Here is a 57,671-nt window from a genome sequence, read left to right as displayed (position 1 = left end):
AGCTAAGACATTTACATTTTGTCGTAAGTATTCTTCATCTGCTGCAATTCGCATCGTTAACTCACGTAAAATCCGCTCAATTTCTGTTTTCTCTTGAACTCTTGCTTCTTGTAATTGATTATTCAATTCGACGACTGCTTGTGGTTCCATAAACAAAGTTTGACCTGATGATGATTGATCATGAACGATTCCGCCTATTGCCCCGCGATACTCTTGTTTAACAGGTAAGACATAACGATCATTTCGAATTGTTACAATTGCATCAGAGAGCATCTTACTTTTTGATTTCGTATACCCTTCTAAACGATCACGGACACGACTTTCATTTGTTCTGATTTTCGTGCGAAGTGAACGTAATTTTTCTGATGCTCCGTCCATCACATGACCATGATCGTCAACGCAGTTTTTAATTTCACGCTCCAAGTTATTTAGTGGCTCAATTTGTTCCACAAATGAATCAATTATTAGTAATTTTGGCTCTTCAATTGACTCAATAAATCGTCGGAGTTGTTTCCCACCGTATATTGTACCAGCTATATCTAAACATTCTTGTGGATTTAATATACCACCAATTTCCGCCCGTTTGATGCTTGGCCTAATATCAACAATGCCACCCAGCGGAACATCACCGTGTAAACGAATAATACTGACCGCTTCATCTGTCTCCTCCTGTAGACGTGTTACTTCAGCTAAATCGGTTGATGGTTTTAACTGATTTGCACGCTCTTTTCCTAAAGAAGAAGCCGCATGGTCTTTTAGCATATGAATAATTTTGTCAAATTCTAAGACATGAAAAATTCGGTTATTCATGATTTGTGACTCCTTTTAACGTTTACTTTGAAATAATGCAATTAATTCATCCTTTGTCCATGTATTAATAACTGAATCAGGTCGTACCCAACCTCTTCTAGCTACACGCACGCCTTCTTCCATAAATGATAATGACTTATAGTTATGAGCATCCGTGTTAATTGCAATCTTTACACCAGCTGCTTGTACTTTTTCAATCCAATTTGCTGACAGGTCAAACCGATTTGGATTTGCATTTAATTCTAAAACAGTATTGGTTGCTTTTGCCTTTTCAATTAACTTTTCTACATTTGCTTTATAACCCTCCCTGCGTCCAATGATACGTCCAGTTGGATGGGCAATAATTGACACATATGGATTTTCAAGTGCAGTAGTTAATCGTTCCATGATTTTCTCTTCACTTTGGTTAAAGCTCGAATGGATTGCTCCAATTGCATAATCCATTTCTTTTAAAAAGTCATTATCAAAATCTAGTGATCCATCTGGTAAAATATCCATTTCGACCCCAGCGAAAATATGAATTTCTGGATATACAGTTCTTAACCGTTCAATCTCTTCTCTTTGCTTACGTAAGCGCGTTTCGTTTAATCCATTCGCTACTTTTAAAAACTTAGAATGATCTGTAATCGCAATATAATCGTAACCACGTTCGATCGCTTTCTTCACCATTTCTTCTACTGACTGTGCACCATCACTCCAAGTAGTATGCATGTGCAAATCACCACGAATATCCTCAGAAGAAATTAAATCTTTTTTTTGTTCAAACGCTTCTAATTCTCCATGATTTTCACGAAGTTCAGGTGTAATATAATTAAGCCCAAAATGTTTGAAGAAGGCTTCTTCCGTCGCAAATGTATGCATTTCACCAGTCTCGGTATTTTCTACACCATATTCACTTATCTTCTCGCCTTGTTGCTTTGCTCGTTGACGCATGGCAACATTATGGTCTTTTGATCCAGTGAAATGGTGAAGTGTTGTAGCAAATGCTTCAGGTGCAACAATTCGAAAATCAACAGAAACGTCATAGCCTCTTTCAAGCGTAACGGAGACCTTTGTCTCACCTGAGGCGATTACATCTTTAATTGTATCTATTTGTAATAGCGCATCACGCACTTTTAAAGGATCCTTGCTACCAATAATAAAGTCTAAATCTTTAACAGTTTCTCGCATACGACGAATACTTCCTGCTTGAGAAAAGCGGTCTACCGAATCAATTTTGGACAGATATGCTTCTATTTCATCGACAATCGGGAGCATAAATGCAATCGGAAGACGTTCTGGTCGGGTATTACTATCAGCAATCGCTTTTAAGATTTTTTCAGCTGTCTTTTGCCCAAAACCTTTTAAATTAGCAACAGCTCCAGATTCACATGCCTTCTTTAACGTATCCGCATCTGTTACACCTAGCTCTTGATAAAGCTTCGCTATTTTTTTACCGCCTAGTCCTGGTAGATCCAATAATGGTACAAGTCCTTCAGGTACTTCCTTTTGTAATGTCAAAAGTGTTTCTGATTGTTCTTTTTCTATATACTCATCGATTACTGCTGCTGTTCCTTTACCAATCCCATTTAAAGCCGTAAAGTCTTCGATCTCAGTTAATGAGCGGTCATCAACCTCTAGTGCTTGAGCAGCTTTTCGATATGCAGATATTTTAAATGAATTTTCACCTTTTAATTCAAGGTATACCGCAATTTCTTCTAATAATTTGATTACATCTTTTTTATCTATCGCCACTGGCATTGCCTCCATAAAAAAATAGTTTTAAAACTATAGAAAACCCTTGCTTATATAGTTCACAAGGGTTTTCAATTCATTCAAAATAGTTAGTTACTAATTAGAGTAATAACGTGTTCAAACCATAACGATTTAATTTGCTCAGATAAAACTGGTGTATTGTCAATGATTAGTGTAGCAATTGAAGAACCTTCTATTGCTTCTTGAATGAATCCAACTGGCAGTAGAGCTGCTATGTATAGAATAACAAACATAACGAAATATGTTTCTAAAAGACCTAGCACTGCACCTAATAAACGATTAACAGAGTGTAAAATAGGTAATTCAGCTACAAAGTCAAGCATTGAGCTAATAATACTTATGATAATTTTAGTAACAAAAAATAAAATGGCAAATGCAATAGCGTTATAAAAAGCACTCTCTAATGGCAAGGATTCAAGGAAAACTGCCCATGTTTCTCCTTCGGGTAAACCTGGATAAGGTATCCACATATTTAATTGATTGGAAAGGTTATCATAGTACAAAACAGCCACAATAAAAGCGACAATAAACCCAATCAAATGAAATGCTTGTAAAATAAACCCGCGCTTCAAACCTCTTAATATCCCTAGTATAAGTAACACAATTAGTATAATATCAGTCATTTTCTTGTTTATCCTCTTTCTGTTGGATTGAACTTTTAAGTTCTTGATACTGCTTTTGTAATTCTAAATAATCATTCATCGTGTTTACAGCTGTCAAAACTGCTAACTTAGTAGTGTCAAGACTCTTATTGGCCTCGTGAATTTCACGCATTTTCTCGTCAACTAAACTTGACACCATACGAACATGACGAGCACTCTCGTCACCCACTATTGTATAATCCTTGCCATATATGTCAACTGTAGTCCGTGTTTTTTTCGCTTGGGACACGATTATACCCCCTCACTTCAATCAATTCCTAAAGATAATATTAACATGAACACATTCATTAGGAAACTATTCTCTTTTGATTATTTTTGTTATAATTGAATTACTATGAATATGAGGAGAATATATGGGACAAATCGTATTAACACTTTCCGCAGAAAAAGTAGAGGAAATGAAACAAACCTATCAATCGATGTTAAAAACCGCTCCACAAGGTGCCATTTTCTCAGCAACCACATCAAACATTACAATCACTGCTTACAAATCTGGTAAAGTACTATTTCAAGGATCGAATCCAGAAATAGAAGCCAAAAAATGGGGAACGGTCGAAGAAGCCACTAAAGAACCAAAGAAAAAGCCAACACATGGTTTTGAACCATACCCAGGTCTCTTTAACCAATCACACATTGGTTCAGATGAAGCAGGAACAGGTGACTATTTTGGACCAGTTACCGTTGCAGCTGTTTATGTGAAAGCAGAACAAATGAATATGTTACAGGAATTAGGTGTAAAGGATTCCAAAAATTTAACCGATTCAACTATCCAAACAATCGCAAAAAAATTGCTTCAATTGAAAATTCCTTATTCCCTTGTGATCTTACATAACGAAAAGTATAACCAATTGCAAAAAAGAGGTTGGACACAAGGAAAAATCAAAACAATGCTCCATCATCAAGCAATCACGAAGGTACTCCAAAAAATTGCTCCTAAAGAACCAATGGGAATTTTAATTGATCAATTTTCACAACCAAGTGTCTATCAAAAACATTTGCGCTCAGAAGATGCAAAATTACAAAAAAATGTACACTTTATGACAAAAGCAGAAAGCCATTCCATTGCTGTAGCAGCTGGGTCAATCATAGCCCGAGCGAGTTTTGTTCAAGAAATGAACAAACTATCAACTAAAGCTGGCGTAACATTACCTAAAGGTGCTTCAGCAAAGGTTGACCGTGTGGCTGGAAAGATATTAGACCGTGGTGGCATTGAAGAACTTGAAAAATATTCAAAAATACATTTTGCCAACACTAAAAAAGCAGAGTCCTATCTTTAGGTCTCTGCTTTTTCACATTTTAATACCTGCTATCATAGAGCCTATTATTAATCCAACTCCAGCTCCTACGATTACTGCTAGCTCAATGTTTATTGAGGTAATTGCTCCAATTATAACCCCAAGTCCCGCCCCAAAAACCAAACCTAGACCTGCTCCATATTTACTCAAAGACCTCAACTCCCTCTCAATCTTCATCTTGCTTTTTAATTACTTTTAGTACATTTTTCATTACTATTTTAACATTAAATTTCTTTCGATTAACTTCTTTAATTACTATTTTCAACTAAGAAAACTGGAAAATGAATATTTCCGTTTACCAGCTTAATAATAAAAGGGAAAGGATGTGCATCATGAATAATGGACTAATTATTGAAGAATTAAACACAATATTACGTGCAAGTTACATGGGGATACATTCATTTGAACACTACATTCAAAGGCTGGATGATGATGAATTGAAAAAAAGCTTTCAAACCATGCAACAGGATACCAAACAAAGTGCACTAAAGATAGCGGAGCGCATTCAAAACCTTGGTGGCGAACCAGCCAACAGTGAAGGTTTTTCTGGTGCAATGCATAGTTACATGCATAAGTTAAAAATCTCAGGAGATCCCCAAAAGATTTTAGAAGATGCGATTAAGGGCATAAATAACTATGGAGTTGAATATTCTGAAGAGCTTGTTAAGGGCGATCTAGATCAAGAGAGTAAAGAAGTTGTTGAAGAGGTAATTGATACAAATCGAAAGCATGTAGAACAATTAAAGCAACTACTTCATTAAGAAGAAGGTGATGAAAATCAAACAAGACAATAATAAACGTTTTATACCAAAACAAAAAGATCGAGAACGTATAAGGGTCAAAAATGACTTAACAGATGATTTATTTGATGTAGATGAGGAACTACATGGCGATTCGGTGAATGAACACAAAAATATTGAATCAGGTAATGCTTTTATTGCAGAAAAAGAGATTCAGCAAACGTTTCATAACTCTTAGATCTAAACTGAGAAGCCCTACAGTTATATACTGCGGGTTTCTTAACTCTTTTTTATTTAAAACCTAATCCATAAAAATACCACCTATTTATTTCTAAATAGATGGTATTAACTCATTTATTATCCTCTTAGTTCCGCTTGGTGCGCTTCTTTTACAGCAGATAAAATCGCTTGATAAGAATTTTCTACTTCTTCATCTGTTAATGTACGTTCTGGATCAAGATAAAGTAAATTGAATGCAAGTGATTTTTTGCCAGCTTCTAAATGCTCACCTTGATAAAGGTCAAACACATTCACTTGTTTTAAAAGACTGCCAGCCGCTTCTTCAATTGTAGTTTGAATCTCTCCTGCTGCTACATTCTCATCGACAACTAAAGCAATATCCCTAGAAACAGTTGGAAAACGCGGGATCTTTGTAAAGCTTGGTTCATCTATATGTGCTTCGATTAGATAATCTAAATCAATGTCAAAAACATACGTATCTTTTAAATCAAAAGCTTTTTGAAGACGTGGGTGAACTTGACCGATAAACCCTACCGGAATATTGTTAACGATAACTTGAGCTGTTCTCCCAGGGTGCATGTCATCGATGACTAATTCTTTGTAGGTTGCCTCAAAATCTAAACGATCTAGTAGTCCTTCTAAAATTCCTTTTGCTAAGTAAAAGTCGACCTGTTTTTTCTCTTGTTGCCAAGGATGATTTAACCATTCACCAGTAATTGCTACTGATGCTCGTAGTTTTTCTTTCGGCTGTTCTGTAACTTGTGCTTGCTTTGAAAGGAAAACAGAACCAACTTCATAGTACCCAACATTTACTTGTTTTCTAGCAATATTATAGGAAAGCGACGCAAGCATTTCAGGTAATATACTTAAACGTAACGTGCTATGTTCTTCACTCATTGGCATTGCTAGATGAACTGGTGTAACAGTTTCAGCCTTAACTTCTGGACTGGTCAACATCATTGCACGCTCTCTTGTTGTAAGAGAATACGTAATAGCTTCCATCAATCCTGCACTTTCAAAATACTTTTTCACTTCTCGTTTTATTGTTTGAGGCTTCGTTAAACCTCCAGCTTGAGCGGCACCTTGAGGTAACGTGTATGGTAAAAGGTCATACCCATAAATACGGGCCACTTCTTCTAACATATCCTCGAAAATTGAGATATCTTGTCTACGTGTTGGGACATGAACAGTGAATGTTTCACCGTCTTGGTCAAAGCCGAAATCAAGTTTCCGTAAGATAGTTGCAATATCTGTATCAGAAATAGCAGTACCAAGGCGAGCATTTATTTGATTTGTTTCAATCGTTACTTCTTTTTCCGACTTATCTAACTGATCAAATTCAGCTGCTCCACTTAAAACTTTTCCACCTGCGTACAGACTTAGTAATTGACATGCGCGAAGTCCAGCACGTTTAACGCGATTAGGATCGACTCCTTTTTCAAAACGTGTGCTTGATTCACTACGTAATCCATGTGCTTTTGAAGCAATTCGTACTGTTTTTGGATCAAAATAAGCCGCTTCTAATAGTACAGTTGTTGTTTCAACTGAAACTTCTGCATTGGCTCCACCCATAACACCAGCAAGTGCAGTTGGTGCTTCACCATTTGTGATAACAAGATGCTCACTAGATAGTGTGCGTTCTTGATCATCTAAAGTGACCATCATTTCGTTTTCTTTTGCTCTTCTGACAACAATTTCATCTGATCCGAAATCGTCATAATCAAATGCATGTAACGGCTGTCCATATTCAAGTAGAACATAGTTCGTTATATCAACCACATTATTAATTGGTCGAATTCCTGCTGCAATTAAAAAGTTACGCATCCATAATGGAGATGGTCCAACTTTAATATCCTTCACTACAAACGCACCATAGTAAGGATTTAATTCAGGTGCATCAACAGTAACCTTTACCTTATCAGTTGCTTTCTCATCAATCATTTCGACTGTTTCATCTGGCAATTGAACAGGTACATCTAGTATCGCAGCTACTTCATAAGCAACACCAAGCATACTTAATGCATCAGATCGGTTCGGCGTTAAACCTAATTCCAGAATTGCGTCATCTAAATTTAATAGCGATAAAGCATCAGCACCAACCTCTGCATCAGTTGGGAAAACGAAGATACCATCCGCAATATCCTTTGGTACATATTTCTCTTCAATACCAAGCTCTTGTAGTGAGCAGATCATACCGTTTGATTCAACACCACGAAGTTTTGCCTTTTTTATCTTAAAATTACCAGGTAAAACCGCTCCTGGCTTTGCAACTGCAACTTTTTGTCCTTTTGCAATATTTGGTGCACCGCAAATAATTTGTAAGCTATCCTCACCAACATTAACTTGGCAAAGATTTAGTTTATCTGCATTCGGATGTTTTTCACATTCCTCTACATAACCAACAACCACATTCGTGCTTTTTTCAGCAATGTATTCAATACCTTCTACTTCTATTCCAGTTTTCGTGATTTTATCTGCTAATGCCTCAGGTGTAATGTCACCTAATTCGACATATTTTTTCAACCAATTAAATGATACGAACATATTATCCCTCCTAGTTATGCTTTATGATATTGTTTTAAAAATCGAACATCGTTGGTATAGAAATGACGAATATCATCAACACCATATTTCAACATCGCAATCCGTTCAGGTCCCATTCCAAATGCAAAACCACTATAGATTTTCGGGTCATAACCAGCCAGTTCCAAAACATCTGGGTGAACCATTCCACCACCGAGTATTTCAATCCAGCCAGTTCCTTTACAAACAGAACAACCTTCTCCATGACATACCTTACATGAAATATCCATTTCAACAGATGGTTCCGTGAAAGGGAAAAAACTTGGACGTAAACGAATTTCACGTTCTTCACCAAAGAATTGTTTCGCAAATTGATTTAAGACACCTTTTAGGTCGCTCATTCTCACATCTTTATCCACATAGAGTCCTTCAACTTGAGTGAATTGGTGAGAATGTGTTGCATCGTCCGTATCACGGCGATAAACTTTACCAGGACAGATCATCTTAACGGGTTTATTACCCTTATATTCCAACATAGTCCGCGCTTGAACAGGGGAAGTATGTGTACGTAATAATAGTTCTTCTGTGATATAGAACGAATCCTGCATATCTCTTGCTGGATGATCTTTTGGTAAGTTTAGTGCTTCAAAATTATAATAATCAGTCTCGACTTCTGGACCTTCTCTAACTTCAAAACCCATTCCTATAAATAAATCTTCAATTTCTTCTACGATACTAGTTAATAGATGTGGTCCACCTACTTGAACAGGACGACCTGGTAAAGTTACATCAATTTTTTCCGTTAGTAACTTTTCATCTAGAGCCTTAGCTTCTAAAGCTGCTTTCTTTTCATCTAGTTGTGATGCAATTGCTTCACGTACTTTGTTCGCTAAATCACCGATAACTGGCCGTTCTTCCGCTGAGAGCTTACCCATTCCTCTTAAAACTTCTGTAATCGGTCCTTTTTTCCCTAAATAGGAAACACGTACTTGCTGCAGTGCTTCTAGTGTTGATGCTTCTTCCACTTTTACTAATGCTTCTTCTTTTAAAGCCTGTAAACGTTCTTTCATGAAAAATCCCTCCTCATATTCTTGGTAATAACTAAATTTGCGCATATAAAAAGCCTCTATCCCATAAAAGGGACGAGGCTTCGAATCGCGGTACCACCCTTGTTGACAAATATACTATTTGCCCACTCTCACTTGATAACGGAATAAATTCCGGAGCGTTCTTACTTGCAGTATGCAAGGTCCCAAACGCCAGCTCCAGAGTGAAAATTCAACTTTACTTCAATGCAAGAAGCTTCCAGTCTATGGCTTCTTTTCCCTGACTCATTGAATATTTGTACAGTCTACTAACTCTTTCGTTGCTTGTAAGTATTAAAGATATCTTTTCTTATTATAGAAAACTCTAATCAAAGATGCAACCGATAAATTGCAAAATAACACGATTACTGCTTTGCTGTTACAATTTGGTATAGCATTATTCCAGTTGCCACACTAACATTTAACGATTCCGCTTGACCAAAGATTGGAATATGCACGCGTTGATCAGCCTCTTTTAATAATTCTTGACTCACACCCGCACCTTCATTCCCAACAATTAAGGCTACTTTTTTTGGAACCTTAAGCTCATGAATTGGGCTTGCCTGTTCTAAGGTTGATCCCCAAATTGTGATATCTCCTTGCTTTAGTTCTTGAGTATATTCCAATAAATTTGTTCGCAATATAGGAAGGTGAAAGATCGATCCTTGTGATGATCGAATAACTTTATCATTATAAAGGTCAACTGTTCCATCACCTAATACGATCCCATCAAATCCTGCTGCATCAGCAGTTCGAATCATCGTACCAACATTACCTGGATCTTGAATCGCATCCAAAAGTAATAACTTCTGTTTGTTTTTCAAGTCTGATTCTTTCATCCGCACAATTGCTACAATTCCTTGAGGTGTTTTCGTATCAGTAAGATGTTGCATTACGTTTTCTGTAACGTATGTGCTTTTTTCTGAAGGAACTTCGATTGGTATAGTAACACCGTCTTGTAAAATAATAGTTTCTACTTCCCAATCACTAGCTAACACCTCTTGTACTAAGTGAACGCCTTCCACTAAAAATTGCTGCTGCTGCTCACGGTGCTTTTTAATTTTTAATTTATTCCACTGTTTAACCGTTTCATTTTTCACTGATGTAATCATGCGTCTCATCCTTTACTTAATCTCTTACCTATAATACATATTTTTGGTGTCGCTGGTCAAACTAATAGTAGTATGAAATATATTAAGATGAGGTGATTGTGTGGATTTAAATCTGCGTAAGGCAATTTTGGAAAATGTTACAGACAACGATAAATCACAGTTAGAAGCTACAATTGTCGATGCTATTCAAAGTGGTGAAGAAAAAATGCTGCCGGGTTTAGGTGTATTATTTGAGTTAATTTGGCAACAATCAAGTCAAACAGAACAACAAGAAATGCTGGATGCGTTAGAACAAGGGGTAAAACAAGCACATTAAAGAGAAGTACAAAAAGTCGAGAGTAAAATCTTAGGGATTTTGTCTCGACTTTTTTGTTATTGAAATAAAAGTTTTTTTCGTAACTATTTATGTTTGCGGATTTGATATAAAAAATGTGTACTAACTGGTAATAAGTGCGAACTTGCTACGGAAGCAGGCGGTTTTGTATAACTTGAGATTACTGTAATCCTCATCTTTTGATTTTTCGCGGACATTTAGTACGCTATTCACACAAAAACAGCTATTCTAAGTGGGTAGTGGACATCTAGTACGTTATTTGATGTAAATCACTTAAAATTGACCATTTTATAGCTAAATAGCGGAACAAATGTCCACAATACCCTCCAAATTACGCTATTTTTCAAAAATAACAGAATATATGTCCGCGCACCTTTTCTAACACCACCCCGCTAAATAATAATTGTCACAATCTCCTTTTTCAGTTAAACTATGATCATTAGATAGAAATGAGGAACGGTCATGGATATTAGATTATTGCAAAGTATGATGCAGGCACAAGCGATGGCAAATTTTTCATCAGGTAATAGCGCTAATACAGCTAGCTCAGCCTCAATGTTTGAGCAAATGTTTCAAACAATGTTGCATGAGATGGGCTCTACAACAGACAACACTTCTTCGATTCGTAAAAATATAGGATCTCCTAACACTTTGACTAACAACAATTTATATCCAACGATTTCACCACTACAGCAAACAATGTCTGGTTCAAATGATGTATCAACGATCATTGAACAAGCATCGGCAAAATATGGTGTAGATCAGAAACTAATCCAATCTGTAATCAAGGCAGAATCTAATTTTAATAAAGATGCTGTGAGTAGTGCTGGTGCTCAAGGTTATATGCAACTAATGCCTGCTACGGCTGCAGGTCTTGGTGTGACTGACTCTTTTGATGCTCACCAAAATATCTTCGGTGGGACAAACTATTTAAGTCAAATGCTTAATCGATACCAAGGGGACACTTCCTTAGCCTTAGCTGCTTATAACGCAGGACCTGGAAATGTTGCTAAATATGATGGTATACCACCATTTAAAGAAACTCAAAATTATGTTAACAAAGTAATGCGTAACTATTTAGCTTAAAAAAAGTGCTCCAAACTATTATTATAGTTGGAACACTTTTTTATTTAATACATGTTCAAAAAGTCGACAAATTAGAAGCAAGCAGGTCGAGGCGGCGAAGTTTCTGAGGACCAGAATGTAGGCTTCCCCTACATGAGGACCGGAAGAACGAGCCAACAAAGAGATGCGACGCCTTATCATTTGATGACTTTTTGAATATCCTCTAGTTAAATGTAATCTCTTTAACCTTATCTGCATCTAGCCCTTTGATCACTTCAACAATTAACTTAACGGCATTATCAAAGTCATCTTGGTGAATGATTGCAGCGTGTGAGTGAATATAACGTGTTGCAATCGTGATTGATAATGCAGGAACACCATTTGCTGTTAAATGAATTGAACCTGAGTCTGTTCCACCAGCTGCAAGGTTTGCATACTGATACGGGATTTCTTTTGAATCAGCTGTGTCAATAACAAAATCGCGCAATCCTTTATGTGAAATCATGGATGCATCATACAAAATAATTTGTGGTCCGTCACCAATTTTGCTATCCGCTTCTTTTGGAGAAATACCTGGCGTATCACCAGCAATCCCTGTATCAACTGCAAAACCAATATCAGGTTTTATAGCATTTGTGGCTGTTTTTGCCCCACGTAAACCAACTTCCTCTTGCACAGTCCCAACGCCATAGACAACGTTTGGATGTGTTTCATCTTTTAGATTTTTTAAAACTTCAATTGCTATCGCACAGCCAATTCGGTTATCCCATGCTTTTGCTAGTAATAATTTTTCATTTTTCATTTGTGTAAACTCGAAGTATGGTACGGCAGAATCACCAGGACGTACACCAAAAGACTCTGCTTCTTCTCTACTTGTTGCTCCAATATCAATAAACATATCTTTAATTTCGACTGGCTTTTTACGCGCTTCAGCTGTCATAATATGTGGTGGTTTAGATCCAACAATACCTGTGACATCACCTTTTGATGTCACAACAGTTACGCGTTGCGCAAGCATCACTTGGCTCCACCAACCACCGATTGTTTGGAAGTATAAGAATCCATTATCATCGATTCGAGTTATCATGAAACCAACTTCATCTAAATGGCCTGCCACCATTACTTTCGGCCCATCTTCTTGACCTACTTTTTTGGCAATCAAACTTCCGATATTATCAGTGTATACCTCAGTTGCGTAAGGTGTAATATATTTCTCCATCACCTCACGTGCTTCTCTTTCATCACCAGATATACCTCTAGCATCTGTTAATTCTTTTAACATTGTTAATTGATCATTTAGTTTTGTCATATGTATTACCTCCCTTTCTATATTATTAGTATAGACTTTTTTTTATTTTTTCTCAAAAAATCAATCTAATAGTTTGTATCCTGTCGATTAAAGTTCACTTCATTCTTATCAATATAAGCTTGTTGAATATCTTCTTCGCTAAAACCTAATACTTCCCCTAGTCTTAGAAATGCACCAAATACTTCATTGTAGTGCTTTGCTGAGGGATCTTGTTTTAGTGTAATAATTTTCTCAAAAACATAATTAAAAAGATTTGTTGTATCTTTATCAAGTGCCATTACTTTAATTTGTTCATTTGTAAAGCCCTGATCTAATCCAATTGATAAGATAAAATGCAACCCATCAACATATTCCTCTAGTACAATAGCTCTTTCACTTGTTGGTTTTGTACTCCAAAACTTAAAGCACCTTGTCTCATTTGCTAGTTCACCCAGTTCCACCAATAACGCCAATATTTTTTTATCGAATAAATCATTTGAATTTAACTGATGATTCGATTGAATATAAGTATCAAGTTGTCTTTGCATTGTGTATAATTTTTGCCAATCCATAAGAATCTCCTTTATAATTAAATTATTAATAGTATAACAGATCAAAAGCGTAAGCGCCCGGATAGCGACGTATGGACTGGGACTGCGATTACTCGCCCTACATGTTACTCAAGTGTAGCGAAATTTTTAATTTAATAAGCAATGAAAAAAAGTGAAACCTAACACTTGTCTTATTCGTATATAAGTTAAACTATCTACAGGGAGTCGGTACAGATGATTGTTGTTTTTATCTTTCGGTTTTTAATATTTATAGCGATTATCTTTATGCTCTATTCTGCATACAAATATATCATCAATCCGAAGCGAAAACTTGAAGTTGCCAAAGATAAAAAAGTTTTTTATTTTCTTGATGAATCTGATAATATTAAAAAGAATTTTTTAATGACGTATAAAGGAATTTTGTTTGAAGGAGAAAAATACCTAGGTACAACTGAAAATTCCTTTGATGTTATAAATATCAGTGTATCAGCACGCCATCCTAGTGAATTAAAAGGGTTAGAGCGAGATGATTTATATTTTCTTGAGGAAGAAATTCTAATCCGTTACCCTTATGCTACTGTTGAATGGAAAAATCCGATTAATAAATTAGTATTAAAAAAATAAGATGATCATATTAAAAGAAGCAATCCAATTAAGAAAGTTTGGATTGCTTTTTAAGGACACCTTGTACTTCAAAGTTTTTATAAATATGCGTGGTATATTTTTAAACACCTGTACTTGTTGATTTCAAACCAAAGAAGTCTTGCCAGCTGATATAGATTTCCTTTCTTCTTAAGATATACAGAAAAGGTAAAATCCCTATTATTACACTTCCAGCTATTAACGGAGAGAATTCTGTAATTGATTTTCCAACTGATGTATAAACAACTGCAAGCGGTAGGTTAGATGCAAAAGATGACCGCATATAATCTTTTAGATGTACAGATATCTCTAATATACATAACGATAACAAATGAAAATGGATAAATGGAATTAATCGTAATATTGCTATTTGCGCTGTTGTTAAATCTGCACGATGACCTATTAATTTTTGTTTCATACGTACAAATCTGTTCATTGTATCTGGCATTCGTTCCGCCATTTTGTAAAAAATAAAGCTAGAGAGTGTTATGCCAATTACTGAATAGATTATCCCTGGAATTACTCCAAATAAGACCCCACCTGTTACACACAAAAATACGACTGGAAGAAACAATAATGGGCGTAATAGATGTAATGCAATAAAGAATAGAGGTGCAAAGATCCCTCCAGTCTCTACAAGCGTCATAACATAAACACCGATATATTCCATTTTAGTCCCTCCTCAGGCAGATACAATTATTTAATTATATGACATGAGACGAGCCTTTATGACAACTTTAACTATTTTTTAAATAAACCCAAAAGATTAAAACCGTCTGAATAACAATTAGAAGTGGCATTCCAATCGTAAATATTGTATGTTTTGTTTTGTGACGGAAATGCCGCATACCTAACAAACTTCCAAATGAACCGCCTAATAACGCAATAATCCACAATGTTTTTTCTGGTATACGCCACATTCTCTTCCTTGCACGCCTTTTATCTATCCCCATTAGAATAAATCCTATTATATTAATGGCAAAGGTATAAATCATAATCAGTTGCATTTTTTTCTCTCCTAAAATTCGATATATGCATGATAAAAAGAGCTATCCCCTCAAAAATGAGAAAATAGCTCTTCATTATAATTATACTATTTTAATGCAGCTTTTGCTTTATCAGCTAATTGTGCAAATGCTTGCTCATCATTAATTGCTAATTCAGAAAGCATTTTACGATTAACTTCGATACCAGCTAATTTCAAACCATGCATTAAACGGCTGTAAGAAAGATCGTTTAAACGTGCTGCAGCATTGATACGTGTAATCCATAATTTACGAAAATCACGCTTTTTATTTCTGCGGTCACGATATGCGTACTGACCTGATTTCCAAACTTGTTGCTTTGCTACTTTAAATAACGCATGTTTTGAACCATAATATCCTTTAGCAAGCTTTAATATGCGTTTACGACGCTTGCGTGTAACTGTTCCACCTTTAACACGTGCCATAGTAATTCCCTCCTAGTATATCTCAACGATTTAGTTACGTTAAATTGTTTATTTGTATGGTACCATTTGTTTGATACGCTTGTAATCTCCAGCAGAAACAACTGCGCCTTTGCGCAATTTTCGCTTTTGCTTTTGTGACTTGTTTGCAAACAAGTGACTTGTATACGCGTGTGAGCGTTTCAGCTTTCCAGAAGCTGTTCTTTTAAAACGTTTTTGTGAGCCTTTATGAGTTTTCATTTTTGGCATGAGTAGTTCCTCCTTTATAACATCTAAGCTAATTCTTATTTTTCGTTAATTGGTGCAAGCGTTAAGAACATGCTACGACCTTCCATTTTTGGTCTTTGTTCCACTGTTGAAAGATCTTTACACGCTTCTGCCATACGCTCTAATACTTTTTGACCTAACTCTTTATGGGTAATCGCACGTCCGCGAAAACGAATCGATACTTTAACCTTATCACCTTTATCAAGAAACTTTCTTGCATTGCGAAGCTTTGTATTAAAATCATGTTCTTCAATACCAGGACTTAGACGTACTTCCTTGAGATTGATTATTTTTTGTTTTTTACGTGCTTCTTTTTCTTTCTTCTGTTGCTCGAAACGATGTTTACCATAGTCCATGATCCGACACACCGGCGGTTTTGCATTCGGTGCAACCAGAACAAGATCTAATTCTCTAGTTTGAGCAATATCCAATGCATCTTGACGAGATTTAACTCCAAGTTGATCCCCATTAGAATCAATGAGTCGCACTTCACGCGCTCTAATTTTCTCATTGACGTTCGTATCTTTGCTAATAATCAGCCACCTCCGTGATTTTTTAAAAGCGTCATGATTTATGATCGGTTACTTTATTTTACTAATAGCAACCTTGACCTGTTCCAATGGTCAACTGACAAGCTAGTTGATTTTATCCATAAAAAAAGTGTCGGTACACACTGCACCCACACATTATCTGTTGATTAATCAGATTGTTAACCTGGCAACTACATAATAATGCGTCAATCAGGCGAGAAGCGGGTGCCTCTACTTGTCTTAGATCATATTCAATTTCACTTCTCCTATAATACCATGGCAACATATTGCTGTCAACAAAAATCTTGATTGAAACATTAAAAGTAGACAAGAGCCATAAAGGCTCCTGTCATAAAATATACTTTTTTTACTTACTATGCATAACTTTTTGTTCAATTTCAGCTTTCAATGCATTGATGAAATCGTTCAAACCAATTGTTTCTGAATCCTGTTCTCCATAACGACGAACATTGACAGCCTCATTTTCAACCTCTTTATCACCAACAATAAGTGCAAAAGGAATCTTCTCTGTTTGAGCTTCACGAATTTTATAGCCGATTTTTTCATCTCGTTGGTCTACTTCAACACGAACCCCATTAAAGCGAAGTTCTTCTTCCACCTTTTTCGCATACTCAGCGTGTACTGCAGCTGATACAGGGATGATGCGTGCTTGAATTGGTGAAAGCCATGTTGGGAATGCACCTTTATACTCTTCAATCAAGAATGCAACAAAGCGCTCCATTGTTGAAACAACACCTCGATGGATAACAACTGGACGATGCTCTTTGCCATCTTCACCAATATATGTTAAATCAAATCGTTCAGGTAAGTGGAAATCGAGTTGAACAGTAGATAACGTTTCATCTTTACCTAGGGCAGTTTTAACTTGTACATCTAGTTTAGGACCATAAAATGCTGCTTCACCTTCTGCTTCAACGTAATCTAATTCCATGTCTTCCATTGTTTCTTTTAACATTGCTTGTGCTTTTTCCCACATCTCATCATTATCAACATATTTGTCTTTATCTTCTGGATCACGATAAGATAGACGGAAGTAATAATCATCAATACCGAAATCTTTGTAAACATTTTGCACTAGCTCAACTACTCGAATAAATTCATCTTTTAGCTGATCAGGGCGTGCAAAAATGTGTGCATCATTTAATGTCATTGCACGAACACGTTGTAATCCAGCTAATGCACCTGACATTTCATGGCGATGCATCGTACCTAATTCTGCAATACGAACAGGTAGATTACGATAACTATACAATTGATTTTTATAAACCATCATATGGTGCGGACAGTTCATTGGACGTAAAACTAAATCTTCATTATCCATTTCTAAGGTTGGGAACATATCGTCTTTGTAATGATCCCAGTGTCCACTTGTTTTATATAATTCAACATTACCAAGTACCGGTGTGTATACATGGTCATAGCCTAAACGTTCCTCTAAGTCGACGATATAACGTTCAATTGTACGACGGATCGTTGCACCTTTTGGCAACCATAATGGTAAACCTTGTCCGACTTTTTGGGAGACTGTAAATAAATCTAATTCTTTACCTAACTTACGATGATCACGCTCTTTTGCTTCTTCTCGCATACGAAGATATTCCTGTAGGTCATCCTTTTTAGCAAAAGCAGTTCCATAAATACGTTGTAACATCTTGTTATTGCTATCACCACGCCAATATGCTCCAGAAATACTTAACAATTTAAAGATTTTAATTTTACTTGTAGAAGGAACATGTACACCGCGACACAAGTCAAAAAATTCACCTTGCTCATAAATTGTTACAGTTTCGCCTGCTGGAATCGCTTCTAGTAATTCAAGTTTTAAGTCATCACCGATCGCTTCAAAGCGTTTTTTTGCTTCCTCACGTGATACTTCTGTCCGAATAAATTCTAAATTCTCATCGACGATTCTTTGCATTTCTTTTTCTATCTTAGGTAAATCCTCCGGTGTAAGCGATTGGTCCATATCAATATCATAATAGAAACCATCTTCAATAGTCGGGCCAACACCTAACTTCACATCGTCTCCATACAAACGTTTAACTGCTTGAGCCATAACATGCGCAGTCGAATGGCGCATAATGTCAATACCTTCATCTTGCTTATTTGTAATAATGGCTATCTTACCATCACTTGGTAATGGCGTACGTAAATCAAAGTAGATCCCATCTAATGTTACGGCCAATGCTTGTTTCTTTAGGCCTGGAGAGATTGATTGTGCAATATCTTCTCCTGTCGTACCTTTTGGAAACTCTTTATTTGCACCATCCGGAAAAGTAATAACTAATTGATCTGACATGTAATTCACTCCTTATTGAAATAAAAAAATATAGACAGGCACAGGTCACAGGGTGAAGCCATATAAAAACGCTCATCCCTCTGCTTAATAGCAAAGGGACAAGCGTTAGCTCGTGGTTCCACCCTAATTCCTGAACCAAATAAATTATGGATTCAGCTTCATTTACTCTGTAACGTAGAGAATACGCTGTTTTCTACTAACATTATAGCTTTAAAAAACAGAGTTTAGAGGTGGTAATAATTGTAGACTGAACAGAAAACTTGCAGCAAAGTGTTTTCCTCTCTATTAGAACGTCTTACAAAAATATTGTCCTCATCAGTACTTTTCAATATGATTATTAATATGACTTATATTATAAAGCTACAATTTAAAAAAATCAAGCACGCTTTAAAAAAGTTAAATTTCCTCAGGCAGGATGAACCCTTACTGAGGATTAGCTCTAAAAATGACTATGAGCCGATGAATAAATCGAGGTTTTACTTCCCATTAATGTATGATAAATAATTAAACTAAAGCAAACGGAAATTGATTTAAAGGTTTAAATGTAGCACGTTCTTCAAAGATATTCATTATTGAAATTGTTTTCGCATCAGGTGGGCTGTCTCCATAAATATAAATAAAATCAGGTACCATTGCAAGCAAGGGGGTTAGATTCAATTCATTTTCATCTAATCCAACGATATAAACTGGATTTATTTGAATTTCTTCCTTCAATTCTTGTTCAGAAAACATATGTCCATCATCTTGATAAAAGGTAAAATTCTCTCCTTGTATTACATGTATGGCTTTATATTTACTGGTGCTATTAGCTATATAACCACGGATAGTGTGCACAAAATTTTGATAGTGCTCTTCTTGTTTCATGTCATCAATTGCCATTCCAATAAGTTCTGACAGTAATGATTCAGCTAATAGGTCGGTTGAGTCAACATATGTCTCGTAATCTATTGTGTCACCATTGGTATGCATACGAAGCCATTCAATAATAGTATCTTGCAGATCATTTTGTATATCAAAATTATTGAGTTCATCTCCTAAGAGTAATGCCATAGCGTTCTCTCTAATCTGTTCGATTTCTATTTCATCTTCGTAATAGTAAGTATATCGAATTATATCTGAAATTTTATCTTTTTTTGTACATGTTGCCCAGACTTCTAATAATAGGAAATATATTAATAATTCTATGTTTTGGAATACATTATGGTAAATTTGAATATAAAACCCCCTTTTTTCTTGTAATATCCACACCATTTCATGATACTGCAGCTTTTTACAAAAAAGCTTTGCTTCCTGCTCATTTTCCATATACACACATAACATATACATCATCCTTATCCGAATCAAACTGTTACATTATATGGGTTTCAGATTGAAAACATGTGTACATTTTAGAAATCAACAAAAACACACCAGCAAATCGCAACATACTATTAGCAAAGTTTAAAATTACAAAACTTATTTTAAACATAATCTTATTAATGATTAATATCTATAAACTACGCATTAAATCTTTGTTCCTCTGACCCGCTTCTCAAGTGAAATGGACTCGCTTTCCGTGGGCAGGGCTTTATGATGGGGCGAGTAATCGCAGCCCCACGGCTTCAGCTAACTCGGAGGCAAAAAAACACCTCCGAGTGGATCTTCAGCTCGCGCTGTTCCCACAGGAGTCTCGCCCATTTCACTTGATACGCTAGATATCAAGAAAAGCTTAAAATGCGAGATTTAACAACCGTAAACATTAATCAATATAAAAATATAGATGCGCTAGCCAGTGAAGGAAGCAAAGGCTTGACACTCCTACGGGAACAGCACGAGCCGAAGATCCATTTAGTAAAGCGATTTTTGCCTTACTAAGTTAGCTAAGGCCGTGCCCGTGGAAAGGGAAAGCCTTTGGGGCTGCGATTACTCGCCCCACCAAAACCACTTGCTGACGTAGCGGGTTAGTAACTTTCGTTACTGGTCAATGCGCATTTTATATCAACTATGAACTTTTTAAATTAGTAAAAAAAGAACAACACATTAATATGCATTGTTCCTCTTTACAATTCTCTTCGATTTTCTGAAAATATGGATACTTCTTTACTCACTTGTTTTATTCTTTCAATAATTCTTCCGGCTTTTAATTCTTCAATATCACCTTTGGTTGATGTAGCTAGGTGTTTTTCTAATTGCGATAAACTATAATTCGAACTAAAAAAGACAGGGAGCCTTTCCATCATTCTATATTGTAAGATAGAACCAAGGATCTCATCACGAAACCATGCAGAAATTGATTCTGCACCGATATCATCAATCATTAAAACTGGTACTTTTTTAAACCTTTCAACTTTCTCATTCAATGAATCATCTTTTAAAGAAGATTTTATTTCGCGAACAAACTCAGGCATATAAATTAACATTGACGAAATGTTTTTATCAGCTAGTTCATTGGCAATTGCCCCTAAAAAGTAGGTCTTTCCAACACCAAATGGCCCATAAAAATATAAACCTTTTTCTGGAATCCCACTACCAATTTTACTCACATAAGTTACCACTTCTCTGATTGCTTGATGTCGATTTTCGTCGGCGTCATCTAAATTCTTTAATGATGCTTGTAAAATGTCCTTAGGCATGTACAAACTTTTTATTAAATTTGCCTTTTTATTTTGTTCTTCTTGTTGTAACTTGTATTTACATTTTTCATAGTAGAGATGAATTTCTTTTCCTTCAACTTCAATCCTCGGTTTGTACCAAGGTAATACGTTATTAGCACAACCATTAGACGGACAATTATCACAATTTTTATTTTGAGAATGGTATTCATATAATTTCATTAGCTGTTTTTCTATATCTTGATTAGTTAAACTTGGGTGTTTTTTTAAAAACTCTTGTATATCAGGATCGCGTAAGACCTCTTGTTTCATCTCATCATAAAACGACTGAAAAGACCGATTCTCTCTCATCCATTTTTTTAAAGAAGTTTGAATTGATTCCATTTGCACCATCCTTAAGAATGATTAAATTTTTGCTCATTATATTTTCGTAACAATTCACTGACATCTTCTTTTGATTCCGAATCTTTTGTTACTATCTGTTTTTCTTTTGTTGCTTGAGCCTGTTTTTGTTTCTTAAACCAATCTGGTACTACTTCTTTTTTTCCAGCTGATCTATTATATGTTTTTTTATTATTACCCCATTGCTGATATTTATTATGTTCAGATTTTGCTAGAGTCATAGCTTGTCTAACTGTTTTCACGTTTTTTCTCGCCCAATGACTAGCAATTTTTTCAAGGTAAGATTTCGTCAACTTCATATCAGTTTTTAATAAAACATAATGAATTAAGACATTCATGACACCGGGGGTTATTCCCTGTTGTGTCATTACATCTGCGACAATTTTTAAATCCTGTGTAGATGCTTGATTGCCGTTTGATAGATCAGCTAATAACTGTCTTGGTGTTATTTCTTCAAGCATTTGAATAAATTGCTCTTGCTTATTTTTAGGTTCTTCCATCTTTTTTGAATAAGTTGCTTTTTGGTCAACTGCATTAACCTTTGTTTTAGACTGTGGCTGCATACTTTGAGATAAATCCATGCAAGCAGTTTTGAACTCTTTATGATTTAAACGATTTTCATCTGAGATCGCCCATAATAAGGCTTTTTCAATCTCTAAATTGGTTAAATTATATAGTGCACTCATCTGCTCAATCAACCTGATATTAGTAGCAGTCAAAATCTTTTCAGCAGGTAACATTCGTTGGGTTAATATTTGTGTAATACCGTTCAAGTCAATTGTTTCATTACCAATAGTCGGACCATCATTTTTTGAAGTACTACTTTCACTGTGTCTAAATTCCTCTGTTATGTTCAACTCATTTTTAAAAACCTCTGGAAAATGAGCAGTAACATTTCTACCTTTATCATAGTTTGGTTCATTTTGTTTAAACAATTGATATAACTGATCACACTTATTTGCTCCAAGCTGATGATACAATAATTGTGATAGTAAACCATCCTGGAAGAACTCTATTGGTGTACAAGGAAGCAACAACTTATACGTGAATATTGTTTGATCTGCATCATCATACTGAAAAGTTTGCATCAATCCTATACCTTCTAATTTTTGACGTGCTTGATAAATATCAGGAAGTGGTATATTTAGATATTGCATTAACATATGGTGTGTTTGAGGTACTTTTTGATCTGATAGAGTATTAGATTGACTTGATAGTGTTAAATAGAGTGAAACGGCTTGAACACCTAATAATGGTTGATATAATTGCATTAAAGCTTGCATATGTGCTTGATTCAGCTGTTGTTCAGATAATATAAAGTAGCCATGAGCAGGTAGTAATTTACCAATGTGCTGTTGCATGTTAAACACCTTCTCCTTTCCTGCCTTATTTAAAGAAAAAAAGAGCCAATTCGGCTCAACTACTATGCTTTATCATCTGAGTTTTTAATCAAATCTTTTAACTCATCTAAAAAAGACACTAATATCTTTAAACTGACGATAAACTGATGCAAATCTTACATAGGCTACTTCATCAATCACCGATAAGCGGTCCATGATTAATTCACCCACTTCTTGACTTTGCACTTCCGCCGTACCACGACTCCGCAGTTCTTTTTCAACTTCCATTGCAAGTTGCTCCAATTGTTCAAGAGCAACGGGTCTTTTTTCGCAGGCTTTGATTAAACCACGTATTAGTTTCTTGCGACTGAATTCCTCTCTAATACCTTCTTTTTTTACAACAATTAAAGGTAGTTCTTCGATTCGCTCAAAAGTTGTAAAACGAAATTCACAAGATTCACATTCACGTCTTCTTCTAATTGCCTGTCCATCTTCAATCGGTCTTGAGTCCATAACTCTAGTGTTTTTGTAGTGACAGTTTGGGCAACGCATTCGTTATCATTCCTATCCTATATTACCTTCAGGTGTACTATTCTTGTAACAGTGTCATTTCTTTCTTTAATTCATCATAAAGTTTTGGTATTAATTTATGGCTATACCCAAAGTCTAAAGGAAGGACTGATTCTGTTGTAACAGATAAGTCAACAGCTGTTCGAAATGGTCTAACCATAATAATGGTTGCAATAACAAAAGCTTTTTTTCGCCCTTTAAAATTCACACTTATTTCTCCGTGTTCTTTAGATGTAGCAACGATTTCACAACCTTGCTTATCTCTAAAGTATGATTCAACCGTTTGAAAAGCTCTATCTTTTGTTGTTTTAAAATAGTGTGTTTGTAATTGTTCATCCCAATGCTTGTCTTTTGTTTCAGAATGATTATTAACATATTTTTCAAATGATTCTTTTAATCCCATGTCCGCACCTCATCATCTATGATTACATATTATATATACAATACTAACATGTTTTTCTGTAGAAAACGATAACAACGCATAGATAATTTAATTTTAATAGCAATTAGATTATGGAAAGTAATCTTGTTATACAAAATCCCCTCTACTGAATATAACAGCAAAAGGGACTGTAGAAAAACTATAATGCATTATATTTTGGTACGTGAACCGGTCCCTTACCACGTGGGACTTCAATTTTTTCACAACTTTTAGATTCCAATGCATCCGAAATAAAATCACATGCAACATTTGGATCAATAATATCACCACAAGTGTACACGTCAATACTTGCATACCCATGTTCAGGAAAACTATGGATTGTTAAGTGTGATTCTGAAATAATTACCACACCACTTACACCCTGAGGCGCAAATTTATGAAAAGCAACTTCTCTTACCTCAGCACCAGCCTTCAAAGCCGCATTAACAAAAATTTGTTCAATTCTTCCCATATCATTTAACGTATCTATATTACAATCCCACATCTCCGCAATAACATGTCTACCCATTGTATCCATTTAAAAATCCCCCTTATTAATTAACACTTTTAAAATAACATGCACGCGTTGTCACGGGGGAAAGTTAGTCCAAAGAGGTCCTAACCCTTTAAGTGACCATTACGCACCCATTTAAAAGCCTTACTTTTTATTATAACATATGTTTGTCTAATCTTTTAACGTAAGCACATGCAAAAAAATTATATATGGTTTCTTTCTGTTTGGCAAGGTTTATTTTACTACAAAAAAATAAAACCTATTCAACAATAGGCTTTATTTTCATTAAAGCTGCTTAATTATTTCCTTGCATTGTTTTTTTGTATATTCAATTGAGCCAGTATTATCAATCACTCTATCCGCCAAATCCTTTTTATCATCGATTGGCATTTGAGCCTGGATACGATTTTGGGCATCTTCCTTGGAAAGATTATCTCGATCTACTAACCTTTTTAATTGTGTATCTGGGTCAACATATACAACAACTACTCGATAAACTAAATCTGCCAAATTACTTTCAAATAAAAGGGGGATATCTAATATAATCATTTCTTCTTTCGCTCTAATAAAATAATCTCTCTGTGCAATCATTTTCGACCTTACTTGGGGATGAACAATATTATTTAGTTTTTTTCTTTTTGTATCATCTGAAAAAATAAGTTTCCCTAGTTTTTGTCTATCAATCATACCGTTGTTTTGCAAAACTTTTTCCCCAAACGTTTCAATAATTTGATTATAGGCATACTGGCCAGGTTCAACCGCTTCTTTTGCAATAACATCCGCATCAATTACTGGTATATTTTGTTCACGAAAAAAGTTTGCTACTGTACTTTTCCCTGTTGCTATCCCACCAGTTAACCCTATTACTTTTGTCATGATATCCACCTTGTCTCATTAGTATGATTATAATTAAATCATTTTCACAATCCCTAATACAATTAAAATTATTCCTGGTAAAAAGTTTAAACGTTGTAATCCTTGCCAGCTAGACAATATGGACCCACTTTTCATTCCTAATGTTAAAAATAAACTTGTAGCTACAGCAATTCCTATAGCCCCAGTAAATAATGGTAGGCCTATTAAAGCAGCACCTATACCTGCACCAAATGAATCAATTGATAAAGCTATCCCCAATATTACCACTTCAATTCCTGCAATATTTCCTGATTGGTCTATATCCGCCATCATTGGTTTTTTTAAAATTTGAATTACTAATCCAATTGATTTAATCTCAAATTTAAATTGAAATGCTTTATTTTTCCCTTGTGAATTATCCGATCTAAAAAAAGAATACACTACCCATATTCCAATTATAACAAGTAATGATCCACCAATTATTTCTGCACTTTTTTCTGTTAGAAAGGCAGCGATCCAATCCCCGACTATCATAGCAAAGAGAAATACAATTCCTGAAATTATACCAATTAGGAGTATCGAACGAAAGGAAAGCGCCATTTTTCGTAATCCATAGGTGAACGCAACCATAAAACTATCCAGACTAACCGCACAAGCTAATAATAACAGGGTTGATAATTCTGCCATAACTCTTTTTGCTCCTTCACTATACATATTCATGTTGAAACACTCATGAATAGTATATGGAGGGCACAATAGAGGTGTGCAGTATCACTAGGCGAATCAATTATTAATTGAGAAGTATAGCTTCATTAAACCCTCTGGAAAGAGAAAGGATTTAATGATGTTATTAAAGGTCTACAGACAAACTGTCCTTTCCGGACACAGCCTGTATGATCCTTGACGATCACTGAATCAAAATATAGCTCTTTATAAACTTTGGCAATTTGGACAAAGGTGCGTTCCACGATTAGATACTTTAGTTTTGATGATCGGACTTCCGCACCTGTTGCATGGATTATTTTCTTGTCCATATGCAAATAATTGCTGTTGAAACATTCCTATTTGTCCTTGACTATTAACATATGAACGAATAGTTGTTCCGCCTTGGATAACAGCTTCTGATAACGTTTCTTTTGCATGATGCATTAGACTTTTAACTTCGCTTTCAGTGAGTGAGCTCCCTTTTCGCAAGGGGTGTATTTGTGCTCTATATAACGTTTCATCCACATAAATATTACCAAGACCTGCAATAATTTGTTGATCTAATAAGATATTTTTAATTACTCTTTCACTTCTATGAATTTTGTTATAAATATTTGCAAACGTGTACTCTTCTTCAAATGGATCTGGTCCTATTTGATTTAGTGGCTTAACAGATAACTCCTTCCCTTTAGGAAAGAGGTGCATTGTACCAAATTTGCGAACATCTTGATAACGTAATTCTTTTCCATCTTCAAGGTGAAAAATCACATGTACATGCTTGTTGACTGGCTCACTCTTTTCAAAAACACCATATTTACCTTCCATACGCAAATGGGATACAAGTGTGTAATTGTTTAATTGAAAAAGCAAAAACTTTCCTTTCCGACTAATATCCCAAATTACTTCATCTTTAATTAATTCACTAAATACCTTGTGATCATCGGGTTCTTTAATAATTTTAGCCCAATTTACAGTCACTCCTACTATTTTTTGATTTAAAACTAATTCTTTCAGAGTTTTTCGAACTGTTTCTACTTCTGGTAATTCCGGCATTCCTATCTACCTCACTTATTTTGCATCAAACCACGTCTCACCGTATGCATAATCAACTTTTAATGGTACATTCAATTCCACGGTTTTTTCCATAATTTCAGGCACTAGATATTTAAGTGTTTCAATTTCTGATTCTGGTGCTTCTAAAATTAATTCATCATGCACTTGTAATAACATACGTGCTTTCAATCCTTTTTCGATTAATGCTTTTTGTAAATCTATCATTGCTTTTTTGATAATATCTGCGGCACTACCTTGAATTGGTGTATTCATCGCTGTTCGCTCTGCAAAACTTCGCACATTAAAATTACGACTTGTTATATCTGGTAAGTATCGTCTCCGATGCATCAACGTCGTTACGTAACCTTTTTGCTTAGCTTCTTGAACAATTTCATCCATATAAGCTTTTACACCTGGGTAACTTGCAAAATAACGTTCAATAAATGCTTTTGCTTCTTTACGGGTAATGCCTAGATTTTGTGATAAACCATAGTCACTAATTCCATAGACAATACCAAAATTAACTGCTTTTGCTTGACGTCGCATATTACTGTCTACTTCTTCTGCATCTACGTGAAATACATCCATTGCTGTTCTAGTATGGATATCCATGTCTTCTTGGAATGCTTGTACCAGTTTCTCATCCTTTGCAATATCTGCTAAAACACGTAATTCAATTTGTGAATAATCCGCAGCAAAGATTACCCAGTTCTTTTCAGATGGAATAAATGCTTTCCGGATTTTTTTTCCTTCTTCTAAACGAATTGGAATGTTCTGCATATTTGGATCTGTGGAACTTAACCTTCCTGTTTGTGTAAGAGCTTGGTTAAAACGTGTATGAATTTTGTTATCATCACTATGAATAACTTTTAATAGACCCTCAATATAAGTAGATTGCAATTTACCTAACTGCCTATATAGTAACAACTTTGGAATGATTGGATGCTTCTGCTTCAACTGTTCCAATATATCTGCCGAGGTTGAATAACCTGTTTTCGTCTTCTTTATCACAGGTAATTCTAATTTCTCAAATAAGATTGGCCCTAATTGTTTTGGTGAATTTAAATTAAATGACTCTCCTGCGAGTTCATGTACTTCTTTTTCAATTGTTTCTAATCTTGACTTTAACTCTTTTTGCATCGTTTCGAGTTGTGTTCGGTCAATTTTAACTCCTGTTGCTTCCATTTTCCCCAATATAATTGCTAGTGGTAATTCTAAATCGTTTAGTAATGCAAGCTGTTGGTTATCTTTTAACTCTTCAACGACTTGTGGTTTTAATGCAAATAACATTGTAGTTTTACGCCCAACATGTTCTGCTAACTTATCCTGTTCCGGTACTTTCAACTTAGCGCCTTTTCCATATACTTCTTCATCAAAGAGGACTTGTTTTTGTCCCATACGATGACTAATTGCTGGGATGTCATGATGATTTTCTGCTGGATTGATCAGATAAGAAGCTAACAATAAATCAAAAGTTATCCCTTTGAAATGAATGTTATGATTAAGTAAAGCCACTGTTACCTTCTTCGCATCAAATACCCACTTTTCTTGCTTTGGATCTTCTGCCCACTTTTTGAATACTTCTGAATTTATTGCAACCTGAGTGGGAACAAAGTACTTGTTATCTTGATTGACTATACCAAAACCTTCAATAGGCTCTAGATGGTAATTATCAGCGAGTACCTCTACTTCTATAGCTTCAATACCAGTAAAAATTGATTCAGGAACGTCATTCAGAATCTCAATATCAACTTCTTCAAGTGATTCACTTGTTTCTGAATAAACCGCTGTATCTCCAGCTACTTTAGCTAGTAACGATTGGAAACCTAAGTCTCTAAAAACAGCACTCAATTCATTTACATTATAACCATCATACACCGTATCATCTAATTGTATTTCTATCGGTGAATCACAATTAATTGTGACTAATTGTTTACTCATATAAGCATCATCTTGATGATTCTGTAATTTTTCTTTTAGTTTTTTACCACTTACTTCTTCAACATTTTCAAACACTTTTTCTAATGTATTAAATTGCTTTAATAATTTAACCGCAGTTTTTTGACCAATTCCTGGTACACCCGGAATATTGTCTGAACTATCTCCCATTAAGGCTTTCATATCAATAATTTGGTTTGGATCTACTTCCATTTTCTCTTTCATAAAATCTGGTGTATAAACATCAATATCACTTAAGCCTTTTTTCGTTAACTGTACTTGTATATTATCTGACACAAGTTGAAGTAAATCTTTATCACCTGATATAACGCGGACATCAAATGCTTCTCTTTCTCCAATTTTTGCAAGCGTTCCAATAATATCATCCGCTTCATAATTGCTGAGTTCATAATGTTTAATTGAAGAAGCATCTAGCAATTCCTTCACTAACGGAAATTGTTCTGATAACTCAGGAGGTGTTTTTTGTCTGCCTCCTTTGTATTCTTGATATGTTTTATGACGAAAAGTTGTCTTTCCGGCATCGAAAGCTACAAGCATGTGTGTTGGCTTTTCAGTTTCAAGAATCCGCATTAACATTGTTGTAAAACCATAAACCGCATTTGTATAAACACCTTTATCATTATTTAGTAAAGGTAAGGCAAAAAATGCGCGATATAGAATACTATTGCCATCAATTAAAACTAATTTATTGGTCATTGATTATAAGAACTCCCTTCCATATGTAAACACTATTAGCATTAAGATTATTTCTTTTTATATTCTATCATGTTTAATTAAAAATAGAAAAATGGGCCTATTTTTTTTAGAAATAAGCCCATTTAATATAACTATTCTGTATAACCTAACAATAGATCTGTGTACGATGAACCTTGTGGTAAAATTATCGTTGTTTCACCGTCAATTGTTTCTTTATAAGATTCTAATGTCCGGTATAATTGATAGAACTCTACATCTTGCTGAAAGGCTTCATTGTAAAGCCTCGCAGCTTCTTCTTCCCCTTCCGCACGAATTTCTTCTGCTTGTGCATTTGCTTTCGATAACATCTCTTTTACATCACGATCTGCCTGAGAGATGATCCTATTCTTCTCTGCTTCACCTTGTGATAAATATTCTTGTGCTTTTGATTCACGTTCAGATATCATGCGATTAAATACAGACTGTTCATTTTCTACTGGCAAGTCCGTTCGTTTAATTCGTACATCATCTAATTGAATACCATACTCATCTCTAGCTAACAATGTATTGACTCTTTCTGCAACTCGTTGATTTAAGTCCCCTCTAGTACTTCCTTTGTCATTAATAATTTCATCATAATTCATAGTTCCTAACTCAGACCGAATTACAGAGAAAATAAACTCACCCATTCGAGATTCTGCATTAATTTGAGTCTTTGCATTGGTAATCATTAATGTAGGATCAATGATTTTCCAAACAGCGTAATTGTCAATAATAAGTCTTTTCTTATCTAATGTATTAATCTGCTTTTCTGTTACATCATATACTAATTTTTTATTTGGTAGCGTTGTAATCGAATGAAGTAGTGGCACCCTCATTTTCAAACCAGGTTCACTCTCAATTCGAATAACTTCACCAAATTGTCTTACCACTTTGTATTCGCCTTCTTTTACTATGAACAAACTGCTAAGCGTTAGAATAATTAAAACAAGTAACGCCACTATTGAAACCCCAATTTTCACATAACGTTTTATTTCAGTTGGTGATTTCTTTCCCATATCATAAATGTTTTCATCACTCATCTGTATCACCTTCTTCTCTTTCTGAGTCGGTATTTGTAGCACCTGGTACAACTGTTTTTGTTTGACTACTATTACCATTCAGAGGTAAATATTTAAGTGTATTACCATTATCATTCATCACATAGACATTCGCGTCTGGTAAAACTTGATCTAAAGTTTCTAATACAAGGCGATGTCTTGTTACTTCAGGACTATTTTGATAGGCAACATAAAGCGCATTAAATTCAGCAACGTTTCCTCGTGCTAATTCGATTCGCTCAACCTTGTCACCTTCTGCTCTTGAGATAATAGCATCTTTTTCCCCAAGTGCTTCTTCTCTTTGTTGGTTTTCATATTTTTCTGCTTCATTCTTTTTTGTATTCATCGTCTCACGGGCATCTGTTACTTTCATAAAAGCTTGCCTTACCTCTTCATTTGGTAAATCAACCTCCTGTAGTTTTACATCTGATATTGATATACCAATTTGATAATCATCAATTAATTTTACGAGTGATTCTCTTACTTCATTTTCGATTTGCGCTTTACCATCTGTTAATGCTTCATCAATGGTCGATTGACCCATTACACTCCTTAAAGATGCTGAAGTTGCATTATATAAAATTTGCTCTGGATCATTAGATTCAAACAAGTATCGAGCTGGATCAGAAATTTTCCATTGAACGACTAAATCTGCTTGAACAATATTCTCATCCCCTGTAATCATCCGTACCTTATCCGCGCTATCAGCCTCTCCTCTACTGTACCCAAAGTCCAAACTATAAGTTTCTTTTGATACTTTCCTTACTTCTTGGATTGGCCAAGGTAATTTAAAATGTAAACCTGAATCAGTTACAGCTTCGTCTGCACTACCAAACGTAATAATTACAGCTTGTTCTGATTCATCTACTGTAAACCAACTAGTTAATCCCACTACTCCTAGGACAGCTACAATTATTATAATCGCTATCCAGGAGTATATTTGTTTTATAGTCATTGTTCTCCCCCTATTTTTTGCTCACTTATTAACTTACGATTAAAATGAACAAAACGTTTCAATTTTTAATAAAGTCTTTTAGATTATGATATATTTTTATGCATGGGCAAGTAAACATAGAATGTAGATCCTTTCTCTACTTCACTTTTTACTTGAATATAACCTTTATGTGCTTCTACAATATGTTTTACAATTGCAAGCCCAAGCCCAGTTCCACCAGTATTTCTGCTTCTTGCTTTGTCCACACGGTAAAAACGCTCAAAAATCCGATTCATATCGTCCTCCGGTATACCAATCCCACTATCTTGAACAACAATTTGAAGGTAATCTGAAAGTAGTTTGACTTCAAGAAACACCTTTCCGCCTTGTGGTGTGTAATTAATAGCATTATTCAATAAATTTATAAATACTTGTTTTAATCTGTAAGGATCTCCATTGATCAAAATATCGTTTTGAATATTGGCAACAAATTTTATCTCTTTTTTATAAGCTTGCTGCTGTATAATAGTAGATATTTCTTGACTTAAATTAGTTATATTGATTTGTTCAAAACGTAAATGCATCTCTTCCTTTTCTAATCTCGATAATTCCAACAAATCATCAACTAATGCTTGGATCCGTTCACTTTCTTTATAGATAATATCTAAAAATTTACTGCGAATATTTTTATCATCCATATTCTCCTCTATTAATGTCTCTGCAAACCCTTTGATCGAGGTAATCGGGGTTTTTAATTCATGAGATACATTTGCAACAAAGTCTTTGCGCATCTGTTCTAACCTTTTCAATTCAGTAATATCATGAAAAACTAAAACAGCACCCTTTAATACATTACTATCATTAAAAATTGGTGCTCCTACGATTTCAACATAATATTGTTCTATCTCCTTGACTATTGTAATAGCAGTCTTTACTTTATCTTCGTACAAAAAAGCTTCTTGCACTGCTTTGTAGATTCTTTCTTGCTCAAGTACATCATAATACAGATAACCTATGTAATCTTTTCTTTTTTTGCCAAATAAATTCAAGAATTTTCGATTAACGAGATGTACATAACCACGTTCATCAATCAACATGACACCGCTTTCCATGTTATCTATAACCGTTCGCAATTGACTTTCCTGCATTTTTTCTTGTGTAGCCATTTCCTGTAGATTTTTCGCAAGTAAATTTATTGCATTACTCAGCTTTCCAACATCACCATACTGTGTTTCATATGTTCTTGCTCTAAAATTACCCTGCACTAATTCCTCAGCTGCAGCTGCCGCCTTCTTAACTGGTTTAATGTAACGATCAAATAATTGATAAATAATAACTAGGAAGATAATATAACAACCTAGCAGAGCTAAGAAAACAATAATTTTATCATCACCAATTACTAATGGTAGTGTAATCAAACCAATTGCAGTTAAAACAATAGTTACCACCAGAATGTATGTGAAAAATAAGCGTGAACTGGCTTTCGTCATTAAGAAGGTTCCTCCATCTTGTACCCAAGACCACGTATAGTTTTAATATAAACTGGATTTTTGGTATCAGGCTCTATTTTATCTCGCAAATGACTAACATGCACATCAACAATCCGAGTATCACCTACAAAATCATAATTCCATACTGCGCTCAGTAATTGATCACGTGATAAAACTTTTCCTTTATGTTTTGCTAAGTATAGTAAAAGTTCAAATTCTTTTCTTGTAAAAGATAGTGTTTCATTATTGATGATTGCTTCATACTGCTCTGGATAAATGGAAAGTTGAGCAATCTTTAATACTGGCATTGATATATCTGATGATTGTTTATTAGACCTCCTTAGAATTGCCTTTATTCGGGCAACAACTTCCTTTGGGCTAAAGGGCTTTGTTAAATAGTCATCAGCACCTAATTCCAATCCAAGTACTTTATCAAATTCATCATCTTTTGCTGTTAACATTAATATTGGTGTATCAATTTGTTTCTGCCTTAACTGTTTACAAACCTCTGTGCCTTCCATACCCGGTAACATCAAATCAAGTATAATTAGGTCAAAAGAATCTGTTACAGCTTTTTCCAGACCCTCTGTACCTGTATAAGCAGCTACTGTTTGAAAACCAGCTTTTTCTATATTATATTGTAACAATGTTACGATTGATTCTTCATCATCAACTATTAATACTTTATTTGAACTCATTGCCGCACTCCCTTTATTCATCTATTTATATACTTAACTACCTATATCATACATTGAAGAAATCTCTGTGTGAATAGGAATGACTTGCAAATTAGCATTATAGATGTAAAGATTTATTTACAATTTAAACATAAGGCCCATTTCGTAATATTGTTGCTTTTAAATATTCGGACTTGATGTAAAAAGCGCAGTAGTAAGTGTAACGTAAGTTACTATTACTAAAACGCTACGTCAGCAGTGGTTTTGGTGGAGCGAGTAATCGCAGCCCTATCATAAAGCCCTGCCCACGGAAAGCGAGTTCATTTCACTTGAGGAGCGGGTACGTTAATGCATAGTTTATTTAAAATGTGTCACAAGAAACAATATTTCAGAAGAAATCGAAAGATAAAAACAACCTCTCTTAGTAATAGTATGACCAGAGAGGTTGTTTATTTTCATATATTATATTGTAGTCTTAATCCATGTTGTTAATTAATGCTGTTCCAAACTCGGATGTTTTTACTTCTGTTGCATTTTCCATCATACGAGCAAAGTCATAAGTAACAACCTTTGAACCAATTGTCTTATCCATTGCTTTAGTAATTAGATCAGCAGCCTCTCTCCACCCTAAGTGCTCTAACATCAATACACCTGATAAAATTACTGAGGATGGATTTACTTTATCTAGTCCAGCATATTTAGGCGCTGTACCATGTGTTGCCTCAAAAATAGCATGTCCTGTCTCATAGTTAATGTTTGCTCCTGGTGCGATACCAATTCCACCAACTTGAGCAGCCAATGCATCTGAAATATAATCACCATTTAAGTTCATCGTTGCAACAACATCAAACTCTTTTGGACGAGTTAAAATTTGCTGCAAGAAAATATCTGCTATTGCGTCTTTAATAATAATCTTACCAGCTTTTTCTGCATCAGCTTGAGCCTGATCAGCAGCTTCACGACCTTTTTCTTCAACAATTTTATCGTACGTTGCCCAAGTGAAGACTTTATCGCCATATTCTTTTTCTGCTAATTCATAACCCCAGTTTTTGAAAGCACCCTCAGTGAATTTCATAATGTTTCCCTTGTGTACCAAGGTAACACTCTTTCTACCTTCATTAATTGCATAATCAATTGCAGCTCTAACTAGACGGCTTGTTCCCTCAGATGAGATTGGTTTTACTCCAATACCTGACGTTTCAGGAAAGCGGATATTTTTTACGCCCATTTCATTTTCAAAGAAATCAATCACTTTTTTCACTTCATCTGAACCACTTTGCCATTCAATACCTGCATAAATATCTTCTGTATTCTCACGGAAAATTACCATATTCGTATCTTCTGGTCGCTTAACTGGTGATGGAACACCATCGAAATAGCGAACAGGGCGCAGACATGTAAACAAATCCAACTTTTGACGTAATGCTACGTTTAAAGAACGAATCCCCCCACCAATCGGAGTTGTTAGTGGTCCTTTGATTGCAATTTTGTATTCACGAATTGTATCTAAAGTTTCTTCAGGTAACCATTCTCCAGTTAAATCAAAAGCCTTCTGCCCAGCATATACTTCTTTCCAGTTAATAGATTTTTCACCGTTATAAGCTTTATTTACTGCAGCTTCAATTACACGGCTCGCCGCCGCCCAAATATCAGCGCCTGTCCCGTCACCCTCAATATAAGGAATAATTGCATGATCCGGAGTATTTACTACCCCATTAGTTACTGTGATTTTTTCTGCTTTAGTCATTTAAAATGCCTCCTATTAGTAATTAATTTATTCTAATAAACAATATTAAGTAAATATCAACGTTCTTCTACTTGAACAAATGGTTGACGAATTGGTCCAACATATTCTGCTCGAGGTCGTATTAATCGATTATTCTCATATTGTTCTAAAATATGAGCTAACCAACCAGAAGTTCGACTCATAGCAAAGATTGGTGTAAATAGATCGTGGGCTATACCTAAACTGTGATAGACAGATGCAGAATAAAAATCTACATTGGCTGGCAATCCTTTTTCATCTTTAATATATTTCTCGATTTTTAATGACATCTCATACCATTTTGGTTGACCAGTGTTCTTAGTCAATTGTTTTGACATCTCTTTTAAATGTTTTGCTCTTGGGTCACCTGTCCGATAAACACGATGGCCCATCCCCATTATTTTTTCTTTGTTCCTCAACTTTTCCTTTATGTAAGGAATTGCATTATCCACTTCTCCTATTTCAGTTAGCATCTGCATCACTTGCTCATTTGCACCACCATGTAGTGGTCCTTTTAATGCTCCAATAGCTGCTGTAACACCTGAGTAAAGATCTGAGAGTGTAGCCACACATACGCGTGCAGTGAATGTTGATGCATTTAATTCATGATCTGCATGGAGAACAAGCGCCTTATTAAAGGCTTCAATCTCAAGTGCCTCTGGTTCTTTCCCTGTTAACATATAAAGGAAATTGGCTGCATACCCAAAGTGTTTTTTAGGCTTAATTGGTTCTTTACCTTCTCTTATTCTAGCAAATGCTGTGATAACCATGGCTATCTTAGCTTGCAATCGAAGCGCTTTACGCAAGTTGGCATCATGCTCCATTTTGTCAACTTCAGGATCATATAGGCCAAGTAATGACACAGCTGTTCTTAACGCAGCCATGGGATGTATAGAAGAAAGATCATACATCTTAAAATGTTGGATAATTTCATGTGGGATTTCCATGTTAGAAGCCAAATCATTTTTAATTTTATCTAATTCTAATTTTGTTGGTAGTTGCTTATGCCATAATAGGTATACAACTTCTTCAAAACTAGAATGCGCAGCAAGATCATCAATTTCATATCCGACATATGTTAACTGATCATCAATAATCGAGCTAATTGATGATTCTGTTGCAATGACCCCTTCTAGTCCTTTGGTAGTTGACATTGCTTTCTCTCCTTTGCTATTACATATTACCCTATCTATTCACTACTATAACATCTATCTCATCTAAAGATTAACTATTACACCTGAATCATGGTATGAAAAAATCGACAATACGCATTACCATATAGGCAATTCCAGCTCCAATTAAGGGACCTACTGCTACACCCTGAAAGAAAACAACTGCTAATATTGTGCCCATAACTAATGCAGTAGTTAAATGTGGATCATTCGCTAATAAATCCAATCCACCTCTTGCAACAAGTGCAACAAATACCCCAGCCCCTAATGCAATCCAACCATAGTAAGATTTTACACTATCTAACAAATCTCGAAATCCAATCTCACCACTTGCAATCGGAACAAGTACAGCAATTGTAATGATCGTGACTCCCCATAACATTCCTTTTTCTTGTATATACGGAAATAACTTATCATCTAATTTGAAAAGCTTAATTCCTAGCAAAATATAAATCGCAATCATAATTGATTGATTTTTTCCTATGTAACCTAATATAAATAATAATAATAAGAATAATGTTGACAAATTGAGCATGTGTTCGCCCCCGCTTATATTATCTAAATGGCGATTAATTTTTATATTATCACATAATTTGCACAAATGGAAAATATCTTTAATAAGAATGTACAAAATGCACTATAAAAAAGAGGATTTATTAAATCTAGTTAAACCTGCATTGAAAGTAGGAGAGGTGTTTATGATGCAATATGAAGTATTTTATCGTGTTATCCGATTACTTATTGTGTTGTTTATAACAATTACATCAATTACCTTACTAATTATAATAACACCTTATGCTTATCCATTTATAATTGCTTTTATATTAGCTTTCTCCTTACATCCTATTATTAAATTTGTGGAAAGTAAGTTAAACTGTCCAAGGACATTAGCAAGTTTTCTTGTTATTATAGGAACACTGTTTTTATTAATTCTTTTTATCAGCATTAGCATGATAGAATCAATACAAGCTATGATTTTTTTAGCCAATTATATCCCTGAATATTTCCAGGAATTTTTACATTTAATGCAAAACTGGATTGAAGCGTTCATCATTCCTATTTATGAAAAAATAATGATACAAGTTGAACATTTGCAATCAACACATCAAACAACGATTTTAAATCAATTAAACCAAACGATTAACCATATTGCAGTGGTAGGAGGGACATTTTTAGAAAACTTCTTCTTTAAAATAACTACTATCTTACGATCACTGCCTAACATGATATCTGTTTTCTTGTTCATTTTGTTAGGAACATTCTTTATCAGTAAAGATTGGTACAAGCTAGAAAAAGGATACAAAAAAAAACTACCTAATACAATTCAAGAAGGAATACAGGAACTGTATTATCAATTAAAAAAAGCGTTATTCGGTTATTTAAAAGCACAGTTAATTTTAACAATTATCACTATTTGCGTCATTTTTATAGGTTTAAGTATAATCAAAGTTAACTATGCTTTTTCCATTGCCTTATTAATTGGTTTAGTAGACTTTATTCCTTATTTGGGTACAGGTTTATTCTTTATACCTTGGACTATATACTTATACTTTACAGGGAACTTTGATCTGACAATACAGGTTTCTGTCCTTTATATGGTAATAATAATTCAGCGTCAATTGTTAGAACCCAAAATATTAGCAACGCAGATTGGAGTAAATCCATTATTTGTATTGATGACTGCTTTTGTATCCTATCAAATAATTGGAGTGTTAGGTATTTTACTGGCTCCATTCTTTGTAATCTTTTTACAAGCCTTAAATCAAACTGAAATTTTTAAAAGAGTTTGGCATTATATTTATTATGGCACGGACTAATAACTCGTATTTTAAAATAAATAAAGTCGACACTCCTAATTTCAGTCATAGCTGTCCTACCATATATAATTACTAACGTCGAAATATTGTAATCGTTCCTTTATCAAGCATTGCCTGCAACATATTTTGCAATCCACGCTTGATCGGTGTTCTTGTCCCAGGAATTAACAAAAGAAAACCAAATGCATCAGTTATAAACCCAGGTGTTAACAGGACAACTGCACCAATTAATATACAGATCCCATTAAAAATTTGCTCTGCTGGTAATTGTCCATAACTCATTTCTGTTCTAGCTCGATTCAATGTTTCTAAACCTTCTTTCTTAGCAAGAGCTGCACCAATTACACCTGTTAAAATAATAAAAAAGATTACCCACCATGGACCAACAATGCCACCTGCCCAAATAAAAATCCCAATTTCTAATGCTGGTACAATTAATATTAGTAATAATAACCATCTAAACAAAAACTCTCACCCCATTCTTTCAAACAATTATAGTTATAAAAAAAGAAGGGATAAACCCTTCTTTTTTCTACTTTTATTTATAAGATACTAGCATGACCTGAGTAAATATCACCTTTTTTAGCATCAATTGTTATTTCTTTTCCATCTTCAATAACATTAATTGCCTTTTCTACACCTACAATAACAGGAATACCTAAGTCTAAACCTACCAATGCAGCGTGCGAAGTCAAGCCGCCTTCTTCAGTGATAATCCCACTTGCTTTTTCAATTGATTCCATCATGTCTTTATCTGTACCGTAAGTAACAAGAATATCGCCTTGTTCCATTTTTTCTGCAGCTTCTTCAGCATTTTTCGCTAAAACTGCTTTACCAAAAGAACTACCTTTTCCTACACCTTGACCCTTTGTTAGTACATCACCAATGATGTGAATTTTCATTAAGTTTGTTGTACCACTCTCTCCAACTGGAACACCTGCAGTAATGATAACACGATCACCGTAGCTGAAATGTCCAGCAGTTAAACCTTGTTGGATAGCCAAGTCTAATACATCATCAGTAGAATATGCTAATTTACCAACAATTGTTTGTACACCCCAGACAAGAGCAAGACGACGACTAATCTTTTCATCGAAAGTCACTGCAATAATTGGTGCTTCTGGACGATATTTCGATATCATGCGTGCAGTATGCCCACTAGCTGTTGGTGTTAGAATAGCATCTACACCCAAATTCATAGCAGAGTGATTAACTGATTGACTAATTGCATCAGTAATTGTCATCTCACTTGATTTAGAACGAATATCTAATACTGTTTTATGATCAATTGCAGTTTCAGCTTTCGTTGCAATGTTACTCATTGTTTGTACTGATTCAACTGGATAATCACCAGCAGCTGTTTCACCAGAAAGCATAATTGCATCAGTTCCATCAAAAATTGCATTTGCAACGTCAGAAGCTTCTGCGCGAGTTGGGCGAGGGTTGCGTTGCATGGAATCTAACATTTGTGTAGCAGTAATAACTGGTTTACCTGCTGTATTACATTTATCAATCAAATCTTTTTGAACAAGAGGTACATCTTCAGGTGGAATCTCAACTCCTAAGTCACCACGAGCAACCATTAAACCATCACTTACTTGTAAAATTGCATCGATGTTATCGACACCTTCTTGATTCTCGATCTTCGGAATAATATGAATATGTGACGCATCATTTGTTTCTAGTAATTCCTTGATTTCTAATACGTCAGATGCACGGCGAACAAAAGAAGCTGCTATGAAATCAACACCCTGTTCAATACCAAATTTAATATCAGCTGCATCTTTATCCGTAATCCCAGGTAAGTTAACACTTACATTAGGAACATTTACACCTTTTTTATTTTTCAATATGCCAGTGTTCAATGCTGTCGTTTTGATTTCACCTTGGTCTTTTAGAATTTCAACTACTTCTAATTCAATTAGTCCGTCATCTAATAATATTTTAGAACCAGCGTGTACATCGTTGATTAATTCAGGGTAAGTCACAGAGAATTTTTCAGCCGTTCCTTCAACTTCTTTCATAGAGATATTAATTGTACTACCTTTAACAACCTCTACTTCCCCATTTTTCATTGAATTCGTTCTGATTTCCGGTCCTTTTGTGTCTAATAAAATGGCAACTGTTTTACCTGTGATTTTTGCTGCTTCACGAATATTTTTAATACGTTGTCCATGCTCTTCGAAGTCACCATGTGAAAAATTAAGACGAGCTACATTCATACCTGCTTCGATTAATTTAACCAACTTTTCTACTGTCTCTGATGCAGGTCCTATTGTACAAACTATTTTTGTTCTTCTCATTACTAATTTCCTCCTTTAATTATTAAACCACTTGCTCTCATTATTTTATAGAATAATTACTTTTTAAATAGATAATTCGTTAGAAAGTCGATACATGTCTAAATCAATCTGATGTTTTTGCTTTAGTGCTTCAATAATGTCATGATCAACTAGCTTATTATTTTGAATCCCAACCATTCTACCGGCTTGACCTTCAATTAGTAATTCTACTGCTTTGGCACCAAGACGGCTTGCAAGTACACGATCAAAACCTGATGGTCTACCACCACGTTGGATGTGACCAAGTACAGTAACACGTGTTTCCATACCTGTTGCATCCTCGATCTTATTCCCGTAATCAATACCATTACCAACACCTTCAGCAAGGATAATAATACTATGCTTTTTACCACGTGCTTGTCCTTTTTTCAAACGATCTACAACTGTGTCAAAATCATTTGTATTTTCTGGTATTAAAATACTTTCAGCTCCATCAGCTAGCCCTGCCCACAATGCTAAATCACCAGCATTACGACCCATCACTTCAATAACATATGTACGCTCGTGTGAAGTTGCAGTATCACGAATTTTATCTACCGCATCAATAATTGTATTTAAAGCTGTATCAAATCCAATGGTGAAATCTGTACCAGGTATATCATTATCAATAGTTCCGGGCACACCAATACAAGGGTAGCCTTTTTCCGTTAGTTTTGCAGCACCTTGGAAAGAACCATCCCCTCCGATAACAATCAAACCTTCAATACCAAATTTATTTAATTGTTTAATTGCCGTTTGTTGGCCTTCTTCTGTTTTAAATTCATCGGAACGCGCAGAATATAATACTGTACCACCACGTTGAATAATATCTCCAGCTGAGCCAAGCTCCATCTTTTTAATATTACCTTCCATTAAGCCTTGGTAACCATTGTAAATACCATAGACTTCCATGTCACTAAAAATTGCTTTACGAACTACAGCACGAATTGCGGCATTCATGCCTGGTGCGTCCCCTCCACTTGTTAGAACACCTATCTTTTTCATTTTGTCACCTCTACTAGAAATTTTTCACTGTTTTAACCTTTCCATTTCATTATAAATATATTCTTTATTAATGCCAATTAAGATTATACATGAAAACGCAATAAATCTCACCCCTAAATATGACAATTTATCGCATTTTATCTATTTTTAAATCGACTTTTTTCTTATTTTTTACTAAAATTGTTTTATTTAGTCAATATCTAGTCAATTGAACCGATTTTTTTATATTTTTCCCATCTTTCTTCTATTAAAGATTTCTTGTCTAACTTATTGAGGTGAGTGAGTGACTGCCTAATATAGGGATCAATGTAAGAGGCTTGTAAATCAAGATCACAATGAGCTCCACCCCTTGGTTCTACAATAACTTCATCTATTATATTTAATTTTTTGAGGTCATGAGCAGTAATCTTCAGTGCTTCAGCTGCTTCACGTGCGTGTGTAGAATCTTTCCACAAAATACTGGCTGCACCTTCTGGTGAAATAACGGAGTAAGTAGCGTTTTCAAGCATGTGCAAATGATCAGCAACACCTAATGCTAAAGCTCCCCCACTACCACCTTCGCCAATAACAATAGAAATAATGGGTACTTCCAAACCACCCATTTCCATCAAATTTCGTGCAATGGCTTCGCTTTGCCCACGTTCCTCCGCAGCTTTACCTGGATAAGCTCCTTTTGTATCAATAAAAGTTATTATTGGTCGCTTAAATTTATTAGCTAATTTCATTTGACGCAATGCCTTTCTATACCCTTCAGGGTGTGGCATAGCAAAATTACGCTGAATATTTTCCTTCGTATTTTTGCCACGTTGATGCCCGATAATAGTAACAGGTTGACCGTCGTACTTTGCAATACCTGTTACAATTGCTGGATCATCACCATGCAATCGATCACCATGTAGCTCTATGAAATCGGTAAATAATCGTTCAATATAATCTAATGTCGTTGGTCGATTAGCATGACGTGCAATTTGTACACGATCCCATGTTCTTAAATTCCCATATATGTCTGTCTCTAATTTCTCCAAACGTTTTTCCAAAGTTGTAATCTCTTTGGATAGATCAATTTCACTACCTACCGTTAGTTTTTTTAATTCTACAATCTTTTCTCGGAGTTCAACAACTGGCTTTTCAAATTCTAAAACTTGTTTCAAACTTCTTGTCCTCCTATCTGATGAAGATCTAACACTGTAGTTAAAATTTGCTTCATTTCTTGCCTATGAACAACTTTATCAATTTGACCGTGCTCTAATTGAAATTCAGCTGTTTGAAAGTCATTTGGTAGCTTCTCGCGAATCGTTTGTTCAATAATCCGTCTACCTGCAAAACCAATCAATGCACCTGGCTCTGCAAAATGGTAATCACCTATTGATGCAAAGCTTGCTGATACACCGCCAGTAGTAGGGTTAGTCATTACCGAAATCATACAACCACCTGCTTGATTTAAGCGCTGAATGGCTATAGAAGTTTTCGCCATTTGCATGAGACTAATCATTCCCTCTTGCATTCTTGCACCACCAGAGGCAGTAAATATAATAATTGGAATGCTTAGTTCTCTTGCTTTTTCAATAGCTCTTGCTACTTTTTCACCTACTACTGAACCCATACTTGCCATGCGAAATCTAGCATCCATTACAACAATGGCAGTATGATAACCATTTATTGTACCCTGTCCAGTAACAACAGCTTCATCCAAACCTGTTTTTTCTTTATCTTTAAGTAATTTTTCTTCATATTCAGGAAAGTCAAGCGGATTTTTAGATTGTAATCCCTTATCCCATTCCTCAAATGTTGATTCATCAAATAAACTATCAATTCGCTCATAAGCGCTTATCTGATGGTGAAAGCCACATTCAGGACAGACATTAATATTTTTTCTCCATTCTTTTTCGTAAAATATCTTTTGACAACCACTACATTTTTGCATCAATCCGTGTGGTATCTCTTGTTTTGCTTTTTCACTTGGAATAGAAGCATATTTTTTCTTTTTAGTAAATAAATCTTTTATTGGCAAGGATAATTCCCCCTTATCGTTCTAATTCATCATTCATCAGGTCATACAATCGTTCAATTTCTTTACAGTGATTCGATTCAAATGCCTGGTGTATTTTTTGATAAAAAGTACTTGTATAACATTGTCGCTTTATTGTGTAGCTGAACTCTTCCAAGAGATTCCACATACCCTTTAATAAATCATTCTCAGCATAATAAAAAAGAATGGAATAAAATGTTCGATGATAATCTATTTGTGGCAATTCTTTTTTACTAAAAGCTTGCTCCCAAGCTTTTAGTACAGCTAAACGATTATGTTTAAATGCTTGTTTCGTTACTTCTTTCTCGATTACTTGTTTCGCAAAACAAATATCTTTCTTTACTGTGACACCTTGTAAAATAAAAGTAGATAATAATTCCATTGTTCGATGCGATTGATAGTTACGTAAATACGTACCCTCTCCACGCTTTGTTTCAATTAAACCTAACAATTCTATAGCTCTTAAGGCTTCTCTTACAGATGAACGACCAACTTGTAATTGATCCGCCAACTCCCGTTCTGATGGTAATCTGTCTCCAGGTTGGAGTTCTGCTTCTTTTATATAATGTCTAATCATATCTAGTACATTTTCATAAACCTTTTGCTTTGACAATGACATAATATATACCGCGACTCCTTCACAAAAATATGCATTATAGTACGTGTTCAAAGAGAGACCGCTTATCATTTGATGACTTTTTGAACATCTTCTTATATTGACTGATTTATATTTGCAGTGATTCTGTCTAAATTAAGCTGTGATTTTGCAACACCAGATGCCACAGCCGCTTCTGCTACAGCCTGAGCAACTGCTGGGGCAACTCTTTTATCGAATGGATTTGGTATAACATAATCTTGGTTAAGGTCTTCTGTGGCTATTAAATTTGCAATTGCTTTTACTGCTGCTATCTTCATATCTTCATTAATATCAGATGCTCGAACATCTAAAGCCCCACGGAAAATCCCAGGAAAAGCCAGTACATTATTTACTTGATTTGGATAATCAGATCGGCCAGTTCCAATTACAGCTGCACCTGCTTGTTTCGCAAGTTCAGGTTTTATTTCCGGCTCAGGATTAGCCATCGCAAAAACAATAGCATCTTGATTCATAGATTGAATCATATCTGAAGAAACAAGTCCACCAAGGGAAACACCAATAAAAACATCTGCATTTCGAATGACAGATTTTAGATCACCAGTCTCCTTGTTTCGATTTGTTTGACTTGCAACTTCCTCTTTCATTGGGTTCATACCAGATGAACGCCCTTCATAAACAGCACCTTTTGAATCACAAAGAATAATATTTTTCACGCCAAAATGAGCAAGTAGTTTTATAATTGCAATTCCAGCAGCTCCTGCTCCATTAACAACTACTTTGATTGACTCAAACTTTTTACCAACAAGTTTTAAAGCATTAAACAGTCCAGCTAAAGTAACAATTGCTGTGCCATGCTGATCATCGTGAAAAACAGGAATGTCTAACTGCTCTTTTAGCGCTTCTTCAATTAAAAAACAATTAGGCGCTGCAATATCTTCTAAGTTAATACCACCAAATGATGGTTCAAGTAACTTTACTGTTTGAATTACTGTATCAATATCTTGTGTATCTAAACAAATTGGAAAAGCATCAACACCTGCAAAGTTTTTAAATAAAACAGCTTTACCTTCCATGACTGGCAGTGAAGCTTGAGCACCTATATTACCTAAACCCAAAACAGCAGAACCATCTGTTACAACCCCTACCATATTTGACTTCATTGTGTATGTATAGGCTGAATTTGAATCTTTCTCAATTTCTTTACAAGGTTCTGCAACACCGGGTGAATAAGCTAAACTTAGATCCTCTGAATTTTCAATAACGACTTTTGTTTGAATTGTTAGCTTTCCTTGTTTTTCACGATGCATCGCTAAAGCATCTTCGCGCATATTAGACATTGCAATTTCTCTCCTTTATTTACGATACATTACATTTCAATTATTGGTCTGACCACTAACTATTATATTATAGCAGATCGAGATACACTGTAAAGTTTATCTCGATCTGCTATTTAATTTTTCACCACAACGTTATCTCTACCAAATGTATGATAAAGCTGTTGGAGACATTCTCTTTCTAAATTTAGATTATAAGTATTAGCTAATTGATAGGTTAATTCCTTTACCGAGTGAAATACTATAACAGGTGTTTTACCCGGATAGTAATTTGCCAGTTTTTTCATCTGACTTAACACATATTGCTCTGTTTTTTGATCAATTTTTATAAATAATCGTTGTTTGTTTTCTGTCTGATCAAGACTTGATTCCTCAAATTGACTGATCTCTGACACAAGTAATTGTATCTTGTTTTGTCGTTCTTCTGGCTTTCCAGTTAAGGTTACCATTATCTCTTCTTTTAACCAACTTTTTACTTGTCTATATATATCTGGGAAAACTACAGCTTCCATATCTGTTTCTTCATCTGCTAATGTAATAAAGGCCATTTGATCACCACGTTTTGTCCGGATTACTTTTAATTGCTGGATAATAGCGGCAGTATTACGGTTATTCTTGCCAACCATATGGTTTAATTGACTTAATGATACATAACCACTTGAACGAAGCTGTGTACGGTAATTTGATAATGGATGACTCGATATATAAATACCTAATAACTCTCTTTCAAGTGTTAGTTGCTGCATCGTTGTAAAAGCTTCTACTTCCACATAATTTACATCTAACTCTAAATCATCATGAAAAAAAGAAGGTTGATCATCAAATTCTCCAAATAATTCACCTTGCTCTAAAGCCTGATCAATCGTTGCTAAAAGAACTGCTCTATCAGATTTCGTTTCGTCAAAAGCTCCGGCCATAATTAGTGCTTCCAAAATTGGTCTATTTACTATCTTCAAAGAAACACGTAAACAAAAATCAAATAAATGCTTGAATGGTCCAGCTTTTCTTACTCGCAAAACTTCTTTTACAACTTGATTACCAACACCTTTTATAGCCCACAATCCCATTCGAATATTGTTATTTTCTACGCTATATGAACCAAAACTCTTATTAATTGATGGTTGCAAGATTCTAACACCAAGTTCTTGTGCTTCTTTAGAATACAATCTTGTTTTGTCATGTTGTCCTGCTACTGAGCTTAACAGGTCTGCTAAAAAGTAAGCAGGATAATGTGCTTTTAAGTAAGCAAGCCGATAAGAGATTAAACTGTATGCTACAGCATGGCTACGGTTAAACCCATAATTAGAAAAACGAATAATCCAATGAAACAGTTCTTCAGCGACATCTTGGTTATACCCATTGTTTAAACACCCTTGGATAAACTGCTGTTTTAATTCCTCCATTTGCTCTTTTTGTTTTTTACTTACTGCACGACGTAAAATGTCTGCCTGCCCATAAGAGAATCCTGCTAACTGATTTGCAATTTGCATAATTTGTTCCTGGTAAATTAATACACCGTATGTTGGTTTTAAAATAGATTGTAAATCTGGATGTGCGTAATTAACTGTTTCTTTTCCATGTTTTCTACTGACATAAGTCGAAATATATTCCATCGGACCAGGGCGATACAATGCATTAACAGCAACAATATCTTCAAAACTAGTAGGATACAACTCATTTAACACACGTTGCATCCCCTGTGATTCTAGCTGAAATATACCATTTGTCTTGCCTTGCTGTAACAACGCAAATGTTCTTGCGTCATTTTCGGGAAGTTCATTAATAACAATCTCTTTCTTCTCTTGTCTTTTAATTGCATCAATAATTCTTTCTATTAATGTTAGATTTCGTAATCCTAAGAAATCCATTTTTAATAAACCAACTGCTTCTAAATCTTTCATAGCAAACTGTGTGAGCAACATCTGCTGATCACTTCCAGTTGTTAAAGCAACATGGTCTACTAATGGATCATCACTAATAATAACTCCAGCAGCGTGTGTGGATAAGTGCCTAGGTAATCCTTCCAATTTTCTGGCGACTTTAAATAATTGTTGTAATTCTTCTGATTTTTTTACGTAGTCGACTAAAGAAGGTGCAGCTTTTAAACTTTCTGTAACAGATTTTGCACCTTGACCAGGAATCTCTTTTAAAATAAAAGCTGTATCTTCAGGTGAAATATTTAATGTCTTAGATAACTCACGTAAAACGGATCGAGTTGCAAATGTACCAAATGTTCCGATCTGTGCAACATGTTCTCTTCCATATTTTTTTTGTACATAAGCAATAACTTCATCTCGGCGGTGATCTGAAAAGTCAATGTCTATATCCGGCATAGAAACACGCTCTGGATTTAGAAAACGTTCAAATAATAAATCGTAACGAATCGGATCAACTTCTGTAATATCTAACAAATAAGCAACAAGTGAACCAGCAGCTGAACCACGACCTGGCCCCACCATAATTTCCTGTTCCTTTGCATATTGAATAAAATCCCATACAATTAAAAAATAGTCACTAAATTGCATACGATTAATAATATCTAATTCATAATCTAAGCGATCTCTAACAGCATCAGTCGTATTTGGATACTTTTTGATGAGGGATTGATCACATAATTTTTTTAAATATGCCGCCGCTGTTGTTGATTGGTCTAATGGATACTTAGGTAGTCTTTGTTGATCTAAATCAAGTTTCACATTACATTGTGCCGCAATATGATTTGACTGATCAACAATTTCTGGCCAATCTTCAAATAAACCCATCCCTACTTCTGATTCATAAAAAGATTGATTTTTATTTGAGACAGTTGTGGATTGATCATTCCACTTTTCTCCCTTATCTATCGCTCGTAAACAGTGATATGCTGTTTGATCTTCGATATGTAGATAGCGTGCATCACCGATTGCAACCGCCTGAAAAGGGATACCTGCTAAAGCTTCTTTATATAAAGAAAAATTATCTTTTTCTGTGCTCTCAATACCAAGATAGATATCTGTATCAGGTGCACTGGAATGCCACTCTTTTAGATAACTACGTATGATCTCAACTTTATTTACTTCAGATGATTGCTCAAGATCTGGGACTGGGACTATTAAGAATAAATCTTTTGCATATATATGTAATTCTTGTTGCTTAATAGAACCTTTTCCTTCTAATTGAATGTAGGAACTAAGTCGTAATAGACTTTGATAGCCATGATTATTTTTTGCTAACACAATACATTTCCTGTTATTTTCTGATAGGTTGATTACCATACCAATTATTGGTTTTATACCAACATTCAAACAATATTTATAAAATGAAACTGCCCCATGTAATACATTCTCATCCGTTAATGCTACTGAATTCATGCCAAATTCTTTTGTTTGTTTAACTAGATCTGCTAATTTTATAGTACTTTTCATCATGCTATAGCCACTACGAACATGTAAATGTGTAAACTCCAATTTGTCTCCCCACCTTTATCTATTCATTTCCGTTATTCATCTCTTTTATTACATTCATTATATCTGAATTATAGTTAACATGAAAATGAAATAACATACCTTGTCCTCTCTCTTCATATATTCATATATAAAGGCAAAACAAAAAGTATATATAACGTAATGATTAGATAAAGGAGTTCCTAGAATGGAAGAACGATTTCTATCCTCAATGATTCAATGTTATTTTATTGCATTAGGTGTTGTCATTGGTGGAGCTTTTATTGGTAGTATTGGTGCTTTTGCTACTGGAGAGCCACCTATGACATTAATGGGGCGAATCGCAAAAAGTTTACGTATATGGGCAATTGTAGCCGCAATAGGTGGTACATTTGATGCTATCTCTAATTTTGAGAAGGGAATATTTGAAGGATCAACAATAGACATGATAAAACAGATTTTATTAATCATTACAGCAATGGGTGGCGTACAAACTGCTCTTCTAGTTATAGAATGGTTGATTCAAGAGGAAATTGACTAATGCATATACCACCTTATTACAAACGAGAAAGTTGGCAAAGATTTTTGGCAGGAACTTTTGTTGGAGCAATTCTTGCTTTTTTTGTTTTTATTTACATGTATGGTCAATTGTATGAGGGTTGGGTTGAAAAAAATTTAGAGCTACATGCTGAATTACAAGAATTAAAATCAAATTATCAGGCTTTAGAGGAAAATAATAAAGAGTTAGATCAAAAATACAACAAAAAAATTACGATCTCATCCATTGAAATTCATATTACAAATCAAGAAAAACTAGACCTGGATCGCTTTATTATTCGAGAATTTGAAGAAAAAATAAAGAATGAGATGTCAGATGTAATCGGAAAAGAGGTAGCAAATTTCTCCGAAAACCACAAACTCCTTATTAAGATAGTTGAAAATAAGCCATATAAAATTGATGATTTCTCTTACCAAGCAACAGTAGAGCATTTGTTCATTACTGAAAAGCTAAGTGTATATCTAACGTTATCTCCATCTAGTTAAGTTTTTTGTAGAGTTGATATAAGATGCGCATTAACTAGTAACATAAGTTACTAGTACTAATCCGCTACTCAGATGAAATTGCCTCCCTTTTCGCAGGCACGGACTCAACTAATTTTTAGAACAAGGGCACTTCTAAAAATGGATTTTCGGCCAGTGGGTGTGCGATTACTCACCCCATCAAAACCACTGATTCCGTAGCGAGAACGTTAATGCGCAGTTTATATATTTTGTGTCACAGTTTATGTGTTTTTAGTACATTAAACACAAAAACTCGAAAGGAAAGTGGTTGTCCTTCCTTTCGAGTCACTTTAATTATCTGTCTGATAATGGTTCTGACATGCTTTTTCCAATTCAGCAATTACGTTTTCTGTTTCTTTCCAATCGTAAATTGTTGCACCTGATGCTAGTGGATGTCCTCCACCATTAAATTTAGCAGCAATTTCATGTATAGCAGGACCTTTAGAACGTAAACGAACACGAATTAAATCTTCTTCTTCTACAAAAATCACCCAAGTATAAATTCCTTCAACGTCACCTAGAACTCCTACTAATTTACTTGTCTGTTCAGACGTTAAATTATATTTTTCTAAAATGTCTTTGGTAATTTTAATCGCACTAACTCCATTAGGTGAAACAGAGAAATTTTGGAGTATATAACCTTTCAAGTGAGCAATATTTTCACTTGTTTTATATAAATCTTCATATAGTTGTGTTCGATCAAAATCATAGCTAGCTAATTCAGAAGCATAGCGGAAAGTTACATTTGTAGTACTTGGGAATAAAAATCTACCTGTATCACCAATAATTCCAGCATATAATAACTTCGCTGCACGATCAGTAATCAACATACCTGTATCTTTTCCATAAACAAATAACTCATAGATCATCTCACTCGTTGAACTTGACTGCGTATTAATCCAAACCACGTCACCGTATATGTCTACTTCAGGGTGATGATCAATTTTTATAATCTCTTCAGCCAATTTATACCGTTGATCAGAAATACGTTCCCTGTTAGCTGTATCGCAAATAATTGCTAATGCACCTTGGTACACTTCATCTGAGACTTGATCCATTTGGGCTAAGAAGTCTAATGAACCATCTGAGTCACCAACAACATAAACTTGTTTATTTGGAAAGCTACTTTTAATTATTTCTGCTAAACCAACTTGTGAACCATAAGCATCTGGATCTGGTCGCACATGTCGGTGAATAATGATTGATTCATATCGTTTAATTTTATCTAGAATTTCTTTAATTACCATGCTACACCCCTTCTTTTACTTATTTATGTATTAACGATCAATCAATTGAGCGATTAGGATTGCTTTCCCTATTATTTCTTTATCATGGTAAACTTCCACATCTACTTTAGCTGACTTTCGACCCACATCTAGTAATTTTGGCTTGATTTCCAGTTTGTTATCTAACTGTACAGGCCTCAAAAAATAGACAGAAAGGTTTTCTATTACTATATCCCCTTTTTTTAATTGCCGAATCAATCTACTTCCTGCCTCTGTTACAAACGAAACAAGTACACCATATGACAGTGTTCCAAGTGCATTCGTCATTTGTGGTGTAACATCAGAACGGAATACCATATTATGCGGATCATTAGATATAACAGACAAGCCACTTGTGACAATATCATCAATTGTTTCTCCTACTTGAGGTTGGCGTTGTACTTGTTGTAATGCTTTAAGAACATCTTGTCTCGATATTAACCCAAGTAGGTGATTGTAGTTATCAACTACAGGCATTATCTCAATGCCCTCCCACACCATCATATGTGCTGCATAAGCTAGTGAAGTTTGCTTCAAAACTGTCATTGGATTTTTTGTCATTACTTTCTCGATTGTAACATGGTCTTGTTTTCCTATAATATCCTTTGATGTGACAATTCCAATCACACGGTTTTGTTCATCAACTACAGGGTAGCGGCTATGTGTAGTATCTTCATTAAGTGCATACCACTTTTCTAGCGTATCTTTTCCAGTTAAATAATATGTATCCACAAATGATGTAAAAATATCGCCTACAAGAACAATTTCCTTTTTAATAAGCTGATCATAAATAGCCCTATTAATCATGGCAGCAACAGTAAATGTATCATAACTTGTTGAGATAATTGGGAGTTGCTTTTCATCTGCTAAACGCTTAACTTGTTCGCTAGTATCAAACCCACCAGTTATTAATACTGCTGCTCCCTCTTGCAACGCTAGTTCATGTGCTTCGACTCGATTACCTACTATTAAGAGCGAATCTTTCTCAGTATAGCGCATCATTGCATCTAATTTCATTGCGCCAATTACAAACTTATGTAAAGTTTTATATAATCCTTCTCTACCACCTAATACCTGTCCATCAACAATACCGACGATTTCTGCAAATGTTAGATGTTCAAAGTTTTCCTTCTTTTTTTGCTCAATTCGAATGGTGCCAACTCGCTCTATCGTACTAACTAATCCTTGATTTTCAGCTTCTTTAATTGCTCGATATGCTGTACCTTCACTCACGTTTAATTCTTTGGCAATTTGTCTTACAGATATTTTATTTCCCACTTTTAGTGACTCTATAAATAATAGAATCTGTTCATGTTTGGTTGCCACGGTCTTTCACCATTCTTTCTATCTGTACTAATATTTTTCATTATATTGTTATTATACAGATATCTGGCAATTGTTTCAATTTTTCATTGCTTTTACTTGTTTATTTGTAACAGATTGTCCATGAGGTTCCTGAACTTTTAATACAACAGCTAGGTTTGCTCCGATTACTAAAAATAAAAAAACTAACCAGATTAACCAAAACACACTCTCTATTCCATTTGCTTGTAAGTTTAAAGCCGGCCATGCTACATACAACAAAAAAGCTGTTAATAATAAATATAAAATTGCATATTGTCTCATATCCAATCTCCCCTTTTTAACTTGTTGTAACTAGTCTATGCTTTTTGAGGAAGTAACATGTTTTATCCTAACAAGAAAAAATCAGAGGAATAACACCTCTGATTCTGCATTTACAGCATTATATGTTCTCCAGGTTTTAGTGCTACGCCTTTTCCTGGCCGTACTTTTTTAGCAAATGCATCTCCATCCTGCTCAATCAGCGGGAATGTATTATAATGAACTGGCACAACTTGTTTTGCTTTTGTCCATTCAGCTGCAACTAGCGCATCGTCTGGGCCCATTGTGAAATTGTCACCAATTGGTAAGAAGGCTAAATCGATGTTATTCCGATCACCAATTAATTTGATATCTGAAAACAAACCAGTGTCCCCGGCATGGTAAATCGTTTTACCATTAACCATTAATAAGATTCCTGCTGGCATTCCGCCATAAATTGCTTCACCTTGCTCATCATAAAACACAGAACCATGAAAAGCCTGAGTCAATTTTACTTTTCCAAAATCAAATTGATGTGCTCCACCAATATGCATTGCATGTGTTCTTAATCCTCTTGATTCTAAATATTTAGCTAACTCGTTTGGAGCTACTACTAATGCTCCTGTCCGTTTTGCAATTGGAATTGTGTCTCCAACATGGTCGTTATGTGCATGTGTCAGAAGTATAACGTCTGGTATTACTTCGCTAGCATCAAGATCGCACAAAGGATTATCTGTTATAAACGGATCAATTAGAATGCTATGTGCTTCAGTCTGTACGTTTACAACAGATTGCCCATGGAATGATACTTTCATTTTTTACTGCTCCTTTCGAGTTGTTTAGTACTGGTTTACCCGAAAAGAAACAAAATTAAAAGTATCTTAATAATACTCCCATGAGCGACTATAAATATCAATTAAGCGCGGATCAATTAATGTGTTTGGCTTCACTTCAATAATATCACCATTCTCGTCTCTAATTGTTTGGTCTATATCTTTTCCAAATACCGTTAACCCCTCTAGCATATCTGTAGTTAAAAAGCGCGTATCAACCGGAACTTCTAAATTTTTCACATCAATCGGTTGTCTACTAGCAAGAACAAATCCCCAATTCCCGAAACTTGGAATATCAACATGAAAATTCTCTGTTTCTAAATTATTAGAAGCAATTGTCTCTGAGATCGTCCAGTATACTTCAGTAGCAAAAATTGGGCTTGTGGCTTGTACCATCATAGCACCTTCAAGAGACATGTGATTTCGAACTAGTGCATAAAATTCTCTCGTATATAATTTATTTAAACTTTCATCATTCGGGTCAGGTAAATCAATAATAATCACATCAAAAATCCAATCTGTTCCTTCTAAAAATTTGTAAGCATCCTGATGAATAACATTAACCTTTTCATCCTGTAATGCATATTCATTTAATGTTAATAGTTTTTCATTCTGATTAGCTAAATCAACAACCGCTGGGTCTAAATCTACTAATGTAATCGTCTTAATTTCTTTATGTTTTAATACTTCTTTTGCAGCAACCCCATCTCCACCACCTAGTATTAAAACATCAGTTGGATTAGTAGCCTGTGAAATGGCAGGATGAACAAGTGTCTCATGGTATCGATACTCATCAATTGAGCTTAACTGCAGCCCTCCATTTAAATATAATCTAAAATCTTCACCTTTTTGGGTGAGTATAATCTTCTGGTAATTGCTTTCTTCCATATGGATGATTGGGTCCTTATAAAGTTTTTGCTCAAAAGTAAAAGCCATCTCTTCACCAAATAAAAGCCCAAGTAACAGTAATACCCCGATAAACCCTGCAACAATCGCGTGAACTGCAAAGCGTTTAACTTCTTTACGAAATAGCCAAAGTACAATAGTTGCAACAATTAAATTGATACAGCCAACTAAAAAAGCCGTCTTGACCATACCAAGTTGTGGACGTAACAAAAATGCAAATAATAACCCACCAACTAATCCCCCAGCATAATCAGAGAAAAGGACACGAGCAGTACTTCGATTTAACGAGACACCTATTTCGTTAGCTTTTCGAATGAGGATAGGCAATTCCACACCTGTTAAAGCACCGATCGTCAAAGTAATGAGATAGAGAAATAAGGCATCTGTTCCAGGAGGTGAGAAGGCTGTAATACCAAACATGACAAAGCTTGAGAAGCCACCAATTAAAGCTACCATAAATTCAATATAGATAAATGCCACAATCAGGTTTTTCATAACTCTTTCACTTAAACTAGCGCCAATTCCCATACCAGTTAAAAATAGAGAAATGGTAAGGGTGTACTGTTTGACACCATCACCTAATATGTATGAGCCTAATGCACCAAACAAAACTTCAAAAATAATGCCACAAATTGAGACAATTCCAGAAGCCCAGTAAATAAAATGACTTTGTCTTATCGCTAATTGATTCAAACGTATTCACTCCGACTTTAAAATATATATTAAAAAAAGACAGGCCTGACCTTTTTTCTAAAGTCAGACCAAATCCTTTTCATACGATGTTCAGTTCATATTCACATAGTCTATTTTTATGTAATGGAAGCACCAATTACAAATGCTAAACCAAGTGAAACAGCTAGAGAAATAATACCAACCGCAACATTGTTTTGCTTAATTTTATCTTCAACAGAGAACTTTCTTGTCATTAATTCAAATAAAAGATAGGCGATCATTTGTAAAATCACACCATATCCTCCCCAAATTAACGTCTCCCAAATTGTAACACTGTGGTAGATAGCGAACGCCAAAATAATACATATACCTACAATCTTTCCAGCTATCGATAAAGCAACTGCCTGATTACCATTGGAAACCTCATCCCAATCCTTATATTTCGTTGTAATCCATTCAAAAATTACTAAACCTATTAATACGACGATAATTGCTATTAAAAAGTAAAGAAATGTCGTAATAAAAGCACCCATTATAACGCCTCCTCTATATTATTTGCCTGCACTTGGCCCTCCGCCACGTATCGAAGACAAACCGCGATTTGTTCGATTCGTTGTAACGCCACCACCAAATGTTTTTTGACCAGTTGTATAACCTCCATAACAGCTACCGCCAGAACATTTGTTTTGTCTATTTTGCCCCCAATTGTTTGTTGATAGCATCCTATCTAACATGATGTAAGTAAAGAAACCATTTAAATAGTTTGGAGAATAATTATTACGAACAAAGGTATCTGTTGCAACTTCGATTAATGTAACCTGACTATCTTCCTCACTTTGTTTAAATGTCACAAAATGATTTGGATAAATAAGTATTCGTTGGTTATCCTTTTTTTCGCTTATTTCATCAGGTTCAATAGTTTCCGAAACAACATCGACGATCTCCTCAACTGTAAATTGCTTTGTTGCATATATATTTGCCTCTTCACGATCTGCTACAACTGTATCTAACAGATAAAAATTATCAGACATTAATGTTTCTACATCATAAGTAGTTGATCTTTTTAGCTGATCTGTTAGTTCTGCTTGTGATGGTTCTGACGGTATTTCATCTACAGATGCTGGTTCTGTTTCCCCACACGCTGATAGAAAAATTAACGCCATGATTATTGAAAAAAAAGGAACAATTCTCTTCATAAAATATGTGTACCTCCTTTCATACTACATAGCAGGAAAGAAACCTCTGTAATACTTCTACAGAGGCTTATAAATCCCTTTACTCTTCAACCTTATTCTTTACCCATTTTCTTTTTCAATGCGGCTAGTTCATCATCTACTTCACTATTATCTAATTGATCAAACTCATCATCTAATGATTTGCTTGCTGAAGACATATCATCACTTGTATCTGCTTCTGCCTCATACTGCATCACTTTTTCTTCCATACGAGAAAAGCCTTGTTTTGATTCATCGCTTCCAACTGAAGACATTGTACGATTAATTTTGGTTCTTGTTTTAGCAGACTCAGCACGTGCTTTTAGGGAGTCTTTTTTCAGTTTCATTTCTTGGTATTCTTTTTTCATTTCATCCAACTTTTTACGAAGTTGATCTGCATCTTGTTTTGCGCGTTCCCAAGATTCTTTCAATGAATCTGCTTGTTCTGCTTGATCTTTCTTATCTTCTAGAGCACGACGAGCTAAATCCTCATTACCTGCTTCAATTGCTTTTTCTGCCTGCCCTTGTCTCTTCTCAACTAAAGCATTAGAATCATCGTATTTTCTTTTTAGCATCTTCTCATTCGCTATTTGTTTTGCTACAGCACTTTCAGCTTCACGAATATCAGATTCCATATCACGCATAAACTGATCTAACATTTTCACTGGATCCTCTGCCTTATCTAACATCGAATTCATTTCT

General features: G+C 35.0%; 57 protein-coding genes, 1 pseudogene and 2 other annotated features (2 of these 60 cut by a window edge). Of the genes and pseudogenes, 9 read left to right on the top strand and 49 right to left on the bottom strand.

Annotated features, from left to right (window positions below; all coding sequences use genetic code 11):
- From D2K40_RS08130 to zapA, 4 genes are all read right to left on the bottom strand, one after another.
- Positions 1-810 carry the beginning of an endonuclease MutS2 gene (locus D2K40_RS08130; protein ID WP_117154814.1) on the bottom strand. The gene continues 1,536 nt to the left of window position 1, outside the view, so the window shows 810 of its 2,346 coding nt (coding positions 1-810); it begins with the start codon at positions 808-810; its stop codon lies off the left edge, out of view.
- Positions 811-825: 15 nt separating this feature from the next.
- Complete coding sequence (polX, locus tag D2K40_RS08125; protein ID WP_117154812.1) at positions 826-2,544, bottom strand: DNA polymerase/3'-5' exonuclease PolX; 1,719 nt, start codon at positions 2,542-2,544, stop codon at positions 826-828.
- Positions 2,545-2,633: 89 nt separating this feature from the next.
- Positions 2,634-3,188, bottom strand: a complete 555-nt coding sequence (locus D2K40_RS08120) for a CvpA family protein (RefSeq protein ID WP_117154811.1) — start codon at positions 3,186-3,188, stop codon at positions 2,634-2,636.
- Complete coding sequence (zapA, locus tag D2K40_RS08115; RefSeq protein WP_117154809.1) at positions 3,181-3,456, bottom strand: cell division protein ZapA; 276 nt, start codon at positions 3,454-3,456, stop codon at positions 3,181-3,183. Before zapA ends, D2K40_RS08120 begins: the two co-directional genes overlap by 8 nt.
- A gap of 124 nt (positions 3,457-3,580) precedes the next feature.
- On the opposite strand from zapA, the gene rnhC reads away from it, so the two are divergent.
- Positions 3,581-4,504, top strand: a complete 924-nt coding sequence (gene rnhC / locus D2K40_RS08110; protein ID WP_117154807.1) for a ribonuclease HIII — start codon at positions 3,581-3,583, stop codon at positions 4,502-4,504.
- A 12-nt stretch (positions 4,505-4,516) separates the two neighbouring features.
- Here rnhC and D2K40_RS08105 read toward each other — a convergent pair whose 3' ends face one another.
- The gene (locus D2K40_RS08105) at positions 4,517-4,672 is read right to left on the bottom strand and encodes a hypothetical protein (RefSeq protein ID WP_205417565.1); all 156 of its coding nucleotides are present in this window, start codon (positions 4,670-4,672) and stop codon (positions 4,517-4,519) included.
- 182 nt (positions 4,673-4,854) lie between these two features.
- Here D2K40_RS08105 and D2K40_RS08100 point away from each other — a divergent pair, with 182 nt between their 5' ends.
- Together D2K40_RS08100 and D2K40_RS08095 are read left to right on the top strand one after the other, a co-directional pair.
- A complete protein-coding gene (locus D2K40_RS08100) occupies positions 4,855-5,283 on the top strand; it encodes a DUF2383 domain-containing protein (protein ID WP_117154804.1) in 429 nt (142 codons plus the stop codon).
- 10 nt (positions 5,284-5,293) lie between these two features.
- Entirely contained in the window at positions 5,294-5,500 is a 207-nt protein-coding gene (locus D2K40_RS08095) for a hypothetical protein (RefSeq protein ID WP_117154803.1), read from the top strand.
- 119 nt (positions 5,501-5,619) lie between these two features.
- On the opposite strand, the gene pheT is transcribed toward D2K40_RS08095, so the two are convergent.
- From pheT to D2K40_RS08080, 3 genes are all read right to left on the bottom strand, one after another.
- Positions 5,620-8,046 carry a phenylalanine--tRNA ligase subunit beta gene (gene pheT / locus D2K40_RS08090; RefSeq protein ID WP_117154801.1) on the bottom strand — a complete coding sequence of 809 codons (2,427 nt, stop codon included), beginning with the start codon at positions 8,044-8,046 and terminating at the stop codon, positions 5,620-5,622.
- A gap of 14 nt (positions 8,047-8,060) precedes the next feature.
- The gene (pheS, locus tag D2K40_RS08085) at positions 8,061-9,095 is read right to left on the bottom strand and encodes a phenylalanine--tRNA ligase subunit alpha (protein WP_117154799.1); all 1,035 of its coding nucleotides are present in this window, start codon (positions 9,093-9,095) and stop codon (positions 8,061-8,063) included.
- A 65-nt stretch (positions 9,096-9,160) separates the two neighbouring features.
- Positions 9,161-9,401 (bottom strand) — a binding site (T-box leader).
- Positions 9,402-9,475: 74 nt separating this feature from the next.
- Positions 9,476-10,222: a TrmH family RNA methyltransferase gene (locus tag D2K40_RS08080; RefSeq protein WP_117154798.1), complete on the bottom strand. Its 747-nt coding sequence runs from the start codon at positions 10,220-10,222 to the stop codon at positions 9,476-9,478.
- A gap of 100 nt (positions 10,223-10,322) precedes the next feature.
- Between D2K40_RS08080 and sspI the strand changes: the two genes are divergently transcribed.
- Both sspI and D2K40_RS08070 read left to right on the top strand, forming a co-directional pair.
- On the top strand, positions 10,323-10,538 hold the full coding sequence (gene sspI, locus D2K40_RS08075) for a small acid-soluble spore protein SspI (RefSeq protein ID WP_117154796.1): 216 nt from the start codon (positions 10,323-10,325) through the stop codon (positions 10,536-10,538).
- Positions 10,539-11,018: 480 nt separating this feature from the next.
- Entirely contained in the window at positions 11,019-11,642 is a 624-nt protein-coding gene (locus tag D2K40_RS08070) for a lytic transglycosylase domain-containing protein (RefSeq protein ID WP_117154794.1), read from the top strand.
- A 202-nt stretch (positions 11,643-11,844) separates the two neighbouring features.
- On the opposite strand, the gene D2K40_RS08065 is transcribed toward D2K40_RS08070, so the two are convergent.
- Both D2K40_RS08065 and D2K40_RS08060 read right to left on the bottom strand, forming a co-directional pair.
- The gene (locus tag D2K40_RS08065; RefSeq protein ID WP_117154792.1) at positions 11,845-12,930 is read right to left on the bottom strand and encodes a M42 family metallopeptidase; all 1,086 of its coding nucleotides are present in this window, start codon (positions 12,928-12,930) and stop codon (positions 11,845-11,847) included.
- Positions 12,931-12,995: 65 nt separating this feature from the next.
- Entirely contained in the window at positions 12,996-13,481 is a 486-nt protein-coding gene (locus D2K40_RS08060; protein ID WP_117154790.1) for a dUTP diphosphatase, read from the bottom strand.
- Between the two features lie 213 nt (positions 13,482-13,694).
- Here D2K40_RS08060 and D2K40_RS08055 point away from each other — a divergent pair, with 213 nt between their 5' ends.
- Positions 13,695-14,084 (top strand): sigma-w pathway protein ysdB, encoded by a 390-nt coding sequence (locus D2K40_RS08055; RefSeq protein ID WP_308422894.1) that lies wholly within the window; start codon positions 13,695-13,697, stop codon positions 14,082-14,084.
- A 100-nt stretch (positions 14,085-14,184) separates the two neighbouring features.
- On the opposite strand, the gene D2K40_RS08050 is transcribed toward D2K40_RS08055, so the two are convergent.
- From D2K40_RS08050 to D2K40_RS07940, 23 genes and pseudogenes are all read right to left on the bottom strand, one after another.
- Positions 14,185-14,772 (bottom strand): TVP38/TMEM64 family protein, encoded by a 588-nt coding sequence (locus tag D2K40_RS08050; RefSeq protein WP_117154788.1) that lies wholly within the window; start codon positions 14,770-14,772, stop codon positions 14,185-14,187.
- Between the two features lie 67 nt (positions 14,773-14,839).
- A complete protein-coding gene (locus tag D2K40_RS08045; RefSeq protein ID WP_117154786.1) occupies positions 14,840-15,109 on the bottom strand; it encodes a DUF1294 domain-containing protein in 270 nt (89 codons plus the stop codon).
- 86 nt (positions 15,110-15,195) lie between these two features.
- The gene (rplT, locus tag D2K40_RS08040) at positions 15,196-15,552 is read right to left on the bottom strand and encodes a 50S ribosomal protein L20 (RefSeq protein WP_117154784.1); all 357 of its coding nucleotides are present in this window, start codon (positions 15,550-15,552) and stop codon (positions 15,196-15,198) included.
- 48 nt (positions 15,553-15,600) lie between these two features.
- Complete coding sequence (rpmI, locus tag D2K40_RS08035) at positions 15,601-15,798, bottom strand: 50S ribosomal protein L35 (protein ID WP_117154782.1); 198 nt, start codon at positions 15,796-15,798, stop codon at positions 15,601-15,603.
- Between the two features lie 35 nt (positions 15,799-15,833).
- Positions 15,834-16,355 carry a translation initiation factor IF-3 gene (gene infC / locus D2K40_RS08030; RefSeq protein ID WP_117154780.1) on the bottom strand — a complete coding sequence of 174 codons (522 nt, stop codon included), beginning with the start codon at positions 16,353-16,355 and terminating at the stop codon, positions 15,834-15,836.
- A 109-nt stretch (positions 16,356-16,464) separates the two neighbouring features.
- Positions 16,465-16,589 (bottom strand) — a sequence feature (ribosomal protein L20 leader region).
- A gap of 124 nt (positions 16,590-16,713) precedes the next feature.
- A complete protein-coding gene (thrS, locus tag D2K40_RS08025) occupies positions 16,714-18,666 on the bottom strand; it encodes a threonine--tRNA ligase (protein WP_117154778.1) in 1,953 nt (650 codons plus the stop codon).
- Between the two features lie 504 nt (positions 18,667-19,170).
- Entirely contained in the window at positions 19,171-19,986 is an 816-nt protein-coding gene (ytxC, locus tag D2K40_RS08020; RefSeq protein ID WP_162879171.1) for a sporulation protein YtxC, read from the bottom strand.
- Between the two features lie 719 nt (positions 19,987-20,705).
- On the bottom strand, positions 20,706-21,641 hold the full coding sequence (gene dnaI, locus D2K40_RS08015) for a primosomal protein DnaI (protein WP_117154774.1): 936 nt from the start codon (positions 21,639-21,641) through the stop codon (positions 20,706-20,708).
- A gap of 11 nt (positions 21,642-21,652) precedes the next feature.
- Complete coding sequence (locus D2K40_RS08010) at positions 21,653-23,020, bottom strand: replication initiation and membrane attachment family protein (protein WP_117154772.1); 1,368 nt, start codon at positions 23,018-23,020, stop codon at positions 21,653-21,655.
- Between the two features lie 62 nt (positions 23,021-23,082).
- A pseudogene (gene nrdR, locus D2K40_RS08005) lies at positions 23,083-23,551 on the bottom strand (transcriptional regulator NrdR).
- Positions 23,552-23,588: 37 nt separating this feature from the next.
- Positions 23,589-23,972, bottom strand: a complete 384-nt coding sequence (locus D2K40_RS08000; protein WP_117154770.1) for a cytosolic protein — start codon at positions 23,970-23,972, stop codon at positions 23,589-23,591.
- Positions 23,973-24,150: 178 nt separating this feature from the next.
- Positions 24,151-24,528, bottom strand: coding sequence for an adenosylmethionine decarboxylase (gene speD / locus D2K40_RS07995; protein WP_117154768.1), 378 nt, complete (start codon positions 24,526-24,528; stop codon positions 24,151-24,153).
- 261 nt (positions 24,529-24,789) lie between these two features.
- Positions 24,790-25,380 carry a dephospho-CoA kinase gene (coaE, locus tag D2K40_RS07990; RefSeq protein WP_117154766.1) on the bottom strand — a complete coding sequence of 197 codons (591 nt, stop codon included), beginning with the start codon at positions 25,378-25,380 and terminating at the stop codon, positions 24,790-24,792.
- A gap of 33 nt (positions 25,381-25,413) precedes the next feature.
- Positions 25,414-26,079, bottom strand: a complete 666-nt coding sequence (ytaF, locus tag D2K40_RS07985; protein WP_229666623.1) for a sporulation membrane protein YtaF — start codon at positions 26,077-26,079, stop codon at positions 25,414-25,416.
- Between the two features lie 210 nt (positions 26,080-26,289).
- Positions 26,290-27,117, bottom strand: a complete 828-nt coding sequence (gene mutM, locus D2K40_RS07980) for a DNA-formamidopyrimidine glycosylase (RefSeq protein ID WP_117154764.1) — start codon at positions 27,115-27,117, stop codon at positions 26,290-26,292.
- A gap of 15 nt (positions 27,118-27,132) precedes the next feature.
- Positions 27,133-29,772: a DNA polymerase I gene (gene polA / locus D2K40_RS07975; protein WP_117154762.1), complete on the bottom strand. Its 2,640-nt coding sequence runs from the start codon at positions 29,770-29,772 to the stop codon at positions 27,133-27,135.
- Positions 29,773-29,903: 131 nt separating this feature from the next.
- Positions 29,904-30,833, bottom strand: coding sequence for a protease modulator HflC (gene hflC, locus D2K40_RS07970; RefSeq protein ID WP_117154760.1), 930 nt, complete (start codon positions 30,831-30,833; stop codon positions 29,904-29,906).
- Positions 30,826-31,806 (bottom strand): FtsH protease activity modulator HflK, encoded by a 981-nt coding sequence (hflK, locus tag D2K40_RS07965; protein ID WP_117154758.1) that lies wholly within the window; start codon positions 31,804-31,806, stop codon positions 30,826-30,828. The genes hflC and hflK overlap by 8 nt, the downstream gene beginning before the upstream one ends.
- Before the next feature lie 83 nt (positions 31,807-31,889).
- Positions 31,890-33,275 (bottom strand): two-component system histidine kinase PnpS, encoded by a 1,386-nt coding sequence (gene pnpS / locus D2K40_RS07960; RefSeq protein ID WP_117154756.1) that lies wholly within the window; start codon positions 33,273-33,275, stop codon positions 31,890-31,892.
- On the bottom strand, positions 33,275-33,973 hold the full coding sequence (locus D2K40_RS07955) for a response regulator transcription factor (RefSeq protein WP_117154754.1): 699 nt from the start codon (positions 33,971-33,973) through the stop codon (positions 33,275-33,277). Before D2K40_RS07955 ends, pnpS begins: the two co-directional genes overlap by 1 nt.
- Before the next feature lie 454 nt (positions 33,974-34,427).
- Positions 34,428-35,699 carry an NADP-dependent isocitrate dehydrogenase gene (icd, locus tag D2K40_RS07950; protein ID WP_117154752.1) on the bottom strand — a complete coding sequence of 424 codons (1,272 nt, stop codon included), beginning with the start codon at positions 35,697-35,699 and terminating at the stop codon, positions 34,428-34,430.
- A 56-nt stretch (positions 35,700-35,755) separates the two neighbouring features.
- Positions 35,756-36,871, bottom strand: coding sequence for a citrate synthase (gene citZ / locus D2K40_RS07945; protein ID WP_117154750.1), 1,116 nt, complete (start codon positions 36,869-36,871; stop codon positions 35,756-35,758).
- An 88-nt stretch (positions 36,872-36,959) separates the two neighbouring features.
- Positions 36,960-37,424: a DUF441 domain-containing protein gene (locus tag D2K40_RS07940; protein ID WP_117154748.1), complete on the bottom strand. Its 465-nt coding sequence runs from the start codon at positions 37,422-37,424 to the stop codon at positions 36,960-36,962.
- A gap of 163 nt (positions 37,425-37,587) precedes the next feature.
- On the opposite strand from D2K40_RS07940, the gene ytvI reads away from it, so the two are divergent.
- The gene (ytvI, locus tag D2K40_RS07935) at positions 37,588-38,706 is read left to right on the top strand and encodes a sporulation integral membrane protein YtvI (RefSeq protein WP_162879170.1); all 1,119 of its coding nucleotides are present in this window, start codon (positions 37,588-37,590) and stop codon (positions 38,704-38,706) included.
- A gap of 72 nt (positions 38,707-38,778) precedes the next feature.
- On the opposite strand, the gene D2K40_RS07930 is transcribed toward ytvI, so the two are convergent.
- The 8 genes from D2K40_RS07930 to dnaE all read right to left on the bottom strand — a co-directional run bounded on the left by D2K40_RS07930 (position 38,779) and on the right by dnaE (position 49,439).
- Positions 38,779-39,171, bottom strand: coding sequence for an FxsA family protein (locus D2K40_RS07930; RefSeq protein ID WP_117154744.1), 393 nt, complete (start codon positions 39,169-39,171; stop codon positions 38,779-38,781).
- A gap of 77 nt (positions 39,172-39,248) precedes the next feature.
- Positions 39,249-41,009 (bottom strand): pyruvate kinase, encoded by a 1,761-nt coding sequence (pyk, locus tag D2K40_RS07925; RefSeq protein ID WP_117154742.1) that lies wholly within the window; start codon positions 41,007-41,009, stop codon positions 39,249-39,251.
- Between the two features lie 63 nt (positions 41,010-41,072).
- Complete coding sequence (gene pfkA / locus D2K40_RS07920; protein ID WP_117154740.1) at positions 41,073-42,032, bottom strand: 6-phosphofructokinase; 960 nt, start codon at positions 42,030-42,032, stop codon at positions 41,073-41,075.
- A gap of 200 nt (positions 42,033-42,232) precedes the next feature.
- Positions 42,233-43,183, bottom strand: coding sequence for an acetyl-CoA carboxylase carboxyl transferase subunit alpha (gene accA / locus D2K40_RS07915; protein ID WP_117154738.1), 951 nt, complete (start codon positions 43,181-43,183; stop codon positions 42,233-42,235).
- Positions 43,180-44,043, bottom strand: coding sequence for an acetyl-CoA carboxylase, carboxyltransferase subunit beta (gene accD, locus D2K40_RS07910; RefSeq protein WP_117154736.1), 864 nt, complete (start codon positions 44,041-44,043; stop codon positions 43,180-43,182). The genes accA and accD overlap by 4 nt, the downstream gene beginning before the upstream one ends.
- 13 nt (positions 44,044-44,056) lie before the next feature.
- Positions 44,057-44,680: a FadR/GntR family transcriptional regulator gene (locus D2K40_RS07905; RefSeq protein WP_117154734.1), complete on the bottom strand. Its 624-nt coding sequence runs from the start codon at positions 44,678-44,680 to the stop codon at positions 44,057-44,059.
- Between the two features lie 92 nt (positions 44,681-44,772).
- Positions 44,773-45,996 (bottom strand): NAD(P)-dependent malic enzyme, encoded by a 1,224-nt coding sequence (locus tag D2K40_RS07900; RefSeq protein WP_117154732.1) that lies wholly within the window; start codon positions 45,994-45,996, stop codon positions 44,773-44,775.
- Between the two features lie 113 nt (positions 45,997-46,109).
- Complete coding sequence (dnaE, locus tag D2K40_RS07895) at positions 46,110-49,439, bottom strand: DNA polymerase III subunit alpha (RefSeq protein ID WP_117154730.1); 3,330 nt, start codon at positions 49,437-49,439, stop codon at positions 46,110-46,112.
- A 184-nt stretch (positions 49,440-49,623) separates the two neighbouring features.
- Between dnaE and ytrH the strand changes: the two genes are divergently transcribed.
- Both ytrH and ytrI read left to right on the top strand, forming a co-directional pair.
- Entirely contained in the window at positions 49,624-49,956 is a 333-nt protein-coding gene (ytrH, locus tag D2K40_RS07890) for a sporulation membrane protein YtrH (protein WP_117154728.1), read from the top strand.
- Positions 49,956-50,459: a sporulation membrane protein YtrI gene (gene ytrI / locus D2K40_RS07885; RefSeq protein WP_117154726.1), complete on the top strand. Its 504-nt coding sequence runs from the start codon at positions 49,956-49,958 to the stop codon at positions 50,457-50,459. The genes ytrH and ytrI overlap by 1 nt, the downstream gene beginning before the upstream one ends.
- A 308-nt stretch (positions 50,460-50,767) precedes the next feature.
- Here ytrI and D2K40_RS07880 read toward each other — a convergent pair whose 3' ends face one another.
- The 8 genes from D2K40_RS07880 to D2K40_RS07845 form a co-directional block, all read right to left on the bottom strand.
- A complete protein-coding gene (locus D2K40_RS07880; RefSeq protein ID WP_117154724.1) occupies positions 50,768-51,724 on the bottom strand; it encodes a DHH family phosphoesterase in 957 nt (318 codons plus the stop codon).
- Positions 51,725-51,754: 30 nt separating this feature from the next.
- Positions 51,755-53,068 carry a DRTGG domain-containing protein gene (locus D2K40_RS07875; protein WP_117154722.1) on the bottom strand — a complete coding sequence of 438 codons (1,314 nt, stop codon included), beginning with the start codon at positions 53,066-53,068 and terminating at the stop codon, positions 51,755-51,757.
- Positions 53,069-53,143: 75 nt separating this feature from the next.
- Positions 53,144-53,368 carry a hypothetical protein gene (locus D2K40_RS07870; RefSeq protein ID WP_117154720.1) on the bottom strand — a complete coding sequence of 75 codons (225 nt, stop codon included), beginning with the start codon at positions 53,366-53,368 and terminating at the stop codon, positions 53,144-53,146.
- A 110-nt stretch (positions 53,369-53,478) separates the two neighbouring features.
- Complete coding sequence (locus tag D2K40_RS07865; protein ID WP_117154718.1) at positions 53,479-54,159, bottom strand: metal-dependent hydrolase; 681 nt, start codon at positions 54,157-54,159, stop codon at positions 53,479-53,481.
- 66 nt (positions 54,160-54,225) lie between these two features.
- Positions 54,226-55,776, bottom strand: coding sequence for a polyamine aminopropyltransferase (locus tag D2K40_RS07860; protein ID WP_117154716.1), 1,551 nt, complete (start codon positions 55,774-55,776; stop codon positions 54,226-54,228).
- A gap of 116 nt (positions 55,777-55,892) precedes the next feature.
- The gene (locus tag D2K40_RS07855) at positions 55,893-56,288 is read right to left on the bottom strand and encodes a DUF350 domain-containing protein (RefSeq protein WP_117154713.1); all 396 of its coding nucleotides are present in this window, start codon (positions 56,286-56,288) and stop codon (positions 55,893-55,895) included.
- Positions 56,289-56,306: 18 nt separating this feature from the next.
- Positions 56,307-56,951, bottom strand: a complete 645-nt coding sequence (locus D2K40_RS07850; protein WP_117154711.1) for a DUF4247 domain-containing protein — start codon at positions 56,949-56,951, stop codon at positions 56,307-56,309.
- Positions 56,952-57,043: 92 nt separating this feature from the next.
- Positions 57,044-57,671, bottom strand: partial view of a PspA/IM30 family protein gene (locus D2K40_RS07845; protein WP_117154709.1) — the 3' portion only. It continues 41 nt past the right edge of the window; 628 of the gene's 669 nt are visible here — the last part of the coding sequence; its start codon lies off the right edge, out of view — the gene reads right to left on this strand; it ends in the stop codon at positions 57,044-57,046.

This window comes from Paraliobacillus quinghaiensis (assembly GCF_003426025.1).
GTDB classification, from domain to species: Bacteria; Bacillota; Bacilli; order Bacillales; family Amphibacillaceae; genus Paraliobacillus_A; species Paraliobacillus_A quinghaiensis.
This window is presented reverse-complemented; position numbering and strand designations above follow the sequence as displayed.

Bases quoted from the DNA above. Each gene is read 5' to 3' on its own strand.
- D2K40_RS08120 (WP_117154811.1), bottom strand. From the start codon at position 3,188: ATGACTGATATTATACTAATTGTGTTACTTATACTAGGGATATTAAGA.
- rnhC (WP_117154807.1), top strand. From the start codon at position 3,581: ATGGGACAAATCGTATTAACACTTTCCGCAGAAAAAGTAGAGGAAATG.
- D2K40_RS08100 (WP_117154804.1), top strand. From the start codon at position 4,855: ATGAATAATGGACTAATTATTGAAGAATTAAACACAATATTACGTGCA.
- D2K40_RS08095 (WP_117154803.1), top strand. From the start codon at position 5,294: ATGAAAATCAAACAAGACAATAATAAACGTTTTATACCAAAACAAAAA.
- pheT (WP_117154801.1), bottom strand. From the start codon at position 8,046: ATGTTCGTATCATTTAATTGGTTGAAAAAATATGTCGAATTAGGTGAC.
- pheS (WP_117154799.1), bottom strand. From the start codon at position 9,095: ATGAAAGAACGTTTACAGGCTTTAAAAGAAGAAGCATTAGTAAAAGTG.
- D2K40_RS08080 (WP_117154798.1), bottom strand. From the start codon at position 10,222: ATGATTACATCAGTGAAAAATGAAACGGTTAAACAGTGGAATAAATTA.
- D2K40_RS08070 (WP_117154794.1), top strand. From the start codon at position 11,019: ATGGATATTAGATTATTGCAAAGTATGATGCAGGCACAAGCGATGGCA.
- D2K40_RS08065 (WP_117154792.1), bottom strand. From the start codon at position 12,930: ATGACAAAACTAAATGATCAATTAACAATGTTAAAAGAATTAACAGAT.
- D2K40_RS08060 (WP_117154790.1), bottom strand. From the start codon at position 13,481: ATGGATTGGCAAAAATTATACACAATGCAAAGACAACTTGATACTTAT.
- D2K40_RS08055 (WP_308422894.1), top strand. From the start codon at position 13,695: ATGATTGTTGTTTTTATCTTTCGGTTTTTAATATTTATAGCGATTATC.
- D2K40_RS08050 (WP_117154788.1), bottom strand. From the start codon at position 14,772: ATGGAATATATCGGTGTTTATGTTATGACGCTTGTAGAGACTGGAGGG.
- D2K40_RS08045 (WP_117154786.1), bottom strand. From the start codon at position 15,109: ATGCAACTGATTATGATTTATACCTTTGCCATTAATATAATAGGATTT.
- rplT (WP_117154784.1), bottom strand. From the start codon at position 15,552: ATGGCACGTGTTAAAGGTGGAACAGTTACACGCAAGCGTCGTAAACGC.
- rpmI (WP_117154782.1), bottom strand. From the start codon at position 15,798: ATGCCAAAAATGAAAACTCATAAAGGCTCACAAAAACGTTTTAAAAGA.
- thrS (WP_117154778.1), bottom strand. From the start codon at position 18,666: ATGTCAGATCAATTAGTTATTACTTTTCCGGATGGTGCAAATAAAGAG.
- ytxC (WP_162879171.1), bottom strand. From the start codon at position 19,986: ATGTTATGTGTGTATATGGAAAATGAGCAGGAAGCAAAGCTTTTTTGT.
- dnaI (WP_117154774.1), bottom strand. From the start codon at position 21,641: ATGGAATCAATTCAAACTTCTTTAAAAAAATGGATGAGAGAGAATCGG.
- D2K40_RS08010 (WP_117154772.1), bottom strand. From the start codon at position 23,020: ATGCAACAGCACATTGGTAAATTACTACCTGCTCATGGCTACTTTATA.
- D2K40_RS08000 (WP_117154770.1), bottom strand. From the start codon at position 23,972: ATGGGATTAAAAGAATCATTTGAAAAATATGTTAATAATCATTCTGAA.
- speD (WP_117154768.1), bottom strand. From the start codon at position 24,528: ATGGATACAATGGGTAGACATGTTATTGCGGAGATGTGGGATTGTAAT.
- coaE (WP_117154766.1), bottom strand. From the start codon at position 25,380: ATGACAAAAGTAATAGGGTTAACTGGTGGGATAGCAACAGGGAAAAGT.
- ytaF (WP_229666623.1), bottom strand. From the start codon at position 26,079: ATGAATATGTATAGTGAAGGAGCAAAAAGAGTTATGGCAGAATTATCA.
- mutM (WP_117154764.1), bottom strand. From the start codon at position 27,117: ATGCCGGAATTACCAGAAGTAGAAACAGTTCGAAAAACTCTGAAAGAA.
- polA (WP_117154762.1), bottom strand. From the start codon at position 29,772: ATGACCAATAAATTAGTTTTAATTGATGGCAATAGTATTCTATATCGC.
- hflC (WP_117154760.1), bottom strand. From the start codon at position 30,833: ATGAGTGATGAAAACATTTATGATATGGGAAAGAAATCACCAACTGAA.
- hflK (WP_117154758.1), bottom strand. From the start codon at position 31,806: ATGACTATAAAACAAATATACTCCTGGATAGCGATTATAATAATTGTA.
- pnpS (WP_117154756.1), bottom strand. From the start codon at position 33,275: ATGACGAAAGCCAGTTCACGCTTATTTTTCACATACATTCTGGTGGTA.
- D2K40_RS07955 (WP_117154754.1), bottom strand. From the start codon at position 33,973: ATGAGTTCAAATAAAGTATTAATAGTTGATGATGAAGAATCAATCGTA.
- icd (WP_117154752.1), bottom strand. From the start codon at position 35,699: ATGACTAAAGCAGAAAAAATCACAGTAACTAATGGGGTAGTAAATACT.
- citZ (WP_117154750.1), bottom strand. From the start codon at position 36,871: ATGTCAACTACCAAAGGACTAGAAGGGGTCATTGCAACAGAATCATCA.
- D2K40_RS07940 (WP_117154748.1), bottom strand. From the start codon at position 37,424: ATGCTCAATTTGTCAACATTATTCTTATTATTATTATTTATATTAGGT.
- ytvI (WP_162879170.1), top strand. From the start codon at position 37,588: ATGATGCAATATGAAGTATTTTATCGTGTTATCCGATTACTTATTGTG.
- pyk (WP_117154742.1), bottom strand. From the start codon at position 41,009: ATGAGAAGAACAAAAATAGTTTGTACAATAGGACCTGCATCAGAGACA.
- pfkA (WP_117154740.1), bottom strand. From the start codon at position 42,032: ATGAAAAAGATAGGTGTTCTAACAAGTGGAGGGGACGCACCAGGCATG.
- D2K40_RS07905 (WP_117154734.1), bottom strand. From the start codon at position 44,680: ATGTCATTGTCAAAGCAAAAGGTTTATGAAAATGTACTAGATATGATT.
- D2K40_RS07900 (WP_117154732.1), bottom strand. From the start codon at position 45,996: ATGTCTAATATGCGCGAAGATGCTTTAGCGATGCATCGTGAAAAACAA.
- ytrH (WP_117154728.1), top strand. From the start codon at position 49,624: ATGGAAGAACGATTTCTATCCTCAATGATTCAATGTTATTTTATTGCA.
- ytrI (WP_117154726.1), top strand. From the start codon at position 49,956: ATGCATATACCACCTTATTACAAACGAGAAAGTTGGCAAAGATTTTTG.
- D2K40_RS07880 (WP_117154724.1), bottom strand. From the start codon at position 51,724: ATGGTAATTAAAGAAATTCTAGATAAAATTAAACGATATGAATCAATC.
- D2K40_RS07870 (WP_117154720.1), bottom strand. From the start codon at position 53,368: ATGAGACAATATGCAATTTTATATTTATTATTAACAGCTTTTTTGTTG.
- D2K40_RS07865 (WP_117154718.1), bottom strand. From the start codon at position 54,159: ATGAAAGTATCATTCCATGGGCAATCTGTTGTAAACGTACAGACTGAA.
- D2K40_RS07855 (WP_117154713.1), bottom strand. From the start codon at position 56,288: ATGGGTGCTTTTATTACGACATTTCTTTACTTTTTAATAGCAATTATC.
- D2K40_RS07850 (WP_117154711.1), bottom strand. From the start codon at position 56,951: ATGAAGAGAATTGTTCCTTTTTTTTCAATAATCATGGCGTTAATTTTT.